The organism is Glaciimonas sp. Gout2, assembly GCF_035018905.1.
Taxonomy (GTDB): Bacteria; Pseudomonadota; Gammaproteobacteria; order Burkholderiales; family Burkholderiaceae_D; genus Glaciimonas.
Genome location: NZ_JASJXA010000005.1, coordinates 1 through 57,671 on the forward strand (window position 1 = coordinate 1; position 57,671 = coordinate 57,671).

The following is a 57,671-nucleotide window of genomic DNA, read 5'->3' on the forward strand; positions in this document are numbered from 1 at the left end:
GGTTGTAATAGCTCTTTATCTTAAGTTGAATGAAATTAAATTCCTCTCTCCAGATTGGCCATTAACGCAAGGTCGGTTGTTTATATTGTTTAGCTTGATAAGTGCATGGTGCACTTCTGCCGTTATCGCAAATACGGTAATTTACATAAAAAATATTTCTTATAAAGATTGAACATGGACTCCACTGTAATTACTCGTAAGCAAGCCGCTACTCATGCAATTAGTAAAAGTATAAGCCGCCTCGTTGATCGATATGAAAAAGGGGACACAGCAGGAGTAGCGCAATCACTTGCTCAAATTACTGCTGTCTCCGCTGCATATGTTGCTGGAACGTTAGCCGGATTTGGCAGAAAGTTTGCCGTTTCAGGCTTGGATCAAGCAATTAGGCTTTTAGGTAGAGATCCCAGTGGCCTGGGAAAAGTACTTTTACGTATGGGGTTAATTTCTGATCCTCTAGTTGCTCAGAGGCTTACCAACGTTGGGCGCGCTTTTGGGGCTGGGGCCGCTACGGCATATCTCGTCGATCAAGCTATTGATTGGGCGAATAAACAAAATCTAGGTGGTAAATTGTACGATGCACTTCACCCAGACGAAGCTGCCCGTGGCTACTTCAACCGTTCACGCACCTACCGCTACGATCCCTTAGTCCTCGACCTCGACGGCGACGGCATCGAAACCGTCGGCAGCAAAAACAACATCTACTTCGACAACAACAACGACGGTATCAAAACCGCGACCGGCTGGGTCGGCGCTGACGATGGCTTGCTCGTCATGGATCGCAACGGCAACGGCGTGATCGATAACGGAACGGAACTCTTCGGCAATTCCACCCAACTCGACAACGGCCACACCGCCAGCGATGGTTTCGGTGCACTGGCTGATCTGGATTCCAACCACGATGGCAAGATCGATAAAAACGACGCCAACTGGAATCAGCTCAAAGTCTGGCATGATCTCAATCAGGATGGCATATCTCAAGCCAATGAATTATTCACGCTGGATCAACTCGGCATCGCCAGTCTCAACGTCAACAAAAAATCACATAACCAAACACTCGCCAATGGTAACCAGTTAGCCGACCAAGGTACGTACACAAAAACCGATGGCAGCACCGGCAACATGGGTGACGTGAATTTTGAAGAAGACGCCTTCCATCGGGAATTTACTGATGAAGTCGTGATTGCCGATAACGTCAAAGACCTGCCCGATATGCAAGGCGCAGGCAAAGTGCGCGACCTGCGCGAAGCCGCCAGCTTATCCACTTCGCTACAAAGCGTATTAGCGCACTACAGCGCCGCCACCACACGAGAAGAACAGCGCGGCTTGCTGGATCAAATGCTGTCCGATTGGGCCGACACATCCAGCATGACTAAAACCCTGCAAGAACGCGCTGGCAGTGCTTATACGGTGATCTGGCAATCGCTGGGCGGTCAGGTTATTACTGACGACGCCGCCGGTCGCGCCATCGTTGCCGCGTGGGAAAAGAAGCTGCATATTCTGGAAGCGTTTAACGGGCAATATTATTTTGCGATGCATAACCTGACCGGCATGGGTTATAACGGCTTCAAGATGGTCGAAGGCAAAAATGGTCAGCCTGGGACTATCACGATTAGTTTATATGCCGAACAGGTAAATAGCCTCAATCAAGCTTATGACGCATTGCAGGAATCGATCTACGGTTCGCTGTTATTGCAGACACGGTTTAAGTCGTTGATTGATCAGATTGAATTAAAGATAGATACCGATGGGATGCATCTGGATTATGGTGCGCTGGAAAAACACTTCAAGGCAGCGATTGCGGCGGATGGCATAAAAGGGTTGTACGATTTGATCGACTTTAATCGTGCAGCGGGAAGTGCGATGCAGGATTTTAGCTGGATTGGAGCTGAGATGATTGCCTTGGGTCTCTCCACACTGGATGCATCGCCTGAAATACAAAAGTTATTTGCTGAACTGAGCAGCGTTATGAACAAGAATGGTACGAAGAAAAAGGATTTGATTGTCGGTGGGAATGGAAATGATACTTTGAATGGCTACGCAGGTAACGATGTCATGCTGGGAGGGAGGGGCGATGATTCGTTAGATGGGGGTGAGGGCGATGACACGCTAAGTGGTAATGCTGGTGACGATCGTCTCAACGGTGGAGAAGGTAATGACACTTTGCTAGGTGGCGCTGGCAACGATACCTTGATCGGTGGCGATGGCAACGACATTCTGACCGGTGGTAAAGGGGACGATACACTCTATGGCGGCCTTGGCAATGACACGTATATATTGCGCCGTGGTGACGGACATGACACGATCAGAAACGAGGATCGTGGTACTGATAACAGGGGCGGTGGTCGCACGGATGTCGTGATTTTTACCGACATGAATGCCAGCGATATTCAGAGTCTGCACACTGTCAATTACGATCTGGTGATCGAATTCGGAAGCGGTGACAGTCTCACGATCAGGAACTATTTTAATGACGCGACCTATCACATCGACCAGTTCCGGTTTGCCGACGGCAAGACATTGACCGGAACAGAATTACTTTCAGCAAATCCGATTGCTCTACCCGAAGCTGCCGATAGCATGGGCGTTATGAACGCAGATCAGCATAGTCATGCTGACGTTAGTGATGATAACGGTCAAGCTGACAATGATGACGTTAGCAGCGAAGCAGATAACGACGACAAAGTGATAACAGATAGCATAGGCAAGCAGGTGGTTGCTGTGCATGTTAGCGAGGGGATCGCTGCTGCTGCTTTGCTGTTTGGACAAGCGGGCGATCGGGTGTTGGCTAAGGCTCGGAAACAGCAGGCAATTATTGATAATTGGTTCACGAAAGTGGATGGTCGTCGCGCGTCATCTTTGCAGATGGTGCCTGACAATTCGACCGTTGATGCTGCCGGTTCTACTGATACGCTGCTCAATCAGAAGATTCCGCAGTTTAATTTTGATGCCGTTGTTGCGCAGTTTGAACAACTGCGCGCCAGGCCTCCTGCGGTCAATTTGTGGGCGGAGTCGGCTGCGTTGCTCGATTTGCATCTCAAGAAGAGTAATGCGGCGGGTCTTGGTTGTGATCTGGTCGGGCAATATGCAAAGAATGGCCATGACGTCGGTAGTGCAGTCAATTCGGCGCAGGCAATGTTGGCACCGCCGCATTTCGGTGCGACTGATTTGCACGGGCGACGATAGTCATTTTGTAATCAACGTATCGGCAGGGAATGTTTAATCTTGCCGATATTTCATCCTACGCTAAGGCGTTACCCAAAATCGGTTCGGTGGGATTATTTGCCTGACCGTTGGTAAATGCCCTTAGTTGACGGTGTTGTTAATCTCGCTATCACTAACTCGCCTTTGGCTCAAACATGTTTCCCAACAATTCCCGCCGGATGACTAAAATACTGGCAGGGCCAATGACGGGGTAAGTCATTAGCAGCAGCCTTCGTAATTGACGAGATTCGGTGTGCGCTAACCTCGTCTAAAAGGTCTATATATCAGCACGCTCTAGGGCTAATCGCTTGCCCAATCAGGGTCGGGCAAACACTTAAAATTCTGCGTGAAGCCGAATAGTCCCCACATTGACCGGACCGCGATCTGCGTTATAGGCGGGATTGGTAATACGTTGAGCGTCAAACATCAAGTAAGTATCTTTGTATAGGTGGATGTTGTAATACGCCTCCAGAATTTTTTCCGGTTTGTAATGCAATTTTCCATCGCCAATAAACGCACCAAGGCCACCTAGCGATAAATAGTCCTGATGCGCTTTGCTTAAGCCATTTTGCGCGACGGCAACACCAATCGTGTCTTTGGAGCGTCCCCACTGCTCGCCTTTTATTGCTACGCCAGCGGTGACAGAGCGTTCGATCTCGGTGAAAGAATACGTCTCGGTCTTGCCATCGTTTCTGCTGGCCCGGGCGAAGAGGCCAATGTCAGAGCGCAGTGCATGTTCCAGACTGAAGCCATAGCCAACCTTGAAACTGTCTTTGCGCACGGCAGCGACTGAAGGAATGCCGCCGTTGTCAGCGGCGATAGCATCGCTGAAACTGCCCATGTTTTCTTTGTTGCGGAAGACTAGAAATCTTACTTTGCCGACTTGATTGCCGAGGGCGTAGCCGCGTTCAATTTCAATTTGATCGCCGTAATACTTGGCCAGACGAGTTTCCAGCGGCTGTCCGTTGGACATAATCGGGACCATGAACCGACCGTAACGTATCGCCCAATCGTCATAGTAATATTCTGCCGCACCGCCCCATGTATAACCACGGGCGTCACCCGCATAATCGTATGCGCCGTAAGTCAAAAAGGACCAGTTAACGAATTGCGTGCGGGCATCGTGCGCGTAGGCGTTGTTATCGAAAATATCGGTGACGCTGACGTTCCCCAGCGTAACGACCAGCCGTCGCTTATCGACCATGCCAGCCAACTGATTTGGCCCGGATTCGACGGCATCACGCGCGCCGCCAAAGTCGAATGTTTGCCGTAAGAATAGCCGTGCACGATAAAACTTTGGGTTGGGTCCGCTGGTTTTTTGTTGCTCGCTATTGGTCATGCCGCCCAAACCATGCAAACCTGAAAGCGGTACTGCCTGGACCATTTCCGGATTGAAATACAGTTCTGCTCCACCCCAGAGCCGAAGGCCGAAATAACCGGTCGCTGTCAGGGAATATGCTTTTTCGCGTTCTGGCGACAAGCTGTTAGTGCCGCTATAAGGCGCATCGAACGACTGTTTACGCTGCCAGATGTAGGTTGACTGAAATTTTGCGTTCCATGTCTCGGGAGCAATAATTTTTTCTGCTTCCCGAGAAACTGGCGTCGGTTCTTCCTGGGCATTGGCCATGGTGATACTGCTAAGGTAGGCCGACGCCATCAGGCAGCCGATAAGGATATTTTTTTTACTTGTAAACATAGGGGCTCCGAGAACAGCGAGAGTCTATTGGCCGCCATTTTTTTAGTCAAGAACAATGGCGGAAATAAAATTAGCTTGCGCTCGCTACGTTGCTACGTGGAGACAATGGCATAATACAGTAGCATATTTATGCTAGATGTTACTGAATCTCAATTTGATTCTGGTGACGTCATTTGTGATTAATGACCTAAAAAAGCATCAAGGTTTCTTTCTAAAAAATAGGGTGTCGCCTAACCACACAATAAGCATCGACACGCCCATCAATGGGAATAAAAACCCCATAATCGCCAGATATCCTTTCCATCGCTTGATGGAGGATGGTGGTTGCAGCACCCGCTTTGGCGCGCCCAATGCTTTTACTGGACGGCGTTTCCACCAGATCACAAAGCCAGTAATTGCTATTCCTAGCAGCGCTAATGAAATCGCTGCGCAAATCAGTTGATTCGCCAAGCCAAAATATTCGCCCATGTGCAAGGCAACACCTAGCGAGACTGCTTTGGACACGGGGTTGTAGTCGGAAAAACGCATATCTTTCAACATTTTTCCGCTATATTGATCAATATGCAGCGTGCGTTGTTGGTCAAGATCGGAGCGTAAAAATATCGAATTGCCGGGAGCATACGATACGGTAAATACACCGGATTTTTTTGTAGGCAGCGCGAGTTGATAGGTCAGCATGCCGCTGGTCGCCGCTATCGCCGCGACTTGATCGATGGAGAGTCTTTGCGGTGGCATCACGTGGACATGTGACATCGGCACGGTGGTCGCGCCCACCGCCCAGGGAATCTCGGCCAATGGGAGATCGCGCATCTTCATTGGTGGTGAGGGCATCGCTGGCGTGGAAAGGTTTAACGGCGCTGTCGATCCATGAATATGTTCGGTTTTAGACGCCGGTGCAGAATGATCGACATTCGCCCATGTGACGATAGATTGAAAATTCTTGCCCCAGAAACTCGACCACGGTAATCCGCTCAAGATAAAAAACAATGCACCGATTGCCACCCAGATACCGACGACCAGATGCAGTTCTCGCCAGATGGCGCGTCCGCGTAAACCGCCGCGTGGAAGTAACGTTCCCCATACAGAAAATGCTGTTCTGGGCCACCACAAAGCGATTCCGGTTCCCAGCATGATCAATGTCCAGCAAGCCGCCAGTTCCATTAACCATCCACCCCATTTGCCCAGCATTAGATCGCGATGAATCTGTCGTACCTGATTCATGATGCGATGTTCTACGCTGAGCGTGCCTAGAACACTGCCGGTGGTTGGATTGACGTACACGCTGGTGCTTTCGCCCGAGGTTAAACGGAATACCGCTTCGGTGCTGCGTTGCGGATTGGCGCTGACGCTTAACGAGGTGGCGACGGCCTCATTGGGAACCGCGCGGGCGGCAATCGCTAACTGCTTGTCGTAGCTAATTGGGTGTTGCGTGCTGGCGGCGACGAATAACTTGTCGCCATACAGCGCGGTATCGATCTGCGGCTTAAAGACATAGATCGCGCCGGTAATTGCCAGTGCGATCAAAAAAGGCATCACGAACAGTCCGGCATAGAAATGCCATCGCCATAAAATACGGTAATTGCGCGAGGCAGAAAGTGCTGAGTCGGTGGGCGATGGCGCTTGAAGGGTGGTTTGCATAGTTTGTTTTCGGTACTAAATGTGTTTTTACGGGGCGGTGACTAATGGCTAGTCGCTGCCCCTTTTGCGTCAACCAATAATTGGCGGTGTACAGCCGAGCTGATCTTAAGAGTGTGATAGAGAGTGAACAGGCGCTGTCTATACGGTATACGGTGCCTATCTGTCACGCATCTATCTTCTACATGCTGACTTTTGCTTCCATATAGAAAGTTCTGCCAGGATACGGGTAGTACACGTAGTAGCGTCGGTCGGTCAGATTGTCGATGCCGAATCCAAGCTCAGTATGTTTCGTCGGCTTAAACGTCAGCTTGGTGTCGAATACCAAAAATGAACTGGTGCCGCCAAAAGTATTGGGATTGATATCGGTATTTGTGAGCGTGTTGAACTGTCGCCCGGAGAAGCGCCCGCCAAGCATCACGCTGGCTTGCTCATTGAGGCGATAGGTGCTGACCAGATTTGCGCGCCACAATGGAATGCGGTAAAAATTCTTTCCAACCGTCGCCGGATTTTTGCTATTTTCCACAATGATTGAGCGTGTATAACCAACGCTGGCACTGAGATCAAGGCCGCGCAGGATGACATTTTCACCGGAATAACGCAGCTCGACGCCGCGCGAGCGCACGCGATCAATATTCTGGATATTCGTCACGTTAGGAAACACCGCCGTATTGGTTTGGCTAAACAAGGTGTTTTTTACATCATCTTCAAATAGCGACATGCGCAGCAGACCGTTCGATTGTGACCACTCGGCACTCAATTCTTTTGCCAGATCGTTTTCGGGCTTCAAATTGGGATCGTTATTCACTAACGTTGATCCGGTCAGGCTGCCTTGAAATAGTTCGCTCACCGTTGGGAAGCGATACGCGCGTCCGGTAGAAAAGCGGAAAGTCAGATCGGGCGTGGCCTGATACGACAATGCCGCCTTTGGCGACCAATAAGATTCGGTGCGATTGCTATAGGCTTGCGACGAACCAACCACTGCGCGCATGCCATCATAGGCGCGCCAGTCTTCATAGCGCAATCCGGTGGTTAACTTCCAGCGTGAGGATAGTTGCCATGCGTCTTGGGCAAACAGCGCCTGTGTTTCGGTTTTGCCGGCAAAGGCATTATTGAATCCGCCGCCACCACTACCATCACCATCTCGCCAGTTGCTTAGATTTTTGGTCTTATTTTCCAGGAAGTAATTGTCGTAGTGATAGCCGAAGGTGGGCCAATGCGTCCCTGCGCTGACGGTAACCGGTTTGTAGTCGGTCACAAGATCGAGCGTTTTCCAGCCGGAACCATCGCCGAAGGTGGCCACGCCGGTCAGATCATTTGGCAGTCCGCTGTTGGCGGATCGCGAAATGCTCTTTGAAATGTCGAAATAGGAAGCAATCGCCGAATAGTTCCAGCCGTTCGGGTGTTGGGTTTTGAGTGTCAGGCCATAAAGCTGATTCTCGCTTTCGCTGGCCGCGGGGGCAAAGAACCCTTTTGGGAGGTTGTATTGATAGCCACCAATATTGACCAGACCGGCGACCACAGGATTACCATTAGCGTCGCGCAAGAATGTTGCAGTGTTGTTATTCACCTGTTGACGCCAGTAGCCGAACGTCAATCCCGCCTGCAATGTCGGCGTGATGTCGTATATTGCTTTGAACTTGAACTGATCTTGCACGACGCGTTCAGCGCCTTCAGAATTAACGCCAAATATCGTCGATGGTGCGCCGTTTGGATTGGTGTATTGATAAGCGCCAGTGACCGGAACAGCCGCGCCAGTCGCCGGTATGGTAGACCGTAGTTGGTTGCCATAGACGAAAGGTTGCCCGGCATTGCTGAGATGATCAATCCCCAACAGGAAGGACAGATTTCCAACCTTGTTGCCAATCGACGCGGTGGTTTTATTGCCATCAAAATGGCTATCCACACCGAACAGATTGAATTGCTGACGGAATACTTGCGTCTTCAGCGTGGCCTCAAGTTTGGTCGGTATTTTGGTTGTGATCGCCACGGTTGCTCCCATTGAATTGCCCGGGTATAAGGCCGAAAAAGGACCGTACATGACGTCAACCTGCGCAATATCTTCGGGAAAAACCATCGACCAATGCGGTGGAAAGCTGAATGTATTGCCTAGGAAATTGCTCAACAAAAGACCATCCGCGTACACCAATCCGCGTGCGGTCTGTGAGTTCCCATTGCCACGGACGGAAATGGTGGCGTTTTCATCACCGATAAAGCGCTTGCGAATCGCCATATTAGGCATGTATTTCAATGCATCTTCGGTGTTGATGACGTTCATATTTTCTACCTGTTGGGCGGTGATACGTTCACTCGTAGCTGGCAAATTGACATCAAACACTTGTTTTTCTCTCACCCCCGTGACGACGACTTCTGGAACATGACTTTCTTCTTCAGCGGCAAACGCAGGTTGAAAAAGGATAGGCAGGACAAAAAAAGAAAGCGGTAACAATGCCGCTGTTAAGTAGGATGACTGGCTGGATGATGAAGTGCGTTGTGATGCAACAAGCGCAATTGAACACCCGATGGCACGTGCATTAGCACGCACGACTCCCTTAGTTTGCGAACGCAAATTAAGCATAAACTTCCCCTGGATTTCACCTAGCGCTTTAATTGGCTAAGCAAATGAATAAGCACCTCCGCACGGCATAAGCAATGCAGCGGCGGCGACACTATCGTGTCAGCACATGACTAATCAGAAAATCAGGACTGCTTCAGGGGCGAGGGAGGATCGAGCGGATTGGTCTGCCCGCGAAATGGGCGTGGTGGATAGTAATCGTATAACAACGGCACCGCATGCGACGTCGTGACCGCCGTGACGACCATGATGTGGAAATAACTGGTGACGAGCGGGCTATGCGCTAGCAGCGTGCAGTAGCCGCAGGCATCGCCATGGTCGGCGTGACTGTCGTGACCATCGTGCCTATCGTGACCATCGTGACCATCCTGATTCGGGTGATCTTGGTGATCTCCAGTCTCGTTGACCAGGAGCGAGTAGTTGTCGCCCTTATTCGTGTCAAGATGAACTAATCCCGAGGATGTGCAGAGGTCATTGACTATCTGCGCCGTCCGCGTCGCCGTCATCGCCTTCATCGTTTGTGAAATCGCAGGCATGAACATGCTTAGCCAGAGGGCTATGAGGCACGTCCAGACGATGCGTTTTTGAAAACGGGTAAGTGACATGCGGTACTGACGGAGAGGGTGTCAACTATAAGTGAGGCCGTGACACTAGGTGTGGCATGGCTGACATGATGCAAATTCGGGACTAAAAATGATAATGATCCGAGCCGCGATAATGCTTTGGCATTCTATTGTGAAGGTGTGAGAAATACAAGCTGCAGTGACGCCTAAGCGGTCAATATAATAATATCGAACTGCGGCCACCTCGTAGACTATCCCGGCGCATCCGTTGATATAGTTATCTAAATTACAAATCACTGTATTATCCAAATATGCCTGGACTGGGGTTGCTGGGCTGGCGTGCTAAATCCGGGGTGTCTTAAACCAGTGCATTCTTTATCGGAAACTAATACTTTCCGGCATCGAGTTCGGGGTTATTATTGTTTTTGAGAATTATTCTTCTCGGACGTAATTAATCCGTTGGCTTGCGCACCGTCAACCATCCGGAGTTCGGCATTCTCGGTCTCAATGCATGTTCCCGAGATATAAAAATGATTAAAAAAAGTATTAAATCTTTAGTCATCATTTCCCTCGTCGTCGTAGTGTTCGTACTCGTTCTATTAGCCAGCTTGTCTGTATACATGGAAACGAAATTGAACAGTGCCACGAAATGGGTCGACCATACCCATCAGGTCCTGAGTACGATTGAAAAATTTCAAAATAATCTGATACGCGCCGAATCGGCACAACGCGGGTATTTTGTCCTCCGGGCGGCGCGTTTTTTAAACGATCGTGAAAATGCAGTCGATTTGGCGCGCGTGAATATACGCGAAATAGAAGCGCTCACGTTAGATAACAATAAACAAATACATTACCTGAAGACGCTTCAAGACTTGTTTGCGCAGAGAGTCGCGATGTTCATCAAAACGCAGGCAATTAGTGACACCTTGGGGAGCATTCCTGCAGCGCACTATTTTGTTGAGGGCGCCGATATATCTAACAGGTTGCAGCACGTGACCAAGAACATGATAGACGAGGAAAATGGGTTGCTGACGGCCCGCAATGCAAAAGAATCGAAGAGTCTGCGCTTAGCTCACGCTAGTTTCATTTTGCTGGGCGTCTCACTTACACTGGTTTTATTGCTGTTGGCAAGGCGTATCGTTCGGGATTTGGGGGCGCAAGAACAAGCGATTGAGGTGCTGCGACGGTCCCGCGACGAACTTGAAACGCGAAACCAATATCAGGCAAGAATGTTGCGCAGTGAAGCACTGATTCAAATCGCGAGTCGTATCGCCCATTTTGGCGGTTGGATGGCTGATTTAGAGACCGATCAGGTTTCCTGGTCGGAAGAAGTGTGTGACATCTATGCCGTATCACACGGCACCACTCCGACGATTGCAGATGCAAGTCAGTTTTACGTGGACAAAGGGCGCGTATCACTGACACATCTCTTTAATACTTGCGTCCGCGACGGCACGCCCTACGACCAAGAGGTGGAAATTTTAACGGCCAGCAAGCGCCAGGGGTGGGTACGTATCACTGGCGAAGCCGTACGCGATACAACCGGACTGGTCATACAGATAAGGGGAGGAATCCAGGATATTTCCGAGAGGAAGCGTTCCGAGGCGAACGCGGTACGGCAGGCGGCGCTGTTGACGGCCACTCTGGAAAGTATTACCGACGCGTTTGTGATGGTCGATCGACAATGGCATTTTAAGTATCTCAACCACGAAGCTGAGCGGCTATTGCAAATTTCGAGTGGGCAGGTTCTTGGCACCAGTTTGTGGGATATATTTTCTGAAGCGGTCGGTGGCCAATATGCCAGGGAATATCATCGGGCGATTGCACAAAACTGTTCAGTGGCTTTCGAGGAATATGACGGGAAACTGAAAATATGGATGGAGATACGGGCATATCCTTCCGAAGAGGGCCTGGCTATCTACTTTCTGGATATCAGCCAGCGTAAGGCAATGGAGGGCGAATTACACGCACTTGCATTCTACGATGCGCTGACTACACTTCCCAATCGTCAGTTGCTGCTCGACCGGATCGAGAAGGCGGTGGCGTTAAGCCGGCGTACAGGACGTTTTGGCGCTGTGCTATTCATTGATCTGGATAACTTCAAGGGTATTAATGACACTCGCGGGCATGACGAAGGCGATATGTTACTAAAGTTAGTTGCTAACCGGCTGAAAGAATCTGTGCGGGTCAGCGATACGGTGGCGCGGCTCGGTGGCGACGAATTTGTTGTCTTGTTAGAAGATTTAGCGGATGCCGAGAAAGAGGCAGCGGACAATGCCGGGGGAGTTGGTGAAAAAATACTTAACTCCTTTGGCAAGCCTTTCGAGATCATCTATCAGGAGCACTATAGTAGTGCCAGCATCGGCATCGCCATTTTCGGCGGTCCATCGATTACTTCCGAAGACGTTTTGAAACAAGCTGATCTTGCAATGTATCAGGCAAAAGCGTCCGGGCGCAATGCCATGTCGTTTTTCCTCCCCGAAATGCAGGCACTAGTCACCGCCCGTGTTGCTATGGTCACCGATCTTCGTCATGCGTTGACCAGGAATGAGTTTCTTCTCTACTTTCAACCGCAGTCTGATGTGCAGGGCCGAATGACCGGGGCTGAAGCACTTGTGCGCTGGAACCACCCGGTGCGGGGATTGGTGATGCCAGCAGAGTTTATTTCCATCGCAGAAGAAACCGGTTTAATTATGCCACTTGGGCTGTGGGTATTGAGCACGGCTTGCGTCCAATTGGCTCGATGGGCTAAATCGCCAGAGACCGAGATGTTTAGTATGTCGGTAAACGTCAGCGCTTCCCAGTTTCATCATCTGGATTTTGTAGATCAAGTTGTGAAGATCCTTATTGATACAGGTGCGAATCCCGCCAGACTCAAGCTTGAATTGACCGAAAGCCTGTTGATTAAAGATGTTGAAGGCACGATTCGCAAAATGCATGCCCTCAAGGCCATGGGCATTGGATTCTCTCTAGACGACTTTGGAACGGGTTACTCTTCACTTTCCTATCTACAGCGCCTGCCTCTGGATGAGTTGAAAATTGATAAAGTCTTTATCCAGGATTTTGCCGATGAACAACAAGGCGCGATCATTATCCGTATGGTCGTCGCTTTGGGTAAAGCTTTTAATCTGGACGTTGTGGCTGAGGGAGTAGAAACGGCCGAACAATATGCATTCGTCGTAGAAGAGGGATGCAAAGCTTACCAGGGTTACCTGTACAGCAAACCGCTACCGAAGCTTGCGCTAGAGGCATTCATTCTTGAGCAGTGAGATGTATCGCCGTAAGCAAAAGGCATTATTTTGGAATAGGCCCGGTCAAGCATCGAGTATCAACTATCGCGGGCCATTCCCAACACTACAAGCCTTCTTTAGATCGCTTCAGACACCAGTCGGGCGATCGCTTCACCCATCGCAGTGGTGGACGTATTTCCGCCCATATCAGCGGTATGCGGCCCAGATGCGAGCGTAGATTTGATTGCAGCCAATATTGCGTCATGCGCCTGACGGCCCTTGCTATCGCTACTGCCACCGCCGAGAAAGTCGAGCATCATCGCACCCGACCAGATCATGGCAATTGGATTGGCGATGTTCTTGCCGTAGATATCCGGGGCCGAGCCGTGGACCGGTTCGAATAAGGAAGGAAAATGGCGTTCCGGATTCATGTTCGCCGATGGTGCCAGACCGATAGTGCCGGTGCATGCTGGTCCGAGGTCTGAGAGGATGTCGCCGAAGAGGTTGGAGGCAACCACGACGTCGAAGCGTTGCGGTTGCAGGACAAACCGCGCGCACAAGATATCGATGTGTTGTTTGTCCCACGTAATGTCCGGATATTGGCTTGCCATCTCGGCTGCGCGCGCATCCCACCAAGGCATAGAGATCGAAATGCCATTACTTTTGGTCGCTACCGTGACGTGCTTGCGTGCACGCTTTTTGGCCAGTTCAAATGCGAACTTGAGAACCCGATCACTGCCGCGACGTGAAAATATCGACTGTTGCATCACGATTTCGTTAGGCGTTCCCTCGTACATAATGCCACCGACGGACGAATATTCACCTTCAGTGTTTTCGCGTACGATCATCATGTCGATATCGCCAGCGCCACGATCTGCCAGCGGGCTGCGCACGCCTTCGAAGGTTTGCGCCGGGCGCAAGTTGATGTATTGGTCAAACTCGCGACGAAACTTTAATAACGAGCCCCATAGCGAAATGTGATCGGGCACGATGTCAGGCCAGCCGACTGCGCCAAAATAGATCGCGTCCATTCCCGACAACTGCGCCTTCCAGTCGGCTGGCATCATATTGCCGGTTTGCGCATAATAGTCGCAACTGGCCCAGTCGAATTCGGTGAGTTCCAGATTAATGCCAAAACGTTTGGCGGCAGCGTTGACGACGCGCAGGCCTTCGGGCATGACTTCCTTGCCGATGCCATCACCTGCGAGTACGGCGATTTTGTATGTGGTGTTCATTGGTGTTCTCCTAGAGCGTCGTGGACGCGGGCAGTTGTCATTATAGTCATTCTGCTTGATCTTATAATTATGACTTTAGTTAACGCATTGCAGATGGTGTGAAAAACCGCTGGCATCCCAAAATGTAGGCGTATTTAACTTGCGCGTATTTGTTGCAGTGGTTCAAAAATCGCGCTGCTCAGCCGTCGCCGATAAGTAAGGTAGTCTGCCCGTCTATATCACGCCAACGTTAAGGAGCAGAGTTGTAACGGGTTGTAATGTGCGTCAACGTTATCTTTCCCAAGTCGTTTATATCTCAACTCCTCGAGAATCATCTTGAGGCTACTAAGATACCTAAGGGACATACATGAACAAATTCCACGCTGCTTTGATCACCGGTTTGTTAATCACTGCTGGTTTCGCTCAAGCTGCAATGCCAACCGCAGCAGTTAATGCCGCAACATCTACCTCAGTATCTGCAAATCCTGATGTGAAAGCACCAAGTGCTCTCGTTGCTGCAGACACTAAAGCAAAAGCTGGCGCAGAAGATGTCAACGCAAAAGCACATGCTGGTGTCGTAGATGCTAAAAGTGATGCGATGAATACTGCAACGAAAGCGCACCACACTTCGCTTAACAGTAAAGTCAAAGTGCACCCCGCTGGTGTTGGTGTGAACGCAAAAGCAGGTGCATCTGCATCTGCTAAGTAATCAAGTTAGCGTGTAAAAAAAGAGACAGGCTTGTCCTGTCTTTTATATTTCAGTATTTGACTGACTACGTTCAACAAGTTCTTGTATTACGTCTGGGTTAATAAATTTCTTTGAACGATAACTGCCAATTCATGGTAGTGGCGCAAGCCGAATCGGTATTAAAAATGGTTTAAACAGAAGGAAAAAATGATGAAAAAAACGATTAGCATCATAGCCGGGCTGATCACCAGCGCGGTATTAGTGATGGCGGCAAGTCCCGCTATGGCGCACGTGGATGTGGGTGTAAATATTGGCCTTCCGGGCATATATGTTGCCCCTGAACCCGTCTATGTTCGTCCAGAACCGGTGTATGTTCAGCCGCGTCCGATATATGTTCAACCTCGCCCTGTTTATATAGAGCAGGATCGTGAGTCAGAGTGGCATGAACGCCGTATGCGTGCGCGTGAATGGCGTGAACGTCAATGGCGAGAAAATCATTACCGCGAAGATAATCACGATGACCACCGTGATGGCCGCCGTGATGAGCGTCAAGAAGAACATCGCGATAACCATTAATATTTGTCGCGTTAAAGCGGCTTTTAGCTGCCAGACCACAATGTACTTATCTTCCAGCCTCGGGCCGCCTATTGAACAAAATAGGCGGCCCGAATGGTTTAAAAACTATGCACGTGCGTATTGGGAATGCTGGCCAAGATAGCTGGCTAAGGAAAGCATATGTCGTAAGCGTATGACCACCAATTTTATAAAGCGACTATTTCTCGATTTTTTAAATGCCGAACCTGACAGGCTCTGTTCCTTTGTTTTTCTTCCGCACAACCACCGTTCCCGCCAGTTTGTCATGCCACCCCTGTTTTTTTCTATCGAATCCAACCCAGATAAAACCAAGGCAAAAGATAATCGCTGAAAGGTAATAGCCGATATAGCGGATTACATGCTGCTTCAGGCTTGGTGGTTCGCCGGTTTCTGCATCAACGATAGTGGCACCTATCACCATTTTTCCCGGCGTTGCATTCTTGGTAGTCCAAAATATAATTACGACGACGGCCGGCAAAATATACGAAATCAAAATATTAGACGCACCCGTCAACGTGACGCCGGATGCCATTTCCACACGCCCATAAATGGCGAACAATATCGGAAAAATCACCATCATCATCAAAATGGTGTCAATCAGACTGGCCCAGACGCGCGCCCAAAATCCTACATATTCAAGCTCGGTGGATATAAACATCGGTTAGCTCCAGATAGTGCAAGTTGGTGATGATCGGGGGGATCAAGGCTGTAAGGGAGAATCCAATACTTAGCAAATTGGTTCTTTGGATTGTGCCACATTTAATTTTTCGATAGTCTATTCTTGATACCATTTTATTCAAATAATCCGGTTCTGGTACCGTTTAAAGCAGAGGGCGCTCCATTCCCATTGCAAGGTAGAAACCACCTGCAAAATGCTTTGTTCAGCTGACCCCTCAATAAATAAATTTCTGCTTTTCCCTACGCCCTTTAGGGAATTCTTTTTTCATTACAGATATGTCTAATTTGTCGGTAATTTATAGATACTTCTCACGTATTAAAAGGGTTCTCCAGTATTTTTCGACGCCAGTATTTTCTATAATTCTTCCACTATGTTTTAGCTTGGATATGACAGGCGTCTGTCAATAATACGAAGGGATCAATGAAATGTTTTTTCAAAAAAAAGCGTGTCTTTTTGCGCTCACGCTAGCTTGTGCATTACCTTTTTTTGCGAGTATTGCAAAAGCCTCAGTCACGCTGGAACGCCTGGCAGTGATTGTCGATAGCAAAACTGGTGAAGGCGTAAATAATGTCAAAAATACGTTTCCCTATCCTATATTGCTGCACTCTTTTATTGAAGATATTCCTGAAGATACGACGACTAAAATAATCGTATCGCCACCAGTCGTACGTATCGAACCTGGCGAAACACAAATGGTACGATTTATGCTCAACGGCGATCAGAAGTCAAAAAAAGACACGCTGAAGCGTGCTGTGTTTGAAGCTATTCCACCGGAATCAACCGGCATCAAATTCGTACTCCAGCAAGCTGTTCCGCTTTTTGTTCACGTCAATGCCGCCGAGCAAGAAAATGCCGAAGACACCTACAAAAAACTTCAGTGGACGCGTGATGGTAAGCAACTTAACGTGGTCAACAACAGCAATCAGGTCGTTATGTTTATGCCGCAACTGACATTATTGCCGTCAAAAGAACAGGCAGTTTTATCGGGCGGATATTTATTGCCTGGCCAACAGCGCGTTGCGGTTTTGAGTGATGCAACATCTGCCTTTTCTTCGCTAAGTCTGTTGCCTGTAAATGATTATGGGCACACCACGAAAGAGATTGTTTCTTCCGTCACCGATCTGATGACCAAAGCACCAACCTAAGAAAAAAACTGACATGAAGAAATTAATACCGGCAGCTTTAAGCTTGGCCGTAGGGATAGCGCACGCCTCAGAATTGGCAATGGTAAATTTCGATACGGATATTTTGCGAGCACGATCTTTGCCGCAAGAAATGGCGACCCACTTTGCTAAAGGTGGCAAATTTCCGATGGGCAACCAGCGCGTTGATGTGCGGATTAACCGAGTCAAAACTATCACAGCGACCATCCGCTTTGATGATGAGGGAGTGCCTTGTTTTAGCGCAGACAATTTGCAAATACTTGGTATCGCGCCAGCACCGGAGCAAATGCTTTCCATCGGAGAAGCATGTCGACCTTTGACCGAGCTTGTGCCGCTAGCTACCGCACATTTCTATCCGCAACGTCAAGCGATGGATTTATATGTTCCCGCTGAAGTGATGCGAGCATCAAGCGAGCCAGAGCTCGCTCTTCAACGAGGTGGTGCGGCTGGAATGTTTAATTACGACGTGTCCTACTTTCAGGGGCGTTATGCAGGTGGCGGGTTTGATTCCTTTTCTGGTTTCACAGAGCTTGGTTTGAATGTCGATAATTGGGCGCTACGGAGTCGACAAACGTTCACGCAAGATGACACCGGTCGTTTGGATCTTCAACACCAGTACGCTTACGCGCAGCGTTCGGTGATGAAGTCGCGTACGATTTTACGTGTTGGGCAATTGAACGGGGACGGCTCTCTCTTTTCTGTTCCTTCCTACGTCGGCGCGCAATTTATCCCTGATTTTGCTGCAAACTCCCTGGATGGTGTGACGACCACAGTGTCTGGAATGGCGGAGACCGTGGCGCGTATTGAAGTGCGTCAGCAAGCCACGCTGGTGTACTCAACGGTGGTACCGGCAGGTGCTTTTTCGTTGAAAAAAGTGCCTCTCCTAAGTCGTACATCAGACGCAATTGTTACAGTGATTGAGTCGAACGGTCAGCACCAGACGTTCTCTGTACCGGCTTGGGATTTCGCAGGCGGTGCCGGACAATCACGTCCTGCTTTTTTTGTCGGGATGGGACAAACCGGCGTTCTTAATACAGGCAACAAGGATCGTTCCAGCTGGCTTTCCTACGGTTCAGTTCAAATGCCGCTTGGAGAGGCCAGCAGTGGAATGGCGGGATTTTTATTGGCTGACCGATATTATGGCGTCGGCGCTACTGCGCAACGTTCGTTCGGCTCCGTGAGGAACCGCATTGGTTCGCACAGCCTTAATATGGGCTTGCGCACGGCCACAGATCAAAGTTCCGACAGCACCGGGGCAATAGTCAATATTGGTAGTAGTCATCAACTTCGCTCCGGTTTTGGCGCTAGTTTTGGCGCGTCGACGCAGACTGCAAAATATCGGGAATTTGGTTCGCGTTTCCGTCAGCTAAATGCCGATGAGCAGAACACGGTAAATGCGCTGGACGATCTGGATGAGCGTAGGAATTCCTATAGCATGGGAGTGAATTATTCCCACCGCACGTTGGGTAGTGTGAGTGCGTCTTACTACCATCATGTGTTGGCACATCATGGTGAGACTGGGCAATTCCGCGCGAGCTGGCGCAAAACGCTCAAACGAATGTCGTTTAGTGTAAATGCCGAGCGCACTACCCGACAAGCCAGTGACTGGCGCATTTATGCCAGTTTGAGTATGCCGTTGGGCAAAGGTAATTTTGGGGCCTCAGCGCAGAGATCTGGTGGTCATACATCACTCGCCGAGACTTATAGCCAGAGCGTTAACGACCAGTTCGCCTATTCTTTGGGATCAGCACAATCTGCTTACGGTGGACCGAGTGCTTCCGGCTCAGTATCGTACCTATCGCGGGTGGCAGCAATGAGTGCCTCAGTTTCAAGTGGCTCTGATGGTACTGGTAGCAGTAGCTTCAGCATCAAAGGTGGTGCGGTGGCGCATGGCGGTGGAGTGACATTAACACCGCATCGGGTCGATGACACCTTTGGCGTCGCTTCGGTTGGTGAGTTCAGTGGCGTCAAAATGATGACACCATCGGGACCAGCGTGGAGTGATTGGCGTGGCTACGCAGTTATTCCAAATTTACGCCCCTTCAGTGCTGAACGTATTCAGCTTGTCCCTTCAACGCTGCCACGTAATGCAGATATTAAAAACGGCGTCAAAGAAGTAAGAATGGCGCGCGGCTCCGTGACCAACATTCCGTTTGAGGTCACACAGGTACGCAGAATGTTTTTGAACATGCAGGATGGAGATGGCCATCCAATTAAAGCCGGTGCGATCGTTTCGGACGTTGAAGGCACATACATCACCACGATAGTCGGTCGCGATGGTGGCGCTTTCATCCCAAATGTTACAGATTTGGACGCAGTCCAGGTACGCGTTGGCAAGACGATTCTATGCGAGGTCGCCTTACCGAAAAAGCAGGCAAGCGACCAGATCTATGAAACAGCCACGGCGGTGTGCCAGCAATCAATTAATAGTGAAAAGAAATCTTGAGATGAAACATTACACAAAATGGGCAAAGTATTTTGCCATCGCGGCTTTAATGGGAGGCAGTTGCGCATCCGCGGCCTTTGCGCAGACAGGCGAAAACTGCTCTCTGGCGCTATCTCAAACGCAAATTGATTATGGCAATTTCACGCATGAATATTTGCAAGCGACCAGCGTGGATGGCAAGTCTGCATCTGCTGGACGGCAGGAGCTATCCGTGCAGGTTAGTTGTCAACGACCTGTCCGCCTAGGCTTGAGAATTACCGGGATGGGTGCAGAAACTGAGAAGACGATCCAGTTTGGTACTGCAGATGAAGGCCATGTTATCGCTACTCTAGGCCCAGCTATCGTCAACGAGCGGCCCATCCAGCAATGGCGTGTGTTGCAGGCCAACAAACAGAACGACATACAAAAAGCGGACTTGCAGTTGCAGGCAGATGAGACGGTTGTTCCTCTGGCATCTGATGGAACAGAAATATTGGTCAGCACATTGCAGGCCAAATTAGCACTCTCACCACAACTCAATCTACAAGGAAAGTCGGGTTCCGCGCAAGCCATTATGAGCAGCAATATTCGTATTTCTATTATTGAGTTGTAGTAGGAAAAAATTGGAAGTGAGTTTTATCCAAAAAAATTTCTCCCGTTAGGGAGAAATCTTCGCGCGACATAACGTGCATTATTTTTAATTTATGAGGTTTTACAACAATGAAACAAATTTCTAAACACTTATTAGCAGCATCTATTGCGACGGTATTTTCTGCTGGCGCAATGGCGGCAGACACTGCGACCGTTACGTTGAACGTAAAACTGACTCCTGGCGCGTGCGTCGTATCGATTGGTAATGGTGACGCTACGTTTGAATATGGTACACAGTCTGCTTCAGCGCTGGGTAAAGCACTTTCTAAAAAGACAAAGACTTTTACAGTAGATTGTAACGGCGCAGACACACCAATTGCGCTAAGTATGAATGATACTAATTTTGAGAACGGCGACAAAGTTGGTACCGATATTCCTCTGGCGGATCTGGGAATTACTTCGATACTGGGCTCCATCGCGCCTGCTTACTTCTACAACATGACCACATTAGTTGATGCAAAACCGGTCAATGTCGGTATCTGGGGTGCCCAGCTTGACAATATCAAGTACGGTGCGAAGACCAAAGCGTTGAAGACAGCACATCCGATCCGTCTGGCGATCGAGGGCTCAGACAATGTTGGCCTGCCTACCATACCAATCGCTGATATCGCAAGTCTTACTGGGACTAAAGAGTATCTGACTCCTGGTGGCAGTAAGATACATTTGGCTGACCCGCTTTCAGTTTTGAACCTTTACAAAGCTATCGGTAGCTACTATACCGGTGAGATAAATGTTCAGCCAGCCATCGCTTCGCTAGATAAATTGATTGCAGCGGGCGTGAAAACTGAAGAAGAAGTCGACATCACTGGTGTCGCTACATTCACTGTAAATTATGGTTCTTGGTAAGTAGCCGCCGCGCAGGTAATAAAACTGCGTGCTAGTTAATGAAAAACACAGCATCTAAAAATGCTGTGTTTTTTTTATTTAGATTTAATGTAAGGTTTTTCGCCTACAAACCGCACAATTATTCAGAGAGTTTTTCCTAGATATATTGAGAGCCATGTAAATCCTAGGGCACTGTTTTTTTGCTAAAACAGTGTTGCAAAATTGTGGAAATATTGTCACTCTACAGTTGGGGGGCTTCGACATGACCAGATTGGTAGTCGGTTATGGGCTTTCACACTGAATGGCGCAACCACGCAGGCGAGTCACAACTGAATTGTTCCATGTAACCGCTGGACCGTCGAATAAACGATGGAAAATTTCAACCTGAATAAAAGCATCATTGGTACATCGGTTGAAAACCAGATTGGAGCAGAATTCTCTCCCTTTTGTGACATGCGGCATTGATGGACCGTTGAGCGGTTTTGAGCAGTTTTTGCGTGATTTAAAAAGCGTTGACGGTTTCGAAAAACCGACGAGCGTCAGTCCGATACAAGTCTTTAAATTGTCAATGTGATTTTCCTCGCTTTGCTCTTATGAAGAGAGCAAAACGAGGACTTTGAAGAAGATTTTAATTATATTCTTACAGCGCTACCTAGAACGGGTTAATCTCATCTTTAATCGGCTGAAAAGAGACGGTAGTAGAAGAAGAAATAGTATGTGTATCTTTTTGATACCCTTTTACAATAATACTATATTCCTCAACTTGTCCCGCTGGCATTGTAAATTCAAATGTTGAAGAATCAGTGAGTCTCTCTGTCGGATTATGTTCCGTGGATCTAACTGGTCTTCCCCATCGATATTCGATCGGCATCGGAGGCGTCGCTTCATGTGGATTACTGGCTTGAACAACGACTCTGGTTGCGCCACTTTCCAACCTGGTTTGAGTGGAGTGAAACGTCAATCCATTCAGAAAGGCTTGCGTCGTCCCGATTGGCATAATTGAAGTCATATGTGGAGCTCTTACTTTATTATTTCCCTCTTCGAATCCTTCGATATTAAAATTATATTCTTCAATTTGTGTCGCAGGCATTGTAAATTCAAATGTAGAAAACTTGGTGCGCGAGCCACTTTTAGGATGATGTTCGGTTGAGCCCGGTGGCGCTATCCAGTAGTATTCCACCGGTGTCGGCGATGCCGACATGTGCGTATTGATAGCCTTGACTACTACTTTGGTGCCGCCTACTTCTAACTTGGTTTGGGTAGTTTCAAGCGTCAATCCATTGAGGAACGCTTGTGTCGACTCCGCAGGCGTAATTCGCGTCTCTAATATGCGGATTAATTTATTATTGACCTTGTCATACGTAGGGACGTAGAGATAATAGTTTTCAGTTTGTGCTGCTGGCATCGTATATGCAAACGTAGTCAACTCAGACCTCTTTCCATTTGCCGGATGATGTTCGGTCGAACCTGTGGGGCCTCTCCATCCGTAGGTCAACGGTGTTGGAGGCGTTGGCGCATCCCGATTAATGGCTTTGACGACGACTCTGGTCTCGCCGCTGGCTAATTTATCTTGCGTGACATCAAGTTTTAATCCGTTTACGAAGCCTGTGATCGACTGACTCGATGGAGCGGTGCGACTGCCTTTCAAATTAGATTGCGTGTCACCAGGCTGCAAGCGGTTCAGAAACGCCTGATGCGCTTTAAGAGGCTGAATTGAGGCATGAATAAAAGCATGAACGGTAGTATGCGCCCTTTCGGCTACCATCATACTAAGATCGTATTTTTCAGTTTGTGCGGCAGGCATCGTAAATGTGAACGTCGAAGACTCGAGCTGTTCTAATTCAGATTCAGGATGATGATCAACGGAATTCGATGGCGGTATCCACGCGTAATCCATCAGTTTTGGCGACGTTGGTACAGTCGGATTGCTGGTTTTAGCAACCACCTGTATTTCGCCATTCGCTAACTTTGATTGCGTTATATTAAGCTCTAATGCGTTCAGGTATGCCTGCGTCGATCCAAGGGGTACAACGGAGGCATTGACGGTAGCGGAAACGTTAGTGTTCCCCTTTTCCATTCCTGTTACGCCCAGGTTGTAATTTTCAGTGTGCGCTGCTGGCATCGTAAATGCGAACGTCGAAGACTTACTTTGTTCATATTCAGAGGCAGGCTCATGATTAACTGAATCATACGGGGCTCCCCAATGGAATTCTACCGGCTTTGGTGACGTCTGGACATTCGGATTGCTGGTTTTTACGACTACCCGTATTGCGCCATTCGCCAATTTCGATTGCGTAAAGTCAAGCTTCAGCCCGTTCAGGTAGGCTTGCGTCGACTCAATTGGTACCACGGAAGTACTGACATGACCGGCGATGTTACTGCTCCCCATTTCGATTCCCATCAAATCGATAATGTATTTTTCAGTTTGTGCTGCGGGCATTGTAAATGTAAAAGTCGACGACTCGGTTAGTTCTGATTCTGGTTGATGATCTTCAGAATTCGACGGCGTTATCCAGTAGTACTCCATCGGCGTCGGTGGCATTGGCATTTTGGGATTATTGGCAACAACAGTCACACGGATTCTGCCGTCTGCCAACTTAACCTGGGTTACATCTAGATCCATCCCGTTCAAAAAATCTTGCGTCGACTTGGCGTTATTTGCGTTAGCTCTCAGTTTGTTGTTTGGAGCGGCTTCTGCTGCACGCGCGTTTTGACCTGCCTTCACTTTACCTATACCGTCATAAAGAATCGGGCTTGAAACGGCCGCCTGCGCAACACTCAGCACCCCTAATGCAGCCACTGTATAGGATACTTTCTTTAACCACTTTGTTTGTTTCATCGCTTTCTTTCACTGGATTGATTGTAGGATTATTGGTATTAGTTCGCGAAGGTAAAGCACCCCCGTAACTAAGCATGTTTATCAGGCCTGTTGACTTATGATTGGGGGGTACGAGGTTGCGGCCGGCGCTGCGAATGAATGTGGAGCGAGGCGACGTAGCGGTACGATAGAATGTAGCGGCAAGCTCAAACCCAACGTGTGCTGGTTCTGCATGGTTTGTCGGAGCGGTTCCCAACTTTGCCAGGCGCTTTGCTGTACACATTTTGAATTTAACGCAATTTCTAAAATCATATGTCAACAGGCCTTGCGTAATCAGGCCCATTTCAGTTGGTATTAATCAATGATCGGATGCATGAAGTACTTCTCTGGCCATGTCAAATACGCAGGCTAATATTACAAATTATAAAGAGGGATTGATACCAGAACAATCTCTAACGACGTAAGAGGATTCTCTAATGTGTATAAGATTCCTGTAGTTGCCTAAATCTGCACAACATTATGTCGCGTCTTTGGATAGCCATAACCCGATAAGTTATAAGTGACCTAAAGTGATAGTTTTTTTGTGGTCTGACGCAATGTGTGGAGAGTCGATTAACCGAGAAAATGGAAATGGCAAGGTGCTAAAAGTGTGCTTGGTATTTGGTGCGCGGGACATCGTTGGCAGAATTTTTGCGACAAGAACATCGAATTTAGAATAAGGGATTAGAGGAATATGTGCGCGTAATCGCAGCGTAGTAACGCCAAATTTTGAAATTGATATTTTACGACATCACCCTTTGAAGGAATGCTGCAATGATCGTATGTCGCGCTGTCTTTGAGTAGTTTGAAAAGCGTTGATAGCTATGGGAAATTGTGAGCGCCTGCTGGCTATCGGACTTCAGGGTGCCACTATGAGTTTCCTCGCTTTGCTCTTATGAAGAGAGCAAAGCGAGGATTGTTAAGAAGAGTCGATTAAATTATTACTGTGCCACTTAGAGTGGGTTAACCTCTAAAACCGGCTCGATAGAAATTTTGAAAAAAGAAGAAACAGAATGTTTATCCTTTTGATATCCTGTCACGTTGGTGCTGTATTTTTCAGTTTGTCCGGCAGGCATTGTAAATTCAAATGTTGAAGAATCCGTGAGCGGATGGTCCGGATGCTGCTCCGTTGAGCCACTTGGTTTTTTCCATAAATATTCTACCGGCATTGGAGGAGCCGCTTCATGCGGATTGCTGGCCTGAACAACGACTCGGGTTGCACCACTTTCTAACTTGGTTTGTGTGGCATGAAGCTTCAATCCGTTTAGGAAGGATTGCGTCGTCCCAACTGGAATAATCGAAGTGATATGAGTAGCGCTAACTTTATCACGCCCCTCTTCGTATCCTGTGACAACAAAAGTGTATTTTTGATCTTGTGTCGCAGGCATCGTGAATTCAAATGTTGAAGAATGGGTGAGCTGGCCAATGGCCGGTTGATGCTCCGTTGAACCCCTTGACCCTGTCCAGAAATATTCAACCGGTGTTGGCGATGTAGGCATGTGCGGATTGTTAGCCTTGACTATTACTCGGGTTGCTCCGCTTTCTAACTTGGTTTGTGTGGTATCAAGTGTCAATCCGTTGAGGAAGGCTTGCGTTGACTCTGCGGGGGTGATCAGTGTCTTTACAATGCCGCTGTAACCTTCATTGTTTGCATCATATGCTGTCATCATGAACTGGTAGGTTTCAGTTTGTGCAGCCGGCATCGTAAATGTGAATGTAGACGACGTAGTCTCGCCCGCTATCGGATCATGGTTGGACGCACCTTTGGGGCCTCTCCAAAAGTAGCTCAACGATGTTGGCTGGGTTGGCATATCCGCATTAATGGCTTTGACGACCACTTTCGTCTCGCCACTGGCTAATTTATCTTGCGTGACATCAAACTCTAACCCGTCTACGTAATCTTCGATCGACTGAATCGATGCCTCGGTGACACTGCCTTTTAATGTAGCTTGCGCATCGCGAGGTTGCAAGCTGTTCAGAAGCGCTTGCTGGGCCTTAAGAGGCGTAATTGATGCATTAAGATAAGTGTCATTCTTGGTGTTCTCTTTTTCGTAGCCTAGCAGATTAAGTCTGTAATTTTCAGTCTGTGCTACGGGCATAGTAAATGTGAACGTCGAAGATTCGTTTTCTTCTGATTCAGATTCAGGATGATGATCAGTTGAATTCGATGGGGCCTTCCAGAAGTATCCCACTGGTGTTGGTGAAGTTTGCATATCCGGATTGCTGGCTTTGGCGACCACCTGTGTTGCGCCATTCGCTAATTTCGATTGCGTAAAATTAAGCTTTAGCCCGGTTAGGAAGGCCGTTGTCGAACCAATGGGGATAATCGAAGTATCGATTTCAGCTTGAACCTTATCGTTCTCCTTTTCGAAGCCCGTCAAACTAAAATCGTATTTTTCAGTTTGTGTGGCGGGCATTGTAAATGTAAATGTCGAAGACTTGCTCCGTTCAGATTCTAATGCCGGATGATGATCAACAGAATTAGACGGGGCCTTCCAGTGGTATCCGACCGGCTTTGGTGACGTTTGTGTATCCGGATTGCTGGCGTTGGCGATTACTTGTATTGCGCCATTTGCTAACTTGGTTTGCGTGACATTAAGTTCTAGTCCGTTCAGATAAGCTTGCGTCGATTCAATGGGGACAATGAAAGTATTGATAATCGCGTAGACGCCATCGTTTGTCTTTTCGGAACCCATCATACCAAATTTGTATTTTTCAATCTGTGTTGCGGGCATCGTAAATGTGAACGTCGAGGACTCGCCTTGTTCTGATTCTGATGCCGGATAATGATCAACTGAATTAGAGGGAGCCGACCAGTAGTATTCGATTTGCTTCGGCGGAATTGGCGTTTTCGGATTGCTGGCATGAGCGGTCACGCGGATTCTACCATCTGCTAATTTAACCTGGCTTAAGTCTAGCTTCATCCCGTCAAGGTAGGTTTGCGTCGACTCGGCGGTGCTGACATGAGACTTCAGTTTATTGTCTGGTGCCACTTCTGCTATACCCGCGCTTTGACTTGCCTTCACTTTACCTGTCTTATCATAAAGAACCGGGGCGGAAACGGCGGTTTGAGCAACACTCAGCAGTCCGAACGCGGCAACAGTATAGGACATCTTCTTTAGCCACTTTGTTTGTTTCATTTCTTTCTTTCTTTCTTTCTCTGGATTGATTGTAAGATTTTTTGTAGCAATTCACGAAGGTGAAAAACGCCTCCATAATTAATCCTATTGATAAGGCTTGTTGATATATGATTTTATGGGTGCGAAGGTGTCGCGATAAGATAGGAAGGCAGGAAGCGGTTGCAACTGTGCCACGCACCACTTTGCCCTAGATGCGTGTAGGTATTGAACGTAGTTCTTAAATCGTATGTCAACAGGCTCTGATTAAACAGACTTATTTCAGTTTTCACTAATAGATACCGCATCCATAAAATATTTCTCTGACCACATTAAATACGCAATCCAATTTTACAAATTACACAGAAAGATAGATATGAGAGCAATCTCTAACGTAGCAAGAAAATTCTATAATTTCGGTAAGATTTCTGTAGTTGCTTAATGTCGAACAGTCTTGTGTGGCGTTCTATAAAAGCATAAACGGAGCAGTGATAAGTGACCTGATGCCGTTATCCTTTTGTGCCGTCTAACTCAATAAAAAGAAGCCATCGGCAGAGGAAATGTTGGTGGCAAGGCGCTGAGCGATTCTTGCGTGGCTTGAAGGGGGTGACGGATGTGGAAACTGCGAGGGTCAGTCCTACACCAATCTTAGAATTGTCAAATTAAGGTTCCTCGCTTTGCTATCATAGAGAGCGCAAAGCGAGGATTGTAAAGAAGATTTTGACTAAATTATTACCGCACTATTAGCAGTGCTTTGGTCGAGTCACTTTCTAACATGGTTTGCGTGCGTTCAATCATCAATTCTTTGAAGGGGCTTGCGTCGACCCGACCGGGACAATGGAAGTTGTATGCATAGCGCTAACTTTATCATTCCCCTCTTCGTATCCTGTGACATAAAAATTGTATTTTTCAATTTTTTCCGCTGGCATCGTAAATTCAAATGTTGAAAGCTTAGTGCGCTTTCCACTGACTGGATAATGTTCTGTTGAGCCCGTTGGGGCCCTCCAGAAGTAGTCTACTGGCATTGGAGGGGTCGCCTCATGCGGATTGCTGGCATAAACAACGACTCTGGTTGCGCCACTTTCTAACTTGGTTTGTGTGGTATGAAGCGTCAAGCCATTCAGAAAGGCTTGCGTCGACCCGATTGGAACAATAGAAGTCGTATGCATAGCGCTTACATTATTATTGCCCTCTTCATACCCTGTGACATAGAAATTATATTTTTCATTTTGTTCCGCAGGCATCGTAAATTCAAATGTTGAAAGCTCAGTGCGTTCACCACTGACTGGGTGATGATTGGTAGAACCCTTTGGCCCTCTCCAGAAATAGTCGACTGGTGTTGGCGATGTAGGGGTATGCAGGTTGTTAGTCTTCACTACTACTCGGGTTGCACCGTTTTCTAACTTGGTTTGGGTAGTATCAAGCGTCAATCCGTTCAGAAAGGCTTGCGTCGACTCCGCTGGTGTAATTTTCGTCTTTACAAAATCGATGAATTTGTCAGTGTTCTTGTCATATGCTGAGATCATGAACTGATAGGTTTCAGTTTGTGCCGCCGGCATCATATAGGAAAACGTAGACAACTCAGTCCTCTCGCCCCGTATCGGATTATGTTCGGTTGCACCTTTGGGTCCTAGCCAGAAGTAGCTCAATGGTGTTGGTGGAGTTGGGACATCAGGATTAATGGCTTTGACAACCACTTTAGTTTCGCCATTGGCTAATTTATCTTGTGTGACATCAAGCTTTAAGCCAGCTACGAAATCTTGAATCGACTGAGTCGATGCTCCTGTGTCGCTGCTTTTCAATGTAGATCGCGCATCGCGCGCCTGAAAGACGTTTAGAAACGACTGATGCGACCTAAGAGGCGTAATTGGGGCATTAATGTAGGTGTAAACGTTATAGTTTTTCTTGTCGGTGCCGATTACATTAAAATCGTATTTTTCAGTTTGTGCAGCAGGCATCGTAAATGTTACCGTCGAAGACTCGCTCCGTTCAGCTTCTGATTCAGGACGATAATCAGTTGAACCCGATGGTTCTTCCCAAAAATATTCTACTGGCGTTGGCGAGGTTTGTATATCAGGGTTGCTGACTTTTGCGACGACTTCTATTGCGCCATTCGGCAATTTTGATTGTGTAACATTAAGCTTTAGTCCGTTCAGGTAGGCTTGCGTCGACCCAATAGGGACAATGGGAGTACTGACAATGGCAAAAACTTTAGCGTTTCCTTTTTCAGCTGCCTCTATGTGGAAATCGTATTTTTCGGTTTGTGTCGCTGGCATGGTGAACGTAGCCGTTGAAGACTTGCTTCGCTCGGACTCAGTAGCGGGATGATGATCAACTGAATCAGGCGGCCCCTGCCAATAGAATTCCACCGGTTTTGGCGATATTTGAACAGTTGGATTGGTGGTTTTGGCGACAACCTGTATTGCGCCATTTGCTAACTTCGTTTGCGTGATATTAGTTTCTAGCCCGTTCACGTAAGCTTGCGTGGATTCGATGGGAACAATGACAGTATTGATAATAGCGTAGACGCTTTGGTTCGCCTTTTCGTAGCCCGTCATACCAAATTCGTATTGTTCAAGCTGTGTTGGGGGCATTGTAAATGTAAGCGTCGAGGACTCGCCCTGTTCTGAGTCTGATGCAGGATAATGATCAACTGAATTAGAGGGTGCCGACCAGTAATATTCGATTTGCGTCGGTGGAATTGGCATTTTTGGATTGTTGGCATTAGCGGTTACGCGTATGCTACCGTCCGCCAACTTAACCTGAGTGAAATCTAGTTTCATCCCGTCCAGGTAGTCCTGCGTCGACTTGGTATGATTAGATTTTAGTTTTCTGTTTGGCGTTACTTTTTCTGCATCCGTGTTCTGACCAGCCTTGGATTGACCTCTTGCATCATAAAGAGCTGGGCTGGAAACAGCCGTTTGTGCAATAGTCAGTAACCCAAACGCAGCCACTGTATAGGACATTTTCTTTAACCACTTTGTTTGTTGCATTGTTTTCTTTCTCTTCATTTATAGCTAAATATTTGGCATCAAGTCGCGAAGGTAAAAGTACCTTCTGTAATTAAACCTGTCGATAAGGCCTCTTGACATATTATTTGTGTTTTCCCACGCGGCAGGCGTTGCATGTCGATGCAGATTGGAGCGGCGTCGTATTGCACCGGCAAGGAGCTGCAACAATGGCATGTGACGCTGGTAGTTCATTTTGGTTTTAATGAAATTTCCCAAAACATAGGTCAACAGCCCCTGATTAATAAGGCGTATTTCAGTTGGTATTACTCAAGACCTTATGCAGGAAATATTTGCACTGGCTCACATCAAATACGCAGCCGAATTTTACAAATTACACGGAAGGATTAATATGGGAACTATCTCTTTCTAGGTAAGAGTATTCTGTAATTGACATAAAATTCCTTTACCTTCCGCATTCTGCACGGGGATATGTAACGTTAAGCCATCGTCTTAACATGACCGGCTATGAGTGACTTGAAGAAATAGGTTTATTTTGTCGTCTAACGCAATGCGTAGAAAATCGATGACCCAGGCTAGCGCTATCAGGGTCTGAAGTGTTTGATAGTTATTTCAACAACTACGAAGTTAAGAGCAATGCAGCAGATTCAGACTGGTAGTCGAATGGTGACTTTTAGTCCAAACGGTGCGATTAGATGTGCGTTCTGCAATGTGACTGTGCCCTGCAAGCGCAGGACGATCGATTTGACGATGGAGAGTCCGAGTCCAGAGCCTTCGCTGTCATTACCGAGAATGCGGTAAAACGGGTCAAAAACGCGCTCTCGTTCCAGCTCAGCAATGCCCGGACCAGTATCTTCGACTTCAATCCATAGTGCGCCATCCGCAGTGCGTACGCGTACATCTATGGTCCCGTCAATTGGAGTATAGCGAATCGCGTTTTCTAGCAAATTGCGGAGTAGCGCAACGAACTCTACTTCTGATGCAACCAAGGTAAGGTCGGAGTCACGGTCAGTGTGGGTAGCCACGCCGATGTCGATTCTTTTCGCTTCTGCCATTGGCAGTAACTCTTCCATGACGTGTCGGAGCACGGCCGTAACCGAAAGTTGCGTGGCCTGTGCACCTCGCGTATTTTGTGAGCGCGCAAGTGTCAGCAATTGCTCTAGCAAGTTCTTGGCACGTTGTAATCCCTGCCTTAACGGAATCAGTCGTTCCTGGGATTTCGGGGAGAGATTAGTTGCAGCCAGATTTTCGGCTTGCAGCGATAATGCGGTTAACGGTGAGCGCAACTCATGTGCGGCATCGGCGATAAAACGACGCTGTGCGTCCATCGCCTCTGCAACGCGCCGCAGCAGGCGGTTGATTGACCCTATCAATGGTCGTATTTCATCCGGCACGTGCTGGTCGTCAAGTGGGCGGATGTCCTGATCGTCACGCTGGTCAACTTCGTGGGAAAGTCGGGTGATTGGTCGCAACATGCCGCGTATCATCAGACTGATCAAACCGATCAACAAGGGAATGAGCACTATCAGTGGCATCACCGTTCTCAGGCCGCCATCGCGCGCAATTTCATCACGCACTGCGGTTTGCTGACCAACCACCAATCGTTGTCCCGTGTTTATGCTGCGCACGAATAAGCGCCATGGCACACGATTAACTGTGGCCGTTTGTAGCCCATCTGCCAGATTGTCCGGCAACGCCAGATGTCCTGATGCCAGTGGATAATGCGAGTTTGCATCACCTAAGGTTTGTACGATGACCTGTGATTCGTCATCTTTCATTTGGCCGACGCTAGCGGGCGTTGGTGTCGCAAGGGGAAGACCACGACTATCGACTAACGCAGCGACTTGCCGCAATTGATCGTCCTGCAAATCATTGGCTTCGCGAAAAGCTGAAATAAATGAAAACACGCCGGCCAGTATGGCCATCACTAAAATCGTCAGTGATAACCATAGCGACAGACGAAATTGCAGCGAGCGGTTCAGTTTTGCTTTGACACCATCCATCCCAACCCCCTGACATTCTTGATCGATGTGGCACCCAACTTTTTGCGAATCGAATGAATCAGAAATTCGACGGCGTTGCTTTCCACTTCTTCATTCCATCCATAGAGCCGGTTCTCCAGCTCTTGCCGCGATAAAATCGCGCCCGGTCGCAGCAACAATGCATGCATCAGCGAAAATTCTCGCGCCGACAGGCGAGTGACGATGCCTTCAACTGTAACCTCTCGCGTACTTGGGTCCAGGCTCAGTGTGCCATTGGTCATGGTCGGGGTGGCGTTACCCGCCTGCCGACGTATCAATGCGCGCATCCGCGCCAGAAGCTCACCCATTTCAAAAGGCTTGACGACATAATCGTCGGCACCCAGATCAAGCCCGCGTATCCGATCATCCACCGCGTCGCGTGCGGTGACAATCAGCACTGGCAACAAATTGCCTTGTTGGCGCAATTGGCGCAACACTTCCAGGCCATCCACACGCGGCAATCCCAGGTCGAGCAACATCAGGTCGTAGGACGCCGTTTGCGTGGCGATCAGCGCGGCTGAGCCGTCATGCGCCCAGTCCACGGCGTAGCTGGCGTCGCGTAAAGCCACTTGAACAGCTTCACCGATCATTCGGTCGTCTTCAACCAGCAATACTCGCATGATGATTCCTTATTGTCAGGACTTATGCCAAATCGCGCCTACTGCGTTGTGCTTTTCTAGCTTGCATACGGTTGTGGTCCGCAGAGATGGTAAGTCCGTTGCAGGGACGGTTTTGCCCAAGTTCCCATCATTAATATAACGAAAAACCAACGCTTTATGTCCGATAATAACTATTCTGCTTTGGTTATTTTATCAACCATCCACGCCGAATGAGCGGCCCGAAGAGCCAGCGATGTATTGCTGTGGCATAACGGAATGTCTGCGCAACATACCATTTTGCCGTCCATAATCCGATTCCGGCACTCACCACCGCGACCACTGCTGCGCCTAGCATGTCTAATGGAAAATGAACGCCGACATAAATTCGCGCCCATGCCACTGGCAACCCCATCAAAGCAAACATCAGACCGATCACGCGGACCCGACGATGGCATATAAAGCTGAATGCCACCGTCCATAACAAGGTCAAATGGTCGCTTGGAAAAGATGAGTCGGCGGCGTGCGGGACAAAGTTATGGCCCAATCCGATCATAAACGGTCTTGGATGCTGCCAGACCAAACCAATTAATTGGCTGAGCAACATGCCGATGATGCCCGATACAGTCGCTTGCAGCATGATTTTTCGCGTTTTCTCTGCACCTGACAACCAGCCCACCAATACCGCAATCGGGATCAGCCAAATCAGTTGTTCAGCACACACTTTGGCAAATATGAGCAACGCGGGAGTGGGATGTGCAGGCGCATTAATGAGCAGAAACAAGCTTTGATTCAATTCTTCCATGGAACCTCAAAAAATAGCACATTAAGGGCAAAGTCAGAAGATTGATCCTAAATGCAAGGATCGATCTCCTTTTGGACTTTGTTTGTTATGTGCCTCTGAGGATAAACACAGAGACTTAGCAGCGACTGAGGGCTTTTAAATAGCCCCACGAGCCCATTTAGCTTAACAATAAGCGTACCGAATGCCGCATTCATGCGCGTACGCTCAAACGATACACAGTAGTTTGCCGATAAGTGCGGCCAGGGCGCAATATCACCGCCTCGGCGTCAGGGCCATTTATTTGGTTGGGGAAAGCTTGCGCCTCAAGGCAGAATCCGTCATGCGTCGCATACGGTAGCGCGCCACGACCTTTGACACCAGCGAGATAATTTCCGCTATAAAACTGGAGCCCCGTTTCGGTCGTCGCGACGGTTAATTCGCGTCCGGAACCGGGATCATAAACATTCGCTACGTCACGTAAAGTGCCAGGTTCAACGCCTGCGTTCCAATGCAAGCAATAGCAATGATCGAACCCACCCGCCAATTCGATTTGGGCATCCGGCCAGGTTAAACGGGGACCAATCGGCGCTGGCTGCCGAAAGTCGAACGTACTGCCCGCCACCTCGGCACGTTCTGTCGGAATCAATTTTGCATCGACTTTTAGAAAATGATCAGCATCAATCGCGAGTAAGTGATCGCCAATACTGCTGCACCCGCCATTCAGATTGAAGTAGGCGTGCGAAGTCAGATTGACCGGCGTCGGTGCGTCCGTGATCGCTTGATAATCAATGGTCAGGCAACCATTGTCATCAAGCTCATAGCGTACCTCCACCTGAAGATTGCCAGGAAAACCGGCTTCGCCTTCTGCCGACGTAAGCGTGAATCGTAACCCGTCTTCCTCCGGATGGGCTTGCCACATAGCCAGATGAAAACCAGCATTGCCGCCATGCAGATGATTGGTACCGTTATTCTGATCGACCAGAAAATCTACTCCGTCAAGCGTGAAGTGGCCATCCGCAATACGATTGGCCCAACGCCCGATCAGACCGCCAAAATAGGTGGGGTTATTAAGATAACCTTGGCTATCTGGATACCCGAGCAAGACATCGGCGATACGATCGTAGCGGTCAGGAGTGTGCCACGAGATCATTGTTGCACCGCGATTGCTGATCACGACGCGCATATCGCGGGCATTTTGTAATGTGTACAGCGTTTCACCGCTGTCGGTCTCGGTGCTGGTGATGGGAAATGGGATCATTGTCGCAGTCATTGGTTACAGTCATTCATCTGGCAAGATCCTCACGGTCAACGCAAAAATAACGAGTGGAACCGTCAAGTGTTATCTTTTAAGTCCCTTCATTCGTCCAGATCGAGACTTAAATTGTACGCAGCATGGTGTAACGCGTCCGATTAAATATATTTAAGCGCGAGTAAAAAACGATAATTATGTGCTCATTTTAATAATTTTTTATATGGGCGTGCCATTGTCAATATTCGACCACACCCTCTTGGATTAACGCAAAAACGTCCCCGCAACGGACTTAAGCAAGCCTAAATAATGCTGACTGTCGCAGCGCGGGTCCTTCAGTATCCCAGTAATATCTGTCGACAAAACCATGGCGAATGGTATGTTAAGCGGTATAGCGCCGCTGGGGCATCTGCCGTCAGTCTCCGTAAAAACAAATAACCACAAGTGACCATATGTTTATAGGTATCGATCTAGGTACATCCGGCGTAAAGGCGATTCTTCTTGATCGCCAGGATAGTCTGCGCGGCAGCATCACCATACCGCTAACGGTTACCCAACCGCAACCATTGTGGCGTGAACAAAATCCAGCAGATTGGTGGCATGCTTGCCAGCAAGCGGTGGATGCATTGCTGGTCGCGGCGGCCAAAGAAGGTATTCGCCCCGCTTCTATTGAAGCGATTGGTCTGACCGGTCAAATGCATGGTGCGACTGTGCTCGATGCCAAAGGCGACGTGTTGCGTCCGGCAATTCTGTGGAATGACGGGCGCTCCTTTGAAGAATGCGCTGAACTGGAACGACGCGTTTCCACCTCGCGCAAACTAACCGGCAATTTGATGATGCCCGGCTTTACCGCGCCAAAATTGTTGTGGCTGGCAAAATACGAGCCTCAACTATTTGACCAGATTGCAATGGTATTACTACCCAAAGACTGGCTTCGCTACCAACTTACCGGTGATTTCGCCAGCGATATGTCGGATGCCGCCGGTACAATGTGGCTTGATGTCGGGCAGCGCGACTGGAGTGATGAATTGCTGGTCGCGACCGGACTCACCCGCAAGCACATGCCCCAACTCTATGAGGGAACCGATATCACCGGAACGTTGCAGCCAGAGTTGGCGCAACGTTGGGGCCTGAAGCAAGTGCCGATCGTGGCCGGTGCGGGTGATAACGCGGCCGGCGCAATTGGTGTTGGCGTGATCAAGCCGGGTCAGGCCATGTTTTCTCTTGGTACTTCGGGCGTCTACTTTGCCGCGAGCGACGGTTTTCATGCCAATCCTGAGCGGGCAGTCCACAGCTTTTGTCACGCGCTACCCAATACCTGGCACTTGATGTCGGTCATGTTATCCGCGGCATCATGCCTCGACTTCACGGCACAACTGACAGGTTACGCCGATGTGCCAGCGCTACTCGCGGCCGCTGAAGTACGTGGCGAAGACAATACCGGTGATGGCACTGGCAATAGCGGCACGCCATTATTTCTGCCCTATCTGAACGGCGAGCGTACACCGCATAACAATCCCGCTGCACAAGGCGTTTTTTTTGGACTCAATGCTAGCACCAAGCCTGCCGATTTGGCCTATTCAACTTTGGAAGGCGTCGGTTTCGGCCTCGCTGATGGTATTGATGCGCTGGAGTCGACAGGGTTGGTATCGACCGATATCACACTTATTGGCGGTGGTTCGCGTAGCGCATTTTGGGTGCAGATGCTGTCTGATATCAGCAACAAGCCGCTCACCCGGCGTCAGGGTGGTGATGTCGGGCCAGCCTTAGGTGCCGCACGATTGGCACGGATTGGTGTCGCGCAGATCAGCGGTGACACCGCTACGCTGAGCGAAATCTGCACAGTCCCTAAAGAGATCGCCATTCATACACCGAATCTTGATCGTCATAACCGTTTTGCAACCCGCAGAAAAAAATTCAACGTGATTTACGAACAGTTGAAATCTGTTTTTTAAGCCAGAATTTGGTGAACGGCTTCGTCCCATTTTTTATCTGAAGTCAGGAAAATGTGAACGGTTATCAAAGAGAAAAAATGAGGTTTTCACATTTTCTCTGTTTTGATAGATGTTGGGCGAAGTCGGCATATATGCCATTAAGGTGCGGTGTTCGCATAGACCCGGTTATTGAAAAAATGGTGTGTGGCAAACCGACCTAACCTTAATAGCTGGCGGTAAGCTAAGGGATTATCACGCATGCAGATGGGTACTCTACAAGCCTATTGTTTGCATAAATAGACATTTCATATCGAATAAAAATGACCGGAAGAAGAGTGAAAAAGTTAAATCAGATCATTGTGTTGAGTGCATTCAGCATATTTTATACCGCAGCTTCAGCCGCAAATTTCTGCGTGGCAGAAGGCTTTAATAGCAACAAACTATGGGAAGTCGTTAAAAAATATTGTGTTGAAACAAAGACGCCTGATCACGTGCAATGCTTAACAGAAAACAAGAATTTCGTAGTATTTAAATCGAATCAGATTCCACCGCATTATCTTTTGATTCCGACGTTAACCGTTACAGGTATTGAATCACCTGAAATGTGGCGCTCTGGTTACCCAGCGTATTTTTCAGAAGCGTGGCGGCAGCGTTATATTGCAGCGGCGCAGTTTGGCAACAAACCAGAACAGGTCGGCATTGCGATTAACTCTGCCTGCAATCGTAGTCAAAATCAGTTACATGTCCACATGAATTGCATCAAGCCATCTGTCACCCAGGAATTGGAAAATATAAAATGGAAAATAAATGAAAAAAAATGGATCAAAATCAAGATTAATAGTCAGCAAAATTATTATGCCAAACGCATGCCAGGCGCAGATATTCCCAATAATCTCATGCAAGATTTTTTAAAATCTTATCCTAGCGCAGCGCATCACCCGGATAGGCAGAGTTTTTTTGCGACCAGCATGCATTATGGAAGCCTTGGAGAACGTGCGGTCGTATTACGTAGCGAGTATCGAAAAACTAATCCTAGCCGTTACCCTGGACATGCTGAAGACTTGCTCACCAGCTGCGCGCCTGTTAGCGATAAATAATTTTTCGTGAAACTTTGTGCAAAAACTTTATCATCGGTGTAATTAATCCACATTTTTTGTTGTATTGATAGGCGGGTGAATGTGGCCTGATCGCAGGTCAACGTATCGATGGAATCGGGCTGTGGATTTTCCCGATTCTGTATCCGTACTTTGAATCATTTCTCTATATTTACTTATTGATAAAAATCAAGCCGGGCAACCTGTCGATGATTGTTACAACGCCTGCGTACAATTATCAAAGGATAATCCCTTCGCAATGAAATCGATGTGTGGTGCTTGCTGTCCCATACCAATTCCAATATGCATTCCGTAAGTGCTTTCGTTTAACAACGAATTAATATTCCACTGAATCGCATCATGTTCCACGCATCCAAAGGCGAATTCGGTGGCAGACATTTCCCTTCTGTCCCGTTCAAACATTCTTTGTAAACACGCTGTCTCGTCTTGTCCCCCCGCGATCAATGACACCAGTTTATTATTTTCAAATGTGACGAGGTTTTTCCCCTGGCTAACCAGTTGCAGTAATCGATCAGCATCCTTGTGACATTTTTTCTTCAATTCGGGATTGTTGGCGAGATAAATTAATCCATCGAATTCCAGGGTGCCAGCGAGAGAAAAACTTGATCGCTCCGATTCCATATTCACTACCGACGCTTCAAACCATTCTGCAATCGAGTAAAACCAACCCCCGGATAATTCGAGATCACAATTCGCGATTTCCAATTCATCACCGAGCGTGCAACGCACGTCCGTCGCGCCACGCTGTATGTGAACAATGTCGCTAACAGAGAATGCCTCGTAGACTTGATTACGATAGTGAATAGCCTTTGCGACATCGACAGCCAGCATCCGTTCCAACGCGTAATCAATACTTGCTATCGAATTGTCAAATTTCGCCACCGCAATATGTGATACGTAGGCGCGGGAAGTATCCCATAACACTTTTAATTTATCGTGGGTTTCATACAACGAGATGATTGCAAAGCATGGTTTCTCAATGCTGAAATCAAATCGATCAAACGCCACCAAATTTCTAAACCCCTGACGTCTTAGCGATTCGTATACCGGCATGCTGTCGTAGAGGCAGGTCAACTCCCTATCCTTCAACGCTTTGAAATAGTCGATAAAATGCATTCTGTTCTCCCCAAAAAATAAAGAGCCCGCAAGCTCTTTATTCTTATTTATTTTTGATTTACCAGTAGGCGTTTTGATTTTTTTTGCGGGTGTCTTTGGAGATTTGTTTGAGTGTTTTTTTCATGATTGTATTCCTTTAAAAATTTTAAAAAAGCGAAAAATTGGCGCGATTGAAAACTAATTCAGTCATCACTTTAGCCTCACGAATAGAGACTTAAGCGAACATAAAGTTCATCGAAATCTTATCTTTTTGAGGGAGGTAAATAGTCGCCGCAAAAACGTATCAGTCGTGCGCGATAATCGTATTATATTTTTGTCGTTTGGTAATTAAGTAATACCCCTAGATCGCCAAATCTGCTGTCCTGAATATTCAAATCCGAGTCTATTATTTGGCACGAAATTCCAAATAAAAAATTAGGGAGATGCGATCTATGGGGCAATCTGTTCAGTTGGATGAGGATCATTTACGGAAGCAAGTAGGGCGGCAGTTTGCGGTGTTATTTAGGTCGTTATTATCACGAATTTTTAAAGTACTGACACCCAGCCGATATCGCGGTCAGAAGTTTTTAACCGGCGCCGTATTGATGACTCTTGCCGGTCTCAGCGGCACAGTCACCAGCGCTCAGGCAACACCCAGCACCACCAGTTACGCCTACGACAAAATGGGCAACGTGACAACGATCACCGATCCGCTAGGCAACGTCACCACCTACCAATACGACAGCCTCAACCGACCGATTCAGCAACGTCTTCCCGCACCGATGGCGGGTGGCGTCGGCCCCACCATCAACGTGCGGTATGACGGGCAAGATCAACCTCGCTCCGTGACCGATCCGCGCAGTCTGGTCACCACCTATGACGTCGATGGTTTTGGCAACCAGACCGCCATCACCAGCCCCGATACCGGCACGACCCTCAAGACTTATGACGAAGCCGGTAACATGGAAACCTCCACCGATGCCCGCGGTAAAACCACGACCTATACGTATGACGTCCTCAATCGGGTCAGCCACATTGCCGACGCCTCGGGCACGGTAGCGCAGTTCGACTATGACGGCGTCAGAACTGGCAACATCCGGTCCGACATCGGTTCCTTAACCCGCATGCGCGACCCGTCCGGTTTCACCACTTATCATCATGATGGTTTTGGGCAATTGCGACAACGTGAACAGACGATCGGTAGCGGTTCCGATGCACAGCAGTTTTCGCTCGCCTACACCTACGCGGTCGGTGGCAATGAACGCGGCCTGACCGGTATTCTCACCTATCCAAGCGGCAACCGAATCCGCTACGAGTACGATGCCACCACATGGCTCATTGGCCTTACTTTGCTGCCGGTCAATGCCCCCGGTTCCGGCATTCCCCTCTTGACGCATATTGACTATCAACCGTTTGGCCCCGTCAACGGCTGGACGTGGGGCAACAGCACCACCGCCGCACCCAACATTGCTGTGCGCACCTTCGACATGGCTGGCCGGATCACCGGTTATCCGCTCGGCAATATTGCGCAGAACGGTACGCAACGGCAACTGGCTTACGATGCTGCCAGCCGGATTATCGGCATGACCCATACCGGCGGTGTTACCAACAAAATTATCCCAAATAGTCTGGATCAACGCTTCAGTTACGACAATCTGGGTCGCGTCATCAGCGTCACCGCCAGCACCGCCGAAGGTGATCACGTCCAGCACTATCACTACGATCAGAGCGGCAACCGCACCCAGACCGTTTTTGATAACCATGATTACGCCAATACGATTGCCGCCAACAGCAACCGCTTAACCGCCACCACCGGTCCTGCACCAGCGCGTGTCAATATCTACGACGCCGCAGGGCACGTACTCAGCGACGGCACGCGCAGCTACCTCTACAACAACACCGGTCGCATGATCAGCGCCACCAACGCGGGCAACACGGTCACCTACACCTACAACGGCAAAGGCCAGCGCACCATAAAACAAGGCCCGGAGACGGTCGTTGCCACCGGCCTCAACAGCTACATCTATGACAAAGCCGGTCATCTGATCGGTGAATACGATGCACACCATCAAGTCATCCAAGAGACCGTCTTTCTGGGCGATATCCCGGTAACCGTCATGCGCCAACGCAGTGGCAACGACGGCAAATCCACCGTCACCGAACTCTTTTATATCTACGCCGATCACGCCAACACGCCCCGGGTCATCACCGATGCACGCGACAACCAGATCGTCTGGCGCTGGGATCACGCCGACCCATTCGGCATCTTGCCACCGCATGAAAACCCAAGCGGACTCGGCAACTTCACCTACAACCCACGCTTCCCCGGCCAGTTGTATGATCGGGAGACGGACCACTTTTATAATTACTATCGGGATTATGATCCGCAGTTGGGACGGTATTTGCAGAGTGACCCGATTGGGTTGGCGGGTGGGATTAATACCTATGGGTATGTGGGTGGGAATCCGGTTTCGTATAGTGATCCGTTTGGGTTAAATCCTGCGACCGCTATTGGTGCCGGAATTGGGACTGCTATATTTCCGGGGCCAGGAACCGTTGTTGGTGCTGTTGTGGGAACCGGAGTCGGCGTTGGTTTGGGTTACTGGGTCAATAGTGTCCTTCAACAAAATAAGCTTCCACCTGGAGCAATTGACGCAATCCCGGGGTCTAAAGAATGGGGCAGAAGAAATGGAGTGGACAACGCCGTTGATATATTTCACGAAATTAAAAAAGGAAATCGAAGAAAACCTGGTTCCAAGGCAGTCGACAACTGCGCAGTAAATCCTAATACTGGTGAAGTGTTTGATGGAAACGGCGAGCATATTGGAGACCTGGGTGATGGTCACTAACAATTTGGAGGAAAAATTCATGACGATATCTGTCACATTAAGATTTACCGGCGATCTTCTGAACCCAGGGGAAATTACCACAATGTTGAATGTTGTCCCTCGTATATCCAGACGCAAAGGCGACCGAAAAATTTCATCCTCCAAAAAAGAAATCATATCGAAATTTGGTCTTTGGACATGGAAGAGTGACGATCCATCTAATACACTAACAATCGACGATCACATCAAATGTCTAAAAGACAGATTTCAGCATGCATACGATTTGCTTCCTAATTTGCCAAATGTAGACAATGCTTGGGTAGATATATGCATTGTGGACAGCGAGGGTGAGGGTGGTGATTCAAGTGTATCGCTTTTATTGAGTAAAGAATCAACAGTCATACTTGGCAATATTGGATTGTCTATAGAGTTCACAATATATAGGTCGATCCCAGAAGACGAATAGCGCGGTTGAGCCAGAATGGGGCAGAGATGATTGTAAGTGCGCGCTCAGTCCGTCTGTACATACGCGCTAAATTTCCCCTGCCATAACCGATGCACGCGGCAACCAGATGGTCTGGCGCTGGGACCAAGGCGATCCGTTCGGCATCTTGCCCCCAAGCGAGAATCCACGCGGAATCGGCAACTTCACCTACAACCCACGCTTCCCCGGCCAGTTGTATGATCGGGAGACTGATCACTTTTATAATTACTAGCGGGATTATGATCCGCAGTTGGGACGGTATTTGCAGAGCGACCCGATTGGGTTGGCGGGTGGGATTAATACGTATGGGTATGTGGGTGGGAATCCGGTTTCATTTGTTGATCCACTGGGCTTGTGGGGGTGGCCCTCAGGCTATATCACTATAGGTGCGGGAGGCGCAGGAAACGTTGGGCCGATCGCCGGAAGTGCTGACTCCGGTATTGCTATTGATACAAAAGGTACCGCTTGTTTTTATACAAATAAATGTTTTGGTGCCGGCTGGAATGCTCCGGTTGGAGGAAGTGTTGGTATTGCGGGTTCTGTTGGTGCCGGCGCCTTGTGTAGTGGCACTTCAAATACTAGCGGGGGCTATATTGGACCACATCAGCTTCAAGGAAATGGTGATGGTGCTTCGTATGGACGATGGCTCTTAGGTCCTTCTGTTGGCATGAGTGCAGGTTATATGCAATGTGAAACGCAGTATTATTGTCTCGGTAAATAGATATGGAAAAATCAATGTCTGAACAAAAAATTATAGCCGTTGGCTTTATTTCATTGCTTATTGCTCTTGCTGGCTTTGCTTTAATGTGGTTTGACATTTGGCTTGATGCAAAACTGATTGTTCAAATTTCCGTACTTGTGGGGGTAGGTGCTGTTGCCGTAGGATTGCTTTTGAGATTAATAGGCTATAAGAATAAGAAAAAAAAGTAGGTACATAGCGGGATTAAAGTTTATGGATGAATGGCCAGCTGATCATAAAAATATCAACCGTGACATAAGCGGCCAGCACACTGAACCGTATTGCTTTTGAAGGCGGAGTCATTATTGGCGATAACGAAGGTAATGGCCGGGCCTCCAGTTGCGTAGGATCAGCGAAACCAAGTAAAAGATAAATTCACAATAAATAGGATGCAGCGCCATGATAATGATCGCACCATTTTTCGATGTATCACTTAGAGTTTTTCATCCGACTATTGACCCTAACGAAATTACAGAGCAACTCTCCCTGATTTCGACTCGCAGTATGAAACGAGGTGATGACCGAAAACACTAACAGGGCATGCATAGGAGGGGGTATATAAAGAATCATATTGGTATTTCCATTATTTGATACCGTCCGACATCGGATTAAGCGATTTCTTAAAGGCGTGTGTGGAACAAATTTCTTCTTACAGTATGCTGTACATAGGATATCAAATGAAGGTGGGCGATCTGAGTTTTACGTACAACTAATGGGAAACGTAAATGCTGGAGACGAGCTTAAATGGGAGTTGCTAAATCCATTAGCAGAATTACGGCTTAACTTGTCCATTGAAATATTTCCTAAAACGTCCAGTTCTGCGAAATGGCTATATCCCAACGTTCTAGAGCAACGTTTATGACGATCTTCGTCGGAGGGCAACATTTTGATGATGAATGAGGGAGTTGCTATGACCATTGAGAAGAAAGTAAAAGTCACATCCGACATGCCATGAGTACATCGCGATTCGTAAAACTATCAATCGCCATTATATTTTCCTCTACATTACTTTATGGGTATGTTTTCTACGCGATGTCTACAGGAGCCGCGTTCAATGCATTTCAGGAATGGTGCATGAGTTCTCAAAGATTAGTTGCCATTGCCGGAAATTTTCAAAAAGTAGAATTACTTCCGTTTGAATCTTTTTTTGAAAAGGATAAAGGACACGTCGGAGTAGCAGGTTTTACTGCACGTATCGTAGGATCAACAAAAACAGTTGACGTCAAAGTCTTAATGACGCGGTCAGGCGATAAGTGGGAAGTTGAACGGATTTTGCTACATGGGAAACGATTGGATACAGAATAATGCTTATCGTTTTTCCGGAAAAATCCGTTCAAGGACCGCAATCCGCCGTCACTGAACTCTTTTATATCTGCGCCGATCATAGCAATACACTCCGCGTCATCACCGACGCCAGTAACAACCAGATGGTCTGGCGCTGGGACCAAGGCGATCCGTTCGGCATCTTGCCACCAAGCGAGAATCCAAGCGGACTCGGCAATTTCACCTACAACCCGCGCTTCCCAGTTGTATGATCGGGAGACGGATCACTTTTATAATTACTATCGGGATTATGATCCGCAGTTGGGGCGGTATTTGCAGAGCGACCCGATTGGGTTGGCGGGTGGGATTAATACGTATGGGTATGTGGGTGGGAATCCGGTTTCGTATAGTGATCCGTTTGGGTTAAATCCCGTTGCTGGCGCTATTGGCGGTGCGGGAATTGGCTCTGCGTTTGGACCGGTTGGTACGGTGGTTGGTGGTGTCGTTGGGGCGGGTGTTGGTGCTTGGGTTGGCTGGAATGTGGTTGGGCCGATGTTTAACGAAAACAATGCCGATGGCCCAGTCGTTTATCCTAACAATCCCGATAGACCAGGCCGTTCTAAATTCAGGCCAATCAACGGAACCCCAGGGAAGCAATGCGATGATGATTCTATATGGGAGCGGGATAAGTCAGGTCATGGAAATCGAGATGGTGACGGTAGCCAATGGAAACGTTGGCCTAATAAGGAAGCTTGGGAAAGAGGCGATACGCCAAACAGTGTTTGGCCTGATGGAAGGGTACGTAAATAAACGATGATTACCGACTTGAATTTTGAAAGCTTGTTCAATCAAGCCCTAAAAAACTGGCCTGATGCAATTGATTTAAGTGCACTTCAATATGCCGAGCCAGATCTGAGCAATTACGCTGTAAAAGGCCTGGGAGTATTAATTGAGGATATTGAAAATACTTATATTGGAATGGATGCGGAAGCTATCACACGTACTTTGCATTACGCACTATCAGACGTAATACACGCCGTAGCAAAATTGGTTTTGAAGTTGGAGCTAACTTCCATACGACCTGAAATTGTCCGTTTGTTTTTTGAAAGGCGATTAATGGATGCCGCTGCGGCCTCAGATTTAAACTGGAAGCCAGAGGACTACGCTTTAGCAGAAGCTTATTTTGCGCAAAATCCACCACACGCAAATAGTCCCGACGCCGTTAGTCGTTAAACGTGAAATAAAAATGAGTCACTAATAATATTCTGGTCGCGGCTTGCAGCTCCGTCCGGCCAAGGTCGGGCCACAAGACCGATATTTTTACATATACGCCGACCGTAGCAATACACCCCGCGTCATCACCGACGCCAGCAACAACCAGATGGTCTGGCGTTGGGATCAGGGCGATCCGTTCGGCATCTTGCCCCCAAGCGAGAATCCACGCGGAATCGGCAACTTCACCTACAACCCACGCTTCCCCGGCCAGTTGTATGATCGGGAGACTGATCACTTTTATAATTACTACCGGGATTATGATCCGCAGTTGGGGCGGTATTTGCAGAGCGACCCGATTGGGTTGGCGGGTGGGATTAATACGTATGGGTATGTGGGTGGGAATCCGGTTTCGTATAGTGATCCGTTTGGGTTAAATCCTGCGACCGCTATTGAGCTTCCCCTGAAATTTAGTTCTCCATAGGTGACGTAAAATAACGTTACATTTGGAAGAAACAGAAATGACTAAAATACCAAAACAGGCATACACGATCGAGTTCAAAGAACTTGCCGTCAAACGGGTAGCTGATGGCCAGCCCATTTCGTTGGTAGTCAAAGAGTTAGGCTTGAGCGACCAGACTTTGCGTAACTGGATTAAAGCTTCTGCGACAGGTAAGCTCAACGGTGCCGGTAACAAGGTGATCACACCAGAGGCCATGGAGTTGTCCCGTCTGCGCGCCGAGGTCGCTCGTCTAAAGCGAGAGAACGAAATCATAAAAAAGGCAGCGGCGTACTTCGCGCGGGATGTTCTGTGAAGTACGCCTGGGTTGAGGCGCAAGGCAAGATCTTTACGTTGGTTGAAATGTGCGCGTATTAGCGGCTTTCGGGCGTGGAAACGGGGCGGTACGCCTACTCGCAAACGCCTGACGGATCACCAGACACTGGCGGTGGTCCGCGGTATTCATACTGAACTCAAAGGTGCTTACGGCAGTCCCCGCATGGTCCGTGAGCTGCGACTGCGCGGTTTCACTGCTGGCAAAGAACGTATCGAGAGGCTCATGCGCGAGAGCGGCATCCGTGCTCGCCATAAACGGCGCTACCGAGCAACTACCGACTCGAAGCACGGCTTGCCAGTAGCGGAAAATCTGCTGGCCCGGGAATTTATGCCAGATGCGCCAAATCAAGTGTGGACTTCGGACATTACCTATCTTTGGACCGATGAAGGCTGGTTGTATCTGGCTATCGTTCTTGATCTGTTTAATCGGGAAGTCATTGGCTGGTCGCTCAAGCCACGCATGACGACCGATATCGTGACGGACGCATTGAAGATGGCATGGTTTCGCAGAAGACCGGCTCCCGGCGTCATGCATCACTCGGATCGTGGCAGTCAGTACGCCAGCTATGCGTTTCAAGAAAAACTCAAAGAATTTGGCATGATCTGCTCGATGAGTCGGAAAGGAAATTGCTGGGACAACGCCCCTACGGAGAGCTGGTTTAACAGCTTTAAGAATGAACGTTATCATGGACTGCGCTACCCAACCCACGCCGACATGAAGGCTGCCAGCTTTGAGTACATTGAAGTTTTTTATAATCGCAAACGGCTACATTCGACGCTTGGCTATCGATCACCAATCCAGCATCTGGAATTATGGGCAAGTGAGCAGGAGAAGGAAAAACTAGCGGTATAAAATCCACCTCATGGACGACGAAATATCGAGGGAAGCTCAGAAAGCCATCAAGCAGCATTTGGCCCGATGGCCGAATTCGAAAGTAGAGGAGTGGATATGAATTTAGATTTTGAAAGTCTGTTCAGGCAAGCCTTAAAAAACTGGCCCAATAAAATTGACTTGAGTACATTGCAATACGCAACATTAGATATTGAAAGCTACACGATAAAAGGACTGGGGAAAATTTCTAATGAGATTAAGGATAAATGTGTAGGTACAAAGATGGAAGTCATCACACGTACTCTGCAAGGCGCACTTTATTCAGTAATCCATGCGACAGCAAAAACAGTTCTTAAATTGGAGTGCTCTTCCATCCGTCCGTCCTGAGGCCGTGCGTTTAGTTTTTGAAAAAAAATTAAGAGAGGCAGCGGCGTCCTCGGATTTAAACTGGAAGCGAGAGGGTTATGCTTTAGCTGAGGCATATTTTTTAAAAAATTCATCTCCCTAGAACATGACGAGTGGGTTTCAAGATGTTGGGAAATGAACATGCGACTAAATTTTGATAGTTTATTAATACAAGCGTTAAAAGAGTGGCCTCATAAATTTGATTTAAGTGTGCTGCAATATGCAAATCCTGACTTGAGTCGCTACACGGCAAAAGGGCTTTCTGACGCCATCGAAGACAGATATATAGGGACCGAAACCGAAGTCATAACGCGTACTCTGCATGGAGCAATTTATTCTGTGGTCCATACCGCTGCAAAAACTGTGGTTCAAGTTGAGTTGTCGTCACTAAGGTCTGAGGCGGGAAGGTTGGTTTTTGAACAGTATTTAAAAAAATCTGCTGTGTCTACGACCTTGAATTGGAGGTCCGAAGATTACAAATTGGCAGAGGACTATTTTGCACAAAATTCTTCTCAAGGAAATAGTCTTGATTCATCTTCCTAAAATGAGATTCTCAAGTGATTGGATCGGTAAGTATATATCGTTAAAAATTTAAAAGAAAAAATAAAAAAGCCGCATCCAACAGGGTACGGCTTTTACTAAATATAAACCCCATCCTTAATATAGTCAATCAGGCTTGCGCCAGCAACGCCACCGGATGTACCTCTTCATCAACAATCATGCCGTTCTCCAGCTTGATACAGCGATCCGCCAGGTGGAAATAGCGGTCGTCGTGGGTGATGGCGAGTACGGCTTTGCCGCGTGCTGCCAACTCTGGCAATAATTCCTGATAGAACACGGCTTTGAACATGGGGTCTTGATCTGCTGCCCATTCATCGAACAGATAAAACGGTCTGTCTTCGAGATAGGCGACAACCAGCGCTAGGCGCTTGCGTTGGCCTTGCGATAGTTCTCGTGTTGAAAAGGCGCCGTTGACGATTTTTACTTTGTGATCTAGATGGAGTTTTGCCAGCAGTGCATTGGCACGGGCGTCCAGATCGCTTGAATCACCTGGTTTTCCGTTGGCGTTGGAACTGATACCAAGCAGCGATTCAAACAAATGAAAGTCTGAGAATACCGCTGAGAAAAGTTGACGGTATTGCGGCCGATTGACGTCGTTAATGATGTGTCCGTTGACGCGTACATCGGCACCTTCTGGCGTATAAAGACCTACTAATAACTTTGCCAGGGTGGTTTTTCCACTACCATTTCCACCGACTAAAAATGTTAATTCACCGGGTTTGAAGGTCAGGTCCATGGGGCCGAACTGGAACATGCCGTCTTCTTTTTCGCGATAGTAGCGATGCGTCAGTCCTCTGATGGATAGTTGTTGGAAGTCGTCAAATGTCGTGGACGTAGTGTCGTTTTCAACGTCTTGGAGTTCCTGCAAAACGTTCTCTATACGGCCGAGCGAGACGCGGGCGGCGTTGAGTGTTGGCAGGTTGTTGAGTACACCATCCAGCGGCACCAGCATGAATAGAAATACGATCACATAACCGGCCAGAACCCTGAAATCGATGACGGCAATTTGACTTGGTAGAAAAATCACTACGCCGAGGAATACGTAGAATAGAAACAAAATCCAGCCGACTCCGACGGCATACGATACGAACGCCTTGGTACGATGCAAGCGCACTGCGTCAATCTCTGGATTCAGTGATTCGTGCATAAAACTGCGGGCGCGTTCGCGATGTAATTTTAGCTCTTTAGCACCGGCGAATAAGGCGTTGAAGTAGCCGAACAGTTTGTCTTGCGCCACGCCAGCAGCTTCTAGCGCCTTGATGGCACGGGCATCGCCGAGTCGATAGCCTAGCGAACCGATGACGACGACTGCGCTTGCCAGGAAGAATACTGGCCATGACAAATAGGCCAGATATCCAAGGCAACCGGCGACGATGGAGCCGTGCATAAGCAGATTGGGTAGGGCGAAGAAAAGCATCGACACATTGGTCGCATCTTCGGTAACGATCGATTGTGCACGCGCTGCACCCAATTTTTCGACATCGCGATAGGACGCGCTGGCGACGCGTTGGGAAATATGTTCGCGCATTTTACTCATCGTGCCTTGACTGAGTTGTGCAAACAGTACGCCACCCAGAATCCGGCTTACCAGCGTCAGCACGGCGAGCCCCGCAAATTTCCAGGCCAGCGGCGTGAGCGCCTCGGGTGTGGCTGTCAGCGCATGGTTGATGAGCGCGACCAGCGACACGCTGGAAAGTCCATTGACGACGCAGGCAATTAACGCTATCGCGAGCGGCCAGCGCGAACGATATAGGAGTGACAGTAAAAGCCGGGTTGCCGGTCGATTTTTTTGGCGCGGTGGAGTCTTCATCGTATTCGCAAAAGTGGGTGTCATTGATTAGACGATTGGGAGGCGAGAATAATTAGCCAGGACTGTCGCAAAATCGCCCCAACTGCGTTGCGCTCTCCTGGCTGGACTAACGTACTGTCGTCGGCGCGCCTTGTTGAGAAGGTTTTGCGTAAATCTTATTAGCGTCTTTTTTTTTCGGGTGAAGGTCATGCTTAAAAAGTGCTGACCCCATTCGTCATCCCATTACAACCGCGAGGTTTGACGGTTATTGACGAATGAAATGACGAGAAGAAAAGACGGTAAGAAATGAGAAATGCGACAGGCGTTGAGCGCCATCTTCCGTATTGGCAAGCAAAATTAGGGGATGCCGACGCGCAATTAGTATTGCCTTATGACCGGCCGCGGCGTTTTCCGCGTTCGCATCAGGTTGTGCGCCATCCTTTTGCGCTGACCGATCTGTTAACTAGTCGGTTGCGTCATTGCCAGCGAGATGGGCGACACAGCCTGGAAGGTACATTTTTATCCGCATTTGCTGCGCTGCTGCATCGATATAGCGGCGAGTCGGCGTTGCGGGTGGCGGTGTCGGGCGCGGAAGATGCATATTTGTCATTAATTCAGCCACTAGGACGGCAGCCGGTATCATCATTATTGGCCGATGTTGACGCAGCATTAAACGATGCGCGGGCGCATCCGTTGCCATTATCGTTGCTCGCTTTACAGCAAAAAAAATGCTTTGCAGATGGGTTGGATGGTGATGAAGACTTGTGTCGGGTCGCTGCTTTTCACCATCCTTTCGGCGAGGAAATGTGGTATTCGAACAACGCGCCACAACTTGAGGGTGCGCCTTTTTTTGACCTAACGCTTGTCACCGAGGAAAGCGCAGATGGCGTGTTAAGCGGTGCGTTCGTGTACGCGGCAGAGTTGTTTTTGCCGTCAACGATTACCCGATTGACCGGCCATTATCTGGCGTTGTTGGAGCAAGTTGCCCAAAATCCGAGTATTACCCTTAATCAATTGGCATTGTTAAGCGATGCAGAACAAGCGCAAATTACGCGCTGGAATGCGGCAGCAGATCAAACAGTTGAAAAACTATTTGTGCCCATCCATACGGCGTTGACTGCGCAAGCCGAGATGTACGGAGACCGCATTGCCCTATGCCATGGCGTAACGACTGTGAGTTGCGATGAATTGAATATTCGCTCAAATAGGCTGGCGCATCGTCTGATCGCCAGCGGGGTAAAAGCCGAGGCACGGGTCGGTGTCAGCATCGAACGTTCTGCCGAGATGATCATCGCGTTGCTGGCGATTCTCAAAGCCGGTGGCGCGTTTGTGCCGCTTGATCCGCGTTATCCGGCTGCACGTTTGTCCTACATGCTCAGTGATGCTGGTGTGCAACATCTGGTCACGCAGCGCGGATTATCGACTGTAGCAATCACGCCCGACTCGATGACCACCTTGTACGTGGAGGACGTGCAAAATGAGGATTCCACGGAATATGATCATCCGCCCGCCGTGTTCATTCATCCGTCGCAAAGCGCCTATTTAATTTATACCTCCGGTTCGACCGGTCAACCGAAAGGGGTCACGGTCGAACACGGACCGCTGGCACGGCATTGTCAGGCCATCGGTGAACGTTATCAGATGAGTGTCGAAGATCGGGTCTTGCATTTTGCCTCGATCAACTTTGATCTGGCGCATGAGTACTGGCTGATGCCGTTACTGTTTGGCGCACGCCTGGTGATTACCGACAACGTGTTATGGAGTCCGGCTGAGACCTGCGCACAACTGGCGCATCACGGCGTGACCGTGGCTGCGTTTCCACCGAGTTATCTGGTGCAACTGGCCGAAGCGGCGCAAGCACGTCAGGATAAGCTGGCTTTGCGGGTACTTGCCTTTGGCGGTGAAGCGCTCTCGCGTGAACACTTCGAACTGGTGCGCACCGTGTTTGCCCCTGCGACCCTGATCAATGGCTACGGTCCGACCGAAACCGTGATTTCGCCGATGCTCTGGATCACGCAACCGGATACCGATCCTGCCGAATGGCAACATAACGCCTATCTACCGATAGGCACGCCGGTCGGTGCACGCTCGGCGTATGTGCTGGATGCGGCGCTCAATGCGCTGCCGGTCGGTGTCGCAGGCGAACTCTATCTGGGCGGCGCGGAACTGGCGCGTGGGTATCACGCGCGCGCAGGGATGACCGCCGAGCGGTTTATCCCTGATCCATTCTGCGCTGGCGGTCGACTGTATCGTACCGGCGACCGCGCCCGTTGGCGCAGCGACGGCAGTGTGGATTATTTGGGGCGATTGGATCATCAGGTTAAATTGCGTGGTGTGCGCATCGAACCGGGCGAAATTGAGGCGCAATTGCTAGCATGTTTTGGTGTGCGGGAAGCGGCGGTATTGGTTCACGGCGAAGGGGGCGATGGGCAACTGGTGGCGTATCTGGTGGCAGAACAAGGCAGTGTGGCACTGGACCGGACGCTACTGAAAGAGCAGCTTCAGCAACGCTTGCCGGATTACATGGTACCTGCCCAATTCATGCTGCTGGACCGCTTGCCGGTGACGGCCAACGGTAAGCTGGATCGTCGCGCGTTACCTGCGCCAACGTGGAAAGGTCGCGCTTATCGTGCGCCGGAAAGCGTTGTTGAGATCAGTCTGGGCGCGATCTGGGCCGAGGTATTAAAACTGGATCGCGTCGGCCTTGATGATCATTTCTTTGAACTGGGCGGGCATTCATTGTTGGCGACTCAAGCGACTGCGCTCATACGCGAACGACTGTTAATTGATATGTCGTTAGCTGATTTTTTTGAACATCCTACCCTTACGCAGTGCGCCGCACATCTGTCCCGACATGTTGGCGCGGCGCGATTGACTGAAGCGGACGATTTGTCCGATATGGACGCGTTGTTGCAAGCCTTGGAGAACTAATTTTATGTCATTTGATAAAGTCGATATTGCGCGCCGTTTTATCGCGCTACCAGTTGCCGCACGCAGTAAATTTTTGCAAGCCCTCGCAGCTAAAGGCATTGATTTTTCTCGTCTTCCTATCGTACCAGCGCCGACGGAGGGTATGTTGCCGCTCTCGTTTGCACAACAGCGTTTATGGTTTCTCGATCAAATGGAGCCGGGTAACACTGCCTATCATATCCCCGCGATGCTGCGCTTGAACGGACGACTGGATCGGGCGGCATTGCAAGCTAGTCTTAATGCTTTGGTTGCGCGCCATGTGGCCTTGCGCACAACGTTTGGCAACACCGCAGTGGGCGACGCGCAGCCCGAGCAAATAATCCACTCTCCATCAGCAGTCATTATTACGGAGTCAGATTTTTCAGCACTTGCTCCATCGGAGCGGATCGTCGAGATGAATCGCGTAGCTAAAGAAGAGACATTAAGGCCATTTAATTTGACAGCAGGACCGCTATTACGCGTGCGACTGATTCGTCTTTCCGATGGCGAGCATCGTTTGCTATTCATTCAGCATCACATCATTTCCGATGGCTGGTCGGTGGAGTTGCTGCTGCGAGAATTCGCGGTCTGTTACCGCGCCTTTTGCGCAGGAGAAAATCCTGTTTTGCCAGCGTTGACGGTGCAATATCCCGACTATGCAATATGGCAGCGGCACTGGCTGGAAGCCGGTGAGCGCGAACGTCAACTGGATTGGTGGCGCGCTACGCTCGGTACTGAGCATCCGGTGCTGACGTTGCCATCCGACCGGCCACGTCCAGCTACGCGTAATTTACACGGCGCACGCCATTCCTTTGCGATAGGCGAGGCGCTGTCGGTCGACTTGCATTTGCTCGCACAGCGCAGTGGCGCGACCCTTTTTATGGTGTTGCTTGCAGCGTTCCAATTGTTGCTGTCGCGTCTGAGTGGTCAGTCTGAGATTCGTGTTGGCGTGTCAACGGCTGGACGTACGCGGCGCGAAATCGAAGGCGTGGTCGGCTTCTTTGTGAATACCCAGGTTTTAGGTACAACAGTCGATGGTGGGCAGCGGTTTGATGATTTTTTGGCGCAGGTAAAGAGCGCCACGCTGGGCGCACAGGCGCATCAGGATTTGCCATTTGATGTGCTGGTGGATGCATTGAAGGTAGAGCGCAGTCTGAGCCACAATCCTTTGGTGCAGGTGAAATTTACCCAGCAGATTGCGTTGCCAGAGGCCATCGCCTTGCCGGGATTGACGGTGCAATTGCTGCCGTTACCGGATCATGCGGCGCGTTTTGATCTGTCGCTGGATGTGACGGATGGCGTGCAAGGCGTTGAGGCGACATTCAGCTACGCGACCGATATGTTCGATGCGGCACGCGTGCTGGGGTTTGCTGAGGCTTACGTCCATTTGTTGAGCGAGATCGTCGCCACGCCAGCATCTCATTTGGCGACGCTGGGATTGCCGACCGATGCAGCCGATTTTTCTTTACAAGGCGAGCGGCTCGATACACAAGATTTTAATATTATGGATGCGTGGGCGCACAGCGTAGCGGTTAACCCGGATGCACGGGCTTTGCAATATCAGGTTCAACAAAAGATCGGTCAGCAAACAAGCGACCAGCACACAAGCGAAGGCATCAGCTTTTCTGAATTGGATGCAGCGTCTAACCGTCTGGCGCATTATTTGATAAGCCAGATAACGGTCCATGGAGCCGAGTTGCGCGTGGCAGTATGCGCAGCGCGCTCACCTGAACTGGTACTCGGTTTGCTGGCGGTATTGAAGGCCGGTGGGGCGTACCTTCCCATTGATCCGACTTTGCCAACCGAACGGATCGCCTTTTTGCTGGCAGACGCCGGCGTGCAGTGCGTGCTCGGCGATACCGACGGTACTATTGCCGCGGGCGCAACTGGGGCGAGTGTCATTTCTCTCAGCGCCGACGCGGTATGGTCGACATTTGATGCGACGCCATTAACCTATCGTCCAGACCCGCTTGCCGCTGCTTATTTGATCTATACCTCCGGTTCTACCGGTCGTCCGAAAGGCGTCATAGTTACCCACGGTGCGTTGGCCGATTACGTGTGCGGGATGCTTTCTCGTTTAACGTTGTTGCTGGGGGAAAGCATGGCGATGATATCGACGGTCGCTGCCGATCTTGGTCATACCGTGCTGTTTGGCGCACTGTGTTCAGGACGATTGTTGCATCTGATTTCAACGGATTGTGTGGCCGATCCCGACCGCTTTGCCGCTTACATGGCTACGCATCAGGTTGGCGTGTTAAAGATTGTGCCGGGTCATCTGCAAGGCCTGTTGCAAGCGGCTACATCAGCTGATGTTTTGCCACGCCATGCGCTGATTCTGGGTGGCGAAGCGTTGTCCTCGAGTTTATGCGAGACGGTGCATCGATTGCGGCCGACTTGCCGCGTGATTAATCATTATGGTCCGACTGAAACGACTGTTGGTATTCTGACGCAAGAAGTGTCATTCGAACAGGCGGCCAGACCGGCGGCGTCCATCAATGTCCCCATCGGCGTTCCGTTGCCAAATGCCGAGGCTTTGGTGCTCGACGTTAATCTTAATCCTGTTCCGTTGGGTTCAGTCGGTGAACTTTATCTCGGTGGCGCGGGACTGGCGCGTGGTTATCTGGGTCGTGCAGACTTGACCGCAGAACGCTTTGTACCGCATCCATTCGCCGATGGCGCACGGCTTTATCGATCCGGCGACCGGGTCCGTTTATTGGCGAGCGGTGTAATTGAGTTTCTTGGTCGTATCGATGATCAGGTCAAAATTCGTGGGTATCGGATCGAGCTGTCGGAAGTCGCAGAGGCGTTGCGCTCACTGCCAGATGTCGCTGCTGCCGAAGTGATTATCACGGTGATTAACGATGATGAAAGTCGGCATCAGTTGATTGGCTATCTGGTGGTCGATGAAGGCAAGGTGCTGGATATTGTTGCAATCAGAAATCTACTGGCACAACGTCTTCCGGACTACATGGTTCCGGCGCATCTGGTCATATTGGAGCGCATGCCGTTGACGGCTAACGGTAAGTTTGATCGCAAAGCGCTGCCGAAAATAAACCCTCAGAATAGTTCTGAAACGTCAGCCATGTCCACGGCCGAAGGTATGCTGGCAGCGATCTGGAAGGCAGTATTAAACATTGAAGAAGTCGGATTAAATGATAATTTTTTTGCGCTTGGTGGCGATTCGATTCTGAGCTTGCAGATCATCGCTCGCGCACGAAAGCAAGGCATACGGTTAACCCCTAAGCAGCTATTCGAACATCAGACAATCGGAAGACTCGCTGCGCAGATACAGTTGTCAGCGCCGCCACCGCCGTCACCATTGATGAGTGATAACGAACAAGCCCTGATTGCTATCTGGAAGACAGTTCTTGGGATTGATCAGGTGCGACTGGATGATAATTTCTTCGCGCTGGGCGGCGATTCTATTCTCAGTTTGCAGATCATTGCAAGGGCGCGAAAACAGGGCCTGAAATTGACACCGAAGCAGTTGTTTGCAAATCAAACTGTGGCGACGTTGGCACACGCAGCTTTGCCGCTGGTGGCGATCGCTGCGGCGCCTGTGTCCCTGGCTGAGGCCGCTCCAGTTGCGGGTCGAAGTTTGCTGCTGACGCCGGTACAAGAACATTTTTTCACACTGAACATCGCAAACGCCAATCACTGGAATCAGGCGCTACGTTTTAATGTGAGTGAAGTGCTCAATCCAAATCTGTTTAATAAGGCGTTAAAAGCGGTCCTTGCGCTGCATGCTTCCTTGCGTTGTGCCTATGAACGCACAGCAGATGGCAAATGGCGCGCAAAATTAGTATCGGATGGTGTGATGGATGACGCGCTATGGTTGCGTCATTTTACCGATGACGCGCAGCTTGAATCTCTCTGCGATCAAGTCAATAAGAGTCTGGATATCCATGCCGGACAACTGTTTCGGTCGATGCTTGCCGAGCATTCCGACGGTACACAAACAGTGTTTATGGCGATTCATCACTTGGCTGTGGATGGCGTGTCCTGGCGTATTCTGCTAGAAGATATTAATGTCGCTTACCGACAACTGGTTGCCGGTGAGTCGGTTCGACTGACTCCGCCGGAAACCTCCGGCGCCGAATGGGCCGAGCGCCTGACCGATTATGCGCAGGGTAAAGAATTGGCGGCCGAGTTGCCCTACTGGCTGGCGCTGGCCGATTGTTCTCGTATTGCATTGCCGCAAGATAAGGTCAATGGCGCAAGCCGCGTGGCCGATGGCGCGCAGAGCGTGGTGACACTTAACCGCGAACTGACGCGCAAGCTATTAAAGGATGCGCCAGCCGCTTATCGGACACAGGTGAATGATCTTTTATTGACCGCGCTTGGTCGGGTGTTGTGTTGCTTTACCGGCGCGCCCGAGGTGTTAGTTGAGCTGGAAGGGCATGGGCGTGAAGCGCTATTTGATGACGTGGATTTGTCGCGGTCTGTGGGATGGTTTTCTAGTCACTTTCCGGTGCGCTTGATGGCAGAAGGTGATGCTGACGCCGCAATTCGTTCGGTCAAAGAAACATTGCGCAATGTGCCAAATAAAGGAATCGGTTTTGGACTGCTAAAAAGCCTGTCAAGCCCCGACGACCGCGCACAAATCGCGGCACTGCCAAAGCCGCGTGTCACCTTCAATTATCTTGGACAGTTTGACTCCGGCGCTGTGCAAGACGCGCTGCTTCGGCCGGTATTTGGCAAATCGGGAATGGAGCGCGACGGTAGTGGGCCCTTAACCAACTGGCTGGCAATTCATGGACAGGTTTCGGATGGTGAACTGGCTCTTACGTGGGTCTTCAGCCGAGAGATGTTCGATGCCGCGACGATTGATCGTTTAGCCGAGGATTATCGCGTCGAACTGATTGCATTGATTGAACACTGTTGCCTGCCAGCATCGGG

At 49.1% G+C, this 57,671-nt stretch carries 41 protein-coding genes (1 of these 41 running past the window's edge); 25 read left to right on the forward strand and 16 right to left on the reverse strand.

Annotated features, from left to right (window positions below):
* Positions 1–174 precede the first annotated feature (174 nt).
* Complete coding sequence (locus QN379_RS05510; RefSeq protein ID WP_323506181.1) at positions 175–3,183, forward strand: calcium-binding protein; 3,009 nt, start codon at positions 175–177, stop codon at positions 3,181–3,183.
* A 352-nt stretch (positions 3,184–3,535) separates the two neighbouring features.
* Here the strand turns inward: QN379_RS05510 and QN379_RS05515 are convergent, their stop codons facing one another.
* The 4 genes from QN379_RS05515 to QN379_RS05530 form a co-directional block, all read right to left on the reverse strand.
* A complete protein-coding gene (locus QN379_RS05515) occupies positions 3,536–4,897 on the reverse strand; it encodes a carbohydrate porin (protein WP_322234127.1) in 1,362 nt (453 codons plus the stop codon).
* Positions 4,898–5,095: 198 nt separating this feature from the next.
* Positions 5,096–6,535 carry a PepSY domain-containing protein gene (locus tag QN379_RS05520; RefSeq protein WP_322234125.1) on the reverse strand — a complete coding sequence of 480 codons (1,440 nt, stop codon included), beginning with the start codon at positions 6,533–6,535 and terminating at the stop codon, positions 5,096–5,098.
* Between the two features lie 178 nt (positions 6,536–6,713).
* Positions 6,714–9,110: a TonB-dependent receptor gene (locus QN379_RS05525; RefSeq protein ID WP_323506182.1), complete on the reverse strand. Its 2,397-nt coding sequence runs from the start codon at positions 9,108–9,110 to the stop codon at positions 6,714–6,716.
* A 122-nt stretch (positions 9,111–9,232) separates the two neighbouring features.
* A complete protein-coding gene (locus tag QN379_RS05530) occupies positions 9,233–9,712 on the reverse strand; it encodes a DUF2946 domain-containing protein (RefSeq protein WP_323506183.1) in 480 nt (159 codons plus the stop codon).
* A 590-nt stretch (positions 9,713–10,302) separates the two neighbouring features.
* Between QN379_RS05530 and QN379_RS05535 the strand changes: the two genes are divergently transcribed.
* On the forward strand, positions 10,303–12,939 hold the full coding sequence (locus QN379_RS05535) for an EAL domain-containing protein (protein WP_322234116.1): 2,637 nt from the start codon (positions 10,303–10,305) through the stop codon (positions 12,937–12,939).
* A gap of 98 nt (positions 12,940–13,037) precedes the next feature.
* On the opposite strand, the gene QN379_RS05540 is transcribed toward QN379_RS05535, so the two are convergent.
* On the reverse strand, positions 13,038–14,135 hold the full coding sequence (locus QN379_RS05540) for a tartrate dehydrogenase (protein ID WP_322234113.1): 1,098 nt from the start codon (positions 14,133–14,135) through the stop codon (positions 13,038–13,040).
* Between the two features lie 346 nt (positions 14,136–14,481).
* Between QN379_RS05540 and QN379_RS05545 the strand changes: the two genes are divergently transcribed.
* Both QN379_RS05545 and QN379_RS05550 read left to right on the forward strand, forming a co-directional pair.
* Positions 14,482–14,823, forward strand: coding sequence for a hypothetical protein (locus QN379_RS05545; protein WP_322234110.1), 342 nt, complete (start codon positions 14,482–14,484; stop codon positions 14,821–14,823).
* A 189-nt stretch (positions 14,824–15,012) separates the two neighbouring features.
* Entirely contained in the window at positions 15,013–15,378 is a 366-nt protein-coding gene (locus QN379_RS05550; protein WP_323506184.1) for a PXPV repeat protein, read from the forward strand.
* Between the two features lie 211 nt (positions 15,379–15,589).
* On the opposite strand, the gene QN379_RS05555 is transcribed toward QN379_RS05550, so the two are convergent.
* Positions 15,590–16,054, reverse strand: coding sequence for an RDD family protein (locus QN379_RS05555; RefSeq protein ID WP_323506185.1), 465 nt, complete (start codon positions 16,052–16,054; stop codon positions 15,590–15,592).
* A gap of 446 nt (positions 16,055–16,500) precedes the next feature.
* Here QN379_RS05555 and QN379_RS05560 point away from each other — a divergent pair, with 446 nt between their 5' ends.
* The 4 genes from QN379_RS05560 (at position 16,501) to QN379_RS05575 (ending at position 21,160) form a co-directional block, all read left to right on the forward strand.
* Entirely contained in the window at positions 16,501–17,220 is a 720-nt protein-coding gene (locus QN379_RS05560; RefSeq protein ID WP_323506186.1) for a fimbria/pilus periplasmic chaperone, read from the forward strand.
* 13 nt (positions 17,221–17,233) lie between these two features.
* Positions 17,234–19,684, forward strand: coding sequence for a fimbria/pilus outer membrane usher protein (locus QN379_RS05565; RefSeq protein ID WP_323506187.1), 2,451 nt, complete (start codon positions 17,234–17,236; stop codon positions 19,682–19,684).
* 1 nt (position 19,685) lies between these two features.
* Entirely contained in the window at positions 19,686–20,276 is a 591-nt protein-coding gene (locus QN379_RS05570; RefSeq protein WP_322234098.1) for a hypothetical protein, read from the forward strand.
* A gap of 107 nt (positions 20,277–20,383) precedes the next feature.
* Positions 20,384–21,160, forward strand: a complete 777-nt coding sequence (locus QN379_RS05575; RefSeq protein ID WP_322234095.1) for a hypothetical protein — start codon at positions 20,384–20,386, stop codon at positions 21,158–21,160.
* Between the two features lie 631 nt (positions 21,161–21,791).
* On the opposite strand, the gene QN379_RS05580 is transcribed toward QN379_RS05575, so the two are convergent.
* The 7 genes from QN379_RS05580 to QN379_RS05610 all read right to left on the reverse strand — a co-directional run bounded on the left by QN379_RS05580 (position 21,792) and on the right by QN379_RS05610 (position 34,752).
* The gene (locus QN379_RS05580) at positions 21,792–23,978 is read right to left on the reverse strand and encodes a hypothetical protein (protein ID WP_323506188.1); all 2,187 of its coding nucleotides are present in this window, start codon (positions 23,976–23,978) and stop codon (positions 21,792–21,794) included.
* Between the two features lie 971 nt (positions 23,979–24,949).
* Positions 24,950–27,136: a hypothetical protein gene (locus QN379_RS05585; protein WP_323506189.1), complete on the reverse strand. Its 2,187-nt coding sequence runs from the start codon at positions 27,134–27,136 to the stop codon at positions 24,950–24,952.
* Between the two features lie 773 nt (positions 27,137–27,909).
* Complete coding sequence (locus QN379_RS05590) at positions 27,910–30,105, reverse strand: hypothetical protein (RefSeq protein WP_323506190.1); 2,196 nt, start codon at positions 30,103–30,105, stop codon at positions 27,910–27,912.
* A 623-nt stretch (positions 30,106–30,728) separates the two neighbouring features.
* Positions 30,729–32,084: an ATP-binding protein gene (locus QN379_RS05595; protein WP_322234082.1), complete on the reverse strand. Its 1,356-nt coding sequence runs from the start codon at positions 32,082–32,084 to the stop codon at positions 30,729–30,731.
* Entirely contained in the window at positions 32,060–32,722 is a 663-nt protein-coding gene (locus QN379_RS05600) for a response regulator transcription factor (protein WP_322234079.1), read from the reverse strand. Before QN379_RS05600 ends, QN379_RS05595 begins: the two co-directional genes overlap by 25 nt.
* A gap of 184 nt (positions 32,723–32,906) precedes the next feature.
* Positions 32,907–33,503 (reverse strand): undecaprenyl-diphosphatase, encoded by a 597-nt coding sequence (locus QN379_RS05605; protein ID WP_322234077.1) that lies wholly within the window; start codon positions 33,501–33,503, stop codon positions 32,907–32,909.
* Positions 33,504–33,693: 190 nt separating this feature from the next.
* Positions 33,694–34,752, reverse strand: coding sequence for an aldose epimerase family protein (locus QN379_RS05610; RefSeq protein WP_323506191.1), 1,059 nt, complete (start codon positions 34,750–34,752; stop codon positions 33,694–33,696).
* A gap of 431 nt (positions 34,753–35,183) precedes the next feature.
* Between QN379_RS05610 and xylB the strand changes: the two genes are divergently transcribed.
* Together xylB and QN379_RS05620 are read left to right on the forward strand one after the other, a co-directional pair.
* Entirely contained in the window at positions 35,184–36,686 is a 1,503-nt protein-coding gene (gene xylB / locus QN379_RS05615; RefSeq protein ID WP_323506192.1) for a xylulokinase, read from the forward strand.
* A 314-nt stretch (positions 36,687–37,000) separates the two neighbouring features.
* Complete coding sequence (locus QN379_RS05620) at positions 37,001–37,762, forward strand: CDP-diacylglycerol diphosphatase (RefSeq protein ID WP_323506193.1); 762 nt, start codon at positions 37,001–37,003, stop codon at positions 37,760–37,762.
* Positions 37,763–37,975: 213 nt separating this feature from the next.
* Here QN379_RS05620 and QN379_RS05625 read toward each other — a convergent pair whose 3' ends face one another.
* Positions 37,976–38,896: a hypothetical protein gene (locus QN379_RS05625; protein ID WP_323506194.1), complete on the reverse strand. Its 921-nt coding sequence runs from the start codon at positions 38,894–38,896 to the stop codon at positions 37,976–37,978.
* A gap of 431 nt (positions 38,897–39,327) precedes the next feature.
* Between QN379_RS05625 and QN379_RS05630 the strand changes: the two genes are divergently transcribed.
* Positions 39,328–41,724 carry an RHS repeat-associated core domain-containing protein gene (locus QN379_RS05630; protein ID WP_323506195.1) on the forward strand — a complete coding sequence of 799 codons (2,397 nt, stop codon included), beginning with the start codon at positions 39,328–39,330 and terminating at the stop codon, positions 41,722–41,724.
* A gap of 19 nt (positions 41,725–41,743) precedes the next feature.
* Entirely contained in the window at positions 41,744–42,169 is a 426-nt protein-coding gene (locus tag QN379_RS05635; RefSeq protein WP_323506196.1) for a DUF4279 domain-containing protein, read from the forward strand.
* On the opposite strand, the gene QN379_RS23650 is transcribed toward QN379_RS05635, so the two are convergent.
* On the reverse strand, positions 42,135–42,404 hold the full coding sequence (locus QN379_RS23650) for a hypothetical protein (RefSeq protein WP_416348529.1): 270 nt from the start codon (positions 42,402–42,404) through the stop codon (positions 42,135–42,137). The two genes, QN379_RS05635 and QN379_RS23650, sit on opposite strands and share 35 nt — an antisense overlap.
* A gap of 45 nt (positions 42,405–42,449) precedes the next feature.
* Here QN379_RS23650 and QN379_RS23655 point away from each other — a divergent pair, with 45 nt between their 5' ends.
* The 11 genes from QN379_RS23655 (at position 42,450) to QN379_RS05680 (ending at position 48,016) form a co-directional block, all read left to right on the forward strand.
* Complete coding sequence (locus QN379_RS23655; protein WP_416348523.1) at positions 42,450–42,908, forward strand: RHS repeat-associated core domain-containing protein; 459 nt, start codon at positions 42,450–42,452, stop codon at positions 42,906–42,908.
* Positions 42,909–42,922: 14 nt separating this feature from the next.
* Entirely contained in the window at positions 42,923–43,117 is a 195-nt protein-coding gene (locus QN379_RS05645; protein WP_323506197.1) for a hypothetical protein, read from the forward strand.
* 883 nt (positions 43,118–44,000) lie between these two features.
* On the forward strand, positions 44,001–44,231 hold the full coding sequence (locus QN379_RS05650) for a hypothetical protein (protein WP_323506198.1): 231 nt from the start codon (positions 44,001–44,003) through the stop codon (positions 44,229–44,231).
* A complete protein-coding gene (locus tag QN379_RS23660) occupies positions 44,231–44,461 on the forward strand; it encodes a hypothetical protein (protein WP_416348524.1) in 231 nt (76 codons plus the stop codon). The genes QN379_RS05650 and QN379_RS23660 overlap by 1 nt, the downstream gene beginning before the upstream one ends.
* Complete coding sequence (locus QN379_RS23665) at positions 44,454–44,999, forward strand: RHS repeat-associated core domain-containing protein (protein WP_416348525.1); 546 nt, start codon at positions 44,454–44,456, stop codon at positions 44,997–44,999. Before QN379_RS23660 ends, QN379_RS23665 begins: the two co-directional genes overlap by 8 nt.
* 3 nt (positions 45,000–45,002) lie before the next feature.
* Positions 45,003–45,422: a hypothetical protein gene (locus QN379_RS05660; RefSeq protein ID WP_323506199.1), complete on the forward strand. Its 420-nt coding sequence runs from the start codon at positions 45,003–45,005 to the stop codon at positions 45,420–45,422.
* A 43-nt stretch (positions 45,423–45,465) separates the two neighbouring features.
* Positions 45,466–45,885 (forward strand): RHS repeat-associated core domain-containing protein, encoded by a 420-nt coding sequence (locus QN379_RS05665; protein WP_323506200.1) that lies wholly within the window; start codon positions 45,466–45,468, stop codon positions 45,883–45,885.
* A 37-nt stretch (positions 45,886–45,922) separates the two neighbouring features.
* Entirely contained in the window at positions 45,923–46,216 is a 294-nt protein-coding gene (locus QN379_RS23670; RefSeq protein WP_416348526.1) for a transposase, read from the forward strand.
* Positions 46,217–46,228: 12 nt separating this feature from the next.
* Positions 46,229–47,089 carry an IS3 family transposase gene (locus QN379_RS05670; protein WP_416348527.1) on the forward strand — a complete coding sequence of 287 codons (861 nt, stop codon included), beginning with the start codon at positions 46,229–46,231 and terminating at the stop codon, positions 47,087–47,089.
* A gap of 66 nt (positions 47,090–47,155) precedes the next feature.
* A complete protein-coding gene (locus tag QN379_RS05675) occupies positions 47,156–47,455 on the forward strand; it encodes a hypothetical protein (RefSeq protein ID WP_323506201.1) in 300 nt (99 codons plus the stop codon).
* A gap of 159 nt (positions 47,456–47,614) precedes the next feature.
* Positions 47,615–48,016 carry a hypothetical protein gene (locus tag QN379_RS05680; RefSeq protein WP_323506202.1) on the forward strand — a complete coding sequence of 134 codons (402 nt, stop codon included), beginning with the start codon at positions 47,615–47,617 and terminating at the stop codon, positions 48,014–48,016.
* Positions 48,017–48,143: 127 nt separating this feature from the next.
* On the opposite strand, the gene QN379_RS05685 is transcribed toward QN379_RS05680, so the two are convergent.
* Entirely contained in the window at positions 48,144–49,844 is a 1,701-nt protein-coding gene (locus tag QN379_RS05685) for a cyclic peptide export ABC transporter (RefSeq protein ID WP_323506203.1), read from the reverse strand.
* Positions 49,845–50,129: 285 nt separating this feature from the next.
* Here QN379_RS05685 and QN379_RS05690 point away from each other — a divergent pair, with 285 nt between their 5' ends.
* Together QN379_RS05690 and QN379_RS05695 are read left to right on the forward strand one after the other, a co-directional pair.
* Complete coding sequence (locus tag QN379_RS05690; protein WP_323506204.1) at positions 50,130–52,754, forward strand: amino acid adenylation domain-containing protein; 2,625 nt, start codon at positions 50,130–50,132, stop codon at positions 52,752–52,754.
* 4 nt (positions 52,755–52,758) lie between these two features.
* On the forward strand, positions 52,759–57,671 hold the 5' portion of the coding sequence (locus tag QN379_RS05695; protein WP_323506205.1) for a non-ribosomal peptide synthetase. 3,301 nt of this gene lie beyond the right edge of the window; the window shows 4,913 of its 8,214 coding nt (coding positions 1–4,913); the start codon lies at positions 52,759–52,761; its stop codon lies off the right edge, out of view.

Bases quoted from the DNA above. Each gene is read 5' to 3' on its own strand.
- QN379_RS05510 (WP_323506181.1), top strand. From the start codon at position 175: ATGGACTCCACTGTAATTACTCGTAAGCAAGCCGCTACTCATGCAATT.
- QN379_RS05515 (WP_322234127.1), bottom strand. From the start codon at position 4,897: ATGTTTACAAGTAAAAAAAATATCCTTATCGGCTGCCTGATGGCGTCG.
- QN379_RS05520 (WP_322234125.1), bottom strand. From the start codon at position 6,535: ATGCAAACCACCCTTCAAGCGCCATCGCCCACCGACTCAGCACTTTCT.
- QN379_RS05525 (WP_323506182.1), bottom strand. From the start codon at position 9,110: ATGCTTAATTTGCGTTCGCAAACTAAGGGAGTCGTGCGTGCTAATGCA.
- QN379_RS05530 (WP_323506183.1), bottom strand. From the start codon at position 9,712: ATGTCACTTACCCGTTTTCAAAAACGCATCGTCTGGACGTGCCTCATA.
- QN379_RS05540 (WP_322234113.1), bottom strand. From the start codon at position 14,135: ATGAACACCACATACAAAATCGCCGTACTCGCAGGTGATGGCATCGGC.
- QN379_RS05545 (WP_322234110.1), top strand. From the start codon at position 14,482: ATGAACAAATTCCACGCTGCTTTGATCACCGGTTTGTTAATCACTGCT.
- QN379_RS05550 (WP_323506184.1), top strand. From the start codon at position 15,013: ATGAAAAAAACGATTAGCATCATAGCCGGGCTGATCACCAGCGCGGTA.
- QN379_RS05555 (WP_323506185.1), bottom strand. From the start codon at position 16,054: ATGTTTATATCCACCGAGCTTGAATATGTAGGATTTTGGGCGCGCGTC.
- QN379_RS05560 (WP_323506186.1), top strand. From the start codon at position 16,501: ATGTTTTTTCAAAAAAAAGCGTGTCTTTTTGCGCTCACGCTAGCTTGT.
- QN379_RS05565 (WP_323506187.1), top strand. From the start codon at position 17,234: ATGAAGAAATTAATACCGGCAGCTTTAAGCTTGGCCGTAGGGATAGCG.
- QN379_RS05570 (WP_322234098.1), top strand. From the start codon at position 19,686: ATGAAACATTACACAAAATGGGCAAAGTATTTTGCCATCGCGGCTTTA.
- QN379_RS05575 (WP_322234095.1), top strand. From the start codon at position 20,384: ATGAAACAAATTTCTAAACACTTATTAGCAGCATCTATTGCGACGGTA.
- QN379_RS05580 (WP_323506188.1), bottom strand. From the start codon at position 23,978: ATGAAACAAACAAAGTGGTTAAAGAAAGTATCCTATACAGTGGCTGCA.
- QN379_RS05585 (WP_323506189.1), bottom strand. From the start codon at position 27,136: ATGAAACAAACAAAGTGGCTAAAGAAGATGTCCTATACTGTTGCCGCG.
- QN379_RS05590 (WP_323506190.1), bottom strand. From the start codon at position 30,105: ATGCAACAAACAAAGTGGTTAAAGAAAATGTCCTATACAGTGGCTGCG.
- QN379_RS05595 (WP_322234082.1), bottom strand. From the start codon at position 32,084: ATGGATGGTGTCAAAGCAAAACTGAACCGCTCGCTGCAATTTCGTCTG.
- QN379_RS05600 (WP_322234079.1), bottom strand. From the start codon at position 32,722: ATGCGAGTATTGCTGGTTGAAGACGACCGAATGATCGGTGAAGCTGTT.
- QN379_RS05605 (WP_322234077.1), bottom strand. From the start codon at position 33,503: ATGGAAGAATTGAATCAAAGCTTGTTTCTGCTCATTAATGCGCCTGCA.
- QN379_RS05610 (WP_323506191.1), bottom strand. From the start codon at position 34,752: ATGACTGCGACAATGATCCCATTTCCCATCACCAGCACCGAGACCGAC.
- xylB (WP_323506192.1), top strand. From the start codon at position 35,184: ATGTTTATAGGTATCGATCTAGGTACATCCGGCGTAAAGGCGATTCTT.
- QN379_RS05625 (WP_323506194.1), bottom strand. From the start codon at position 38,896: ATGCATTTTATCGACTATTTCAAAGCGTTGAAGGATAGGGAGTTGACC.
- QN379_RS05630 (WP_323506195.1), top strand. From the start codon at position 39,328: ATGGGGCAATCTGTTCAGTTGGATGAGGATCATTTACGGAAGCAAGTA.
- QN379_RS05635 (WP_323506196.1), top strand. From the start codon at position 41,744: ATGACGATATCTGTCACATTAAGATTTACCGGCGATCTTCTGAACCCA.
- QN379_RS05645 (WP_323506197.1), top strand. From the start codon at position 42,923: ATGTCTGAACAAAAAATTATAGCCGTTGGCTTTATTTCATTGCTTATT.
- QN379_RS05650 (WP_323506198.1), top strand. From the start codon at position 44,001: ATGAGTTCTCAAAGATTAGTTGCCATTGCCGGAAATTTTCAAAAAGTA.
- QN379_RS23660 (WP_416348524.1), top strand. From the start codon at position 44,231: ATGCTTATCGTTTTTCCGGAAAAATCCGTTCAAGGACCGCAATCCGCC.
- QN379_RS05660 (WP_323506199.1), top strand. From the start codon at position 45,003: ATGATTACCGACTTGAATTTTGAAAGCTTGTTCAATCAAGCCCTAAAA.
- QN379_RS23670 (WP_416348526.1), top strand. From the start codon at position 45,923: ATGACTAAAATACCAAAACAGGCATACACGATCGAGTTCAAAGAACTT.
- QN379_RS05675 (WP_323506201.1), top strand. From the start codon at position 47,156: ATGGCCGAATTCGAAAGTAGAGGAGTGGATATGAATTTAGATTTTGAA.
- QN379_RS05680 (WP_323506202.1), top strand. From the start codon at position 47,615: ATGCGACTAAATTTTGATAGTTTATTAATACAAGCGTTAAAAGAGTGG.
- QN379_RS05685 (WP_323506203.1), bottom strand. From the start codon at position 49,844: ATGAAGACTCCACCGCGCCAAAAAAATCGACCGGCAACCCGGCTTTTA.
- QN379_RS05690 (WP_323506204.1), top strand. From the start codon at position 50,130: ATGAGAAATGCGACAGGCGTTGAGCGCCATCTTCCGTATTGGCAAGCA.